This window comes from Actinoplanes sp. NPDC049802 (assembly GCF_040656595.1).
In the GTDB taxonomy this organism is placed as follows: domain Bacteria; phylum Actinomycetota; class Actinomycetes; order Mycobacteriales; family Micromonosporaceae; genus Actinoplanes.
The window spans coordinates 1-57671 of record NZ_JBFAMR010000054.1 but is presented as its reverse complement, the minus strand read 5'-3'; the positions used below and the strand labels follow the sequence as shown (position 1 = coordinate 57671).

General features: G+C 72.3%; 44 protein-coding genes and 1 pseudogene (1 of these 45 running past the window's edge). 26 read left to right on the top strand and 19 right to left on the bottom strand.

Annotation, left to right across the window (positions count from 1 at the left end):
* Positions 1-359 carry the 5' portion of a cob(I)yrinic acid a,c-diamide adenosyltransferase gene (locus AB0I88_RS29660; RefSeq protein ID WP_361031776.1) on the bottom strand. The gene continues 220 nt to the left of window position 1, outside the view, so the window shows 359 of its 579 coding nt (coding positions 1-359); its start codon is at positions 357-359; the stop codon falls past the left edge of the window.
* A gap of 41 nt (positions 360-400) precedes the next feature.
* Between AB0I88_RS29660 and murA the strand changes: the two genes are divergently transcribed.
* Positions 401-1690 carry a UDP-N-acetylglucosamine 1-carboxyvinyltransferase gene (gene murA, locus AB0I88_RS29655; RefSeq protein ID WP_361031785.1) on the top strand — a complete coding sequence of 430 codons (1290 nt, stop codon included), beginning with the start codon at positions 401-403 and terminating at the stop codon, positions 1688-1690.
* A gap of 4 nt (positions 1691-1694) precedes the next feature.
* Here the strand turns inward: murA and AB0I88_RS29650 are convergent, their stop codons facing one another.
* Positions 1695-2045, bottom strand: a complete 351-nt coding sequence (locus tag AB0I88_RS29650; protein WP_361031773.1) for a hypothetical protein — start codon at positions 2043-2045, stop codon at positions 1695-1697.
* Between the two features lie 107 nt (positions 2046-2152).
* Here AB0I88_RS29650 and AB0I88_RS29645 point away from each other — a divergent pair, with 107 nt between their 5' ends.
* Positions 2153-3001 carry a 3-hydroxyacyl-CoA dehydrogenase family protein gene (locus AB0I88_RS29645; RefSeq protein ID WP_361031770.1) on the top strand — a complete coding sequence of 283 codons (849 nt, stop codon included), beginning with the start codon at positions 2153-2155 and terminating at the stop codon, positions 2999-3001.
* Positions 3002-3136: 135 nt separating this feature from the next.
* Here the strand turns inward: AB0I88_RS29645 and AB0I88_RS29640 are convergent, their stop codons facing one another.
* From AB0I88_RS29640 to AB0I88_RS29625, 4 genes are read right to left on the bottom strand one after another with little or no spacing between them, the layout of a single operon-like run.
* Positions 3137-3892, bottom strand: coding sequence for a hypothetical protein (locus AB0I88_RS29640; protein ID WP_361031768.1), 756 nt, complete (start codon positions 3890-3892; stop codon positions 3137-3139).
* The gene (locus AB0I88_RS29635) at positions 3879-6422 is read right to left on the bottom strand and encodes an FtsK/SpoIIIE domain-containing protein (protein WP_361031765.1); all 2544 of its coding nucleotides are present in this window, start codon (positions 6420-6422) and stop codon (positions 3879-3881) included. Before AB0I88_RS29635 ends, AB0I88_RS29640 begins: the two co-directional genes overlap by 14 nt.
* Before the next feature lie 49 nt (positions 6423-6471).
* Positions 6472-7812 carry a hypothetical protein gene (locus tag AB0I88_RS29630; RefSeq protein ID WP_361031762.1) on the bottom strand — a complete coding sequence of 447 codons (1341 nt, stop codon included), beginning with the start codon at positions 7810-7812 and terminating at the stop codon, positions 6472-6474.
* 8 nt (positions 7813-7820) lie between these two features.
* Positions 7821-8441 carry a DUF4126 domain-containing protein gene (locus AB0I88_RS29625; protein WP_361031759.1) on the bottom strand — a complete coding sequence of 207 codons (621 nt, stop codon included), beginning with the start codon at positions 8439-8441 and terminating at the stop codon, positions 7821-7823.
* A 71-nt stretch (positions 8442-8512) separates the two neighbouring features.
* Between AB0I88_RS29625 and nucS the strand changes: the two genes are divergently transcribed.
* Complete coding sequence (gene nucS, locus AB0I88_RS29620; protein ID WP_361031756.1) at positions 8513-9172, top strand: endonuclease NucS; 660 nt, start codon at positions 8513-8515, stop codon at positions 9170-9172.
* A gap of 26 nt (positions 9173-9198) precedes the next feature.
* Here nucS and AB0I88_RS29615 read toward each other — a convergent pair whose 3' ends face one another.
* Genes AB0I88_RS29615 through AB0I88_RS29605 form a run of 3 tightly spaced genes read right to left on the bottom strand, consistent with a single transcriptional unit; the run spans position 9199 to position 12816 of the window.
* On the bottom strand, positions 9199-10683 hold the full coding sequence (locus AB0I88_RS29615; protein ID WP_361031753.1) for a DUF6297 family protein: 1485 nt from the start codon (positions 10681-10683) through the stop codon (positions 9199-9201).
* The gene (locus AB0I88_RS29610; RefSeq protein WP_361031751.1) at positions 10680-11339 is read right to left on the bottom strand and encodes an ATP-binding cassette domain-containing protein; all 660 of its coding nucleotides are present in this window, start codon (positions 11337-11339) and stop codon (positions 10680-10682) included. The genes AB0I88_RS29615 and AB0I88_RS29610 overlap by 4 nt, the downstream gene beginning before the upstream one ends.
* A complete protein-coding gene (locus tag AB0I88_RS29605) occupies positions 11323-12816 on the bottom strand; it encodes an aldehyde dehydrogenase family protein (RefSeq protein ID WP_361031748.1) in 1494 nt (497 codons plus the stop codon). Before AB0I88_RS29605 ends, AB0I88_RS29610 begins: the two co-directional genes overlap by 17 nt.
* Positions 12817-12870: 54 nt before the next feature.
* On the opposite strand from AB0I88_RS29605, the gene AB0I88_RS29600 reads away from it, so the two are divergent.
* Positions 12871-13200, top strand: coding sequence for a hypothetical protein (locus AB0I88_RS29600; RefSeq protein WP_361031745.1), 330 nt, complete (start codon positions 12871-12873; stop codon positions 13198-13200).
* A 7-nt stretch (positions 13201-13207) separates the two neighbouring features.
* Entirely contained in the window at positions 13208-13990 is a 783-nt protein-coding gene (locus AB0I88_RS29595) for an alpha/beta hydrolase (RefSeq protein ID WP_361031743.1), read from the top strand.
* On the opposite strand, the gene AB0I88_RS29590 is transcribed toward AB0I88_RS29595, so the two are convergent.
* From AB0I88_RS29590 to mce, 4 genes are all read right to left on the bottom strand, one after another.
* On the bottom strand, positions 13971-15080 hold the full coding sequence (locus AB0I88_RS29590; RefSeq protein WP_361031740.1) for an AI-2E family transporter: 1110 nt from the start codon (positions 15078-15080) through the stop codon (positions 13971-13973). The genes AB0I88_RS29595 and AB0I88_RS29590 overlap by 20 nt on opposite strands.
* A gap of 43 nt (positions 15081-15123) precedes the next feature.
* Positions 15124-16512, bottom strand: coding sequence for a Laminin subunit beta-1 (locus tag AB0I88_RS29585; protein ID WP_361031782.1), 1389 nt, complete (start codon positions 16510-16512; stop codon positions 15124-15126).
* 229 nt (positions 16513-16741) lie between these two features.
* Positions 16742-18079: a cell division protein DivIVA gene (locus tag AB0I88_RS29580; RefSeq protein WP_361031737.1), complete on the bottom strand. Its 1338-nt coding sequence runs from the start codon at positions 18077-18079 to the stop codon at positions 16742-16744.
* A 259-nt stretch (positions 18080-18338) separates the two neighbouring features.
* Positions 18339-18821, bottom strand: coding sequence for a methylmalonyl-CoA epimerase (mce, locus tag AB0I88_RS29575; RefSeq protein ID WP_361031734.1), 483 nt, complete (start codon positions 18819-18821; stop codon positions 18339-18341).
* A 79-nt stretch (positions 18822-18900) separates the two neighbouring features.
* Here mce and AB0I88_RS29570 point away from each other — a divergent pair, with 79 nt between their 5' ends.
* From AB0I88_RS29570 to AB0I88_RS29555, 4 genes and pseudogenes are all read left to right on the top strand, one after another.
* Positions 18901-20085, top strand: coding sequence for an acetyl-CoA C-acetyltransferase (locus AB0I88_RS29570; RefSeq protein ID WP_361031731.1), 1185 nt, complete (start codon positions 18901-18903; stop codon positions 20083-20085).
* Positions 20082-21047, top strand: a complete 966-nt coding sequence (gene meaB, locus AB0I88_RS29565) for a methylmalonyl Co-A mutase-associated GTPase MeaB (protein ID WP_361031728.1) — start codon at positions 20082-20084, stop codon at positions 21045-21047. Before AB0I88_RS29570 ends, meaB begins: the two co-directional genes overlap by 4 nt.
* Before the next feature lie 299 nt (positions 21048-21346).
* Positions 21347-22276 carry a tetratricopeptide repeat protein gene (locus AB0I88_RS29560; protein WP_361031725.1) on the top strand — a complete coding sequence of 310 codons (930 nt, stop codon included), beginning with the start codon at positions 21347-21349 and terminating at the stop codon, positions 22274-22276.
* A gap of 29 nt (positions 22277-22305) precedes the next feature.
* Positions 22306-23208, top strand: a pseudogene (locus AB0I88_RS29555) (arginase family protein); the annotation flags it as partial.
* A 1326-nt stretch (positions 23209-24534) separates the two neighbouring features.
* Here AB0I88_RS29555 and AB0I88_RS29550 read toward each other — a convergent pair.
* Positions 24535-26439 (bottom strand): penicillin-binding transpeptidase domain-containing protein, encoded by a 1905-nt coding sequence (locus tag AB0I88_RS29550; protein ID WP_361031722.1) that lies wholly within the window; start codon positions 26437-26439, stop codon positions 24535-24537.
* A 207-nt stretch (positions 26440-26646) separates the two neighbouring features.
* Here AB0I88_RS29550 and AB0I88_RS29545 point away from each other — a divergent pair, with 207 nt between their 5' ends.
* Positions 26647-31554, top strand: a complete 4908-nt coding sequence (locus tag AB0I88_RS29545) for an NAD-glutamate dehydrogenase (RefSeq protein WP_361031719.1) — start codon at positions 26647-26649, stop codon at positions 31552-31554.
* 258 nt (positions 31555-31812) lie between these two features.
* On the opposite strand, the gene AB0I88_RS29540 is transcribed toward AB0I88_RS29545, so the two are convergent.
* Positions 31813-33270, bottom strand: coding sequence for a glycoside hydrolase family 3 N-terminal domain-containing protein (locus AB0I88_RS29540; protein WP_361031716.1), 1458 nt, complete (start codon positions 33268-33270; stop codon positions 31813-31815).
* Positions 33271-33444: 174 nt separating this feature from the next.
* Between AB0I88_RS29540 and AB0I88_RS29535 the strand changes: the two genes are divergently transcribed.
* From AB0I88_RS29535 to AB0I88_RS29525, 3 genes are all read left to right on the top strand, one after another.
* Positions 33445-34623: an ROK family transcriptional regulator gene (locus AB0I88_RS29535; protein WP_361031713.1), complete on the top strand. Its 1179-nt coding sequence runs from the start codon at positions 33445-33447 to the stop codon at positions 34621-34623.
* Positions 34624-34733: 110 nt separating this feature from the next.
* Complete coding sequence (locus tag AB0I88_RS29530) at positions 34734-35549, top strand: ABC transporter ATP-binding protein (protein WP_361031710.1); 816 nt, start codon at positions 34734-34736, stop codon at positions 35547-35549.
* Entirely contained in the window at positions 35550-36452 is a 903-nt protein-coding gene (locus AB0I88_RS29525; RefSeq protein WP_361031707.1) for a ribokinase, read from the top strand.
* Positions 36453-36902: 450 nt separating this feature from the next.
* Here AB0I88_RS29525 and AB0I88_RS29520 read toward each other — a convergent pair whose 3' ends face one another.
* Positions 36903-37364, bottom strand: a complete 462-nt coding sequence (locus AB0I88_RS29520; protein WP_361031704.1) for a DUF6232 family protein — start codon at positions 37362-37364, stop codon at positions 36903-36905.
* An 85-nt stretch (positions 37365-37449) separates the two neighbouring features.
* Between AB0I88_RS29520 and AB0I88_RS29515 the strand changes: the two genes are divergently transcribed.
* From AB0I88_RS29515 to AB0I88_RS29505, 3 genes are all read left to right on the top strand, one after another.
* Positions 37450-38223: an enoyl-CoA hydratase-related protein gene (locus AB0I88_RS29515; RefSeq protein WP_361031701.1), complete on the top strand. Its 774-nt coding sequence runs from the start codon at positions 37450-37452 to the stop codon at positions 38221-38223.
* Positions 38224-38345: 122 nt separating this feature from the next.
* Positions 38346-40421 (top strand): Hsp70 family protein, encoded by a 2076-nt coding sequence (locus AB0I88_RS29510; RefSeq protein WP_361031698.1) that lies wholly within the window; start codon positions 38346-38348, stop codon positions 40419-40421.
* Between the two features lie 129 nt (positions 40422-40550).
* Positions 40551-42173: an acetolactate synthase gene (locus tag AB0I88_RS29505; protein ID WP_361031695.1), complete on the top strand. Its 1623-nt coding sequence runs from the start codon at positions 40551-40553 to the stop codon at positions 42171-42173.
* A gap of 5 nt (positions 42174-42178) precedes the next feature.
* On the opposite strand, the gene AB0I88_RS29500 is transcribed toward AB0I88_RS29505, so the two are convergent.
* From AB0I88_RS29500 to AB0I88_RS29490, 3 genes are read right to left on the bottom strand one after another with little or no spacing between them, the layout of a single operon-like run.
* Positions 42179-42511, bottom strand: coding sequence for a PLD nuclease N-terminal domain-containing protein (locus tag AB0I88_RS29500; RefSeq protein ID WP_361031692.1), 333 nt, complete (start codon positions 42509-42511; stop codon positions 42179-42181).
* A 38-nt stretch (positions 42512-42549) separates the two neighbouring features.
* The gene (locus AB0I88_RS29495) at positions 42550-42903 is read right to left on the bottom strand and encodes a DUF202 domain-containing protein (protein WP_361031689.1); all 354 of its coding nucleotides are present in this window, start codon (positions 42901-42903) and stop codon (positions 42550-42552) included.
* The gene (locus tag AB0I88_RS29490) at positions 42900-43292 is read right to left on the bottom strand and encodes a DUF202 domain-containing protein (protein ID WP_361031779.1); all 393 of its coding nucleotides are present in this window, start codon (positions 43290-43292) and stop codon (positions 42900-42902) included. Before AB0I88_RS29490 ends, AB0I88_RS29495 begins: the two co-directional genes overlap by 4 nt.
* A 399-nt stretch (positions 43293-43691) precedes the next feature.
* On the opposite strand from AB0I88_RS29490, the gene AB0I88_RS29485 reads away from it, so the two are divergent.
* The 10 genes from AB0I88_RS29485 (at position 43692) to gatB (ending at position 57164) form a co-directional block, all read left to right on the top strand.
* A complete protein-coding gene (locus AB0I88_RS29485) occupies positions 43692-44468 on the top strand; it encodes an electron transfer flavoprotein subunit beta/FixA family protein (RefSeq protein ID WP_361031686.1) in 777 nt (258 codons plus the stop codon).
* Positions 44469-44488: 20 nt separating this feature from the next.
* Positions 44489-45421: an electron transfer flavoprotein subunit alpha/FixB family protein gene (locus tag AB0I88_RS29480; protein WP_361031683.1), complete on the top strand. Its 933-nt coding sequence runs from the start codon at positions 44489-44491 to the stop codon at positions 45419-45421.
* A gap of 692 nt (positions 45422-46113) precedes the next feature.
* On the top strand, positions 46114-47289 hold the full coding sequence (locus AB0I88_RS29475; protein WP_361031680.1) for a cysteine desulfurase family protein: 1176 nt from the start codon (positions 46114-46116) through the stop codon (positions 47287-47289).
* 9 nt (positions 47290-47298) lie between these two features.
* A complete protein-coding gene (mnmA, locus tag AB0I88_RS29470) occupies positions 47299-48387 on the top strand; it encodes a tRNA 2-thiouridine(34) synthase MnmA (protein WP_361031677.1) in 1089 nt (362 codons plus the stop codon).
* Complete coding sequence (locus AB0I88_RS29465) at positions 48380-49375, top strand: methionine synthase (RefSeq protein ID WP_361031674.1); 996 nt, start codon at positions 48380-48382, stop codon at positions 49373-49375. Before mnmA ends, AB0I88_RS29465 begins: the two co-directional genes overlap by 8 nt.
* A gap of 68 nt (positions 49376-49443) precedes the next feature.
* A complete protein-coding gene (gene ligA, locus AB0I88_RS29460; protein ID WP_361031672.1) occupies positions 49444-51744 on the top strand; it encodes an NAD-dependent DNA ligase LigA in 2301 nt (766 codons plus the stop codon).
* Positions 51745-51869: 125 nt separating this feature from the next.
* Positions 51870-53930, top strand: a complete 2061-nt coding sequence (locus AB0I88_RS29455; RefSeq protein WP_361031669.1) for a bifunctional diguanylate cyclase/phosphodiesterase — start codon at positions 51870-51872, stop codon at positions 53928-53930.
* Positions 53903-54202 carry an Asp-tRNA(Asn)/Glu-tRNA(Gln) amidotransferase subunit GatC gene (gatC, locus tag AB0I88_RS29450; protein WP_361031666.1) on the top strand — a complete coding sequence of 100 codons (300 nt, stop codon included), beginning with the start codon at positions 53903-53905 and terminating at the stop codon, positions 54200-54202. Before AB0I88_RS29455 ends, gatC begins: the two co-directional genes overlap by 28 nt.
* 3 nt (positions 54203-54205) lie before the next feature.
* Positions 54206-55669: an Asp-tRNA(Asn)/Glu-tRNA(Gln) amidotransferase subunit GatA gene (gene gatA / locus AB0I88_RS29445; protein ID WP_361031663.1), complete on the top strand. Its 1464-nt coding sequence runs from the start codon at positions 54206-54208 to the stop codon at positions 55667-55669.
* A gap of 13 nt (positions 55670-55682) precedes the next feature.
* Complete coding sequence (gene gatB, locus AB0I88_RS29440) at positions 55683-57164, top strand: Asp-tRNA(Asn)/Glu-tRNA(Gln) amidotransferase subunit GatB (protein ID WP_361031660.1); 1482 nt, start codon at positions 55683-55685, stop codon at positions 57162-57164.
* Positions 57165-57671: the final 507 nt, after the last annotated feature.

Sequence of the window (57671 nt, the reverse complement as noted above, 5' to 3'; positions counted from 1 at the left end):
GGAAGGATGAAGCTGTCCAGTGGGGCCAGGCGCTCGTTGAACTCGTCGCACCACGTCTCCAGGCGGGTCACATAGGCCTCGGTGATCCGCAACGGTGGGTACGGCGGGTTGTCGGTCACCGGGTTGCCCAGGTCGGCGCCCAGGTCGAACAGGTCGTTCTGGATCGCGGACAGCACCGTTCGTACGTCATCGGGCAGGTCACCGAGCGCGAGCGCCACGCCGACCGCGGCGTTGCACTCGTCGGTGTCCGCGTAGGCGGCGATCCTCGGTGCCGTCTTCGGCACCAGTTCGTTGTTGACCAGGCGGGTCTGCCCGGCATCGCCGGCCCTGGTGTAAATGCGGGTGAGATGCACAGCCATGGCCCCACCCTACGAGGCGCGGCTGGGCCGTGGCTCCTACGATTGCCCGCGTGGATGTGATCAGGGTGAAGGGCGGGGCCCGCCTCGCCGGAGACGTCATGGTGGGCGGCGCGAAGAACTCGGCGCTCAAGCTGATGGCGGTCGCGCTGCTGGCCGAGGGGCGCAGTGTGGTGGCGAACGTTCCCCGGATCACCGACATAGCCATCATGGCCGAGGTGCTCCGCCGGCTCGGCTGCGACGTCACGCTGGACGGCACCGAGGCGATCATCGACGTGCCCGCCGAGCCGGGCAGCGAGGCCGACTACGACCTGGTCCGGCGGCTGCGCGCGTCGATCTGCGTGCTCGGTCCGCTGCTGGCCCGCCGGGGCTATGTGCGGGTCGCCCTGCCCGGCGGTGACATGATCGGCTCCCGCGGGCTCGACATGCACATGTCCGGGCTGGCCCGGATGGGCGCGGAGATCTCCAGCGAGCACGGCTTCGTGATCGCGTCGGCGCCCGGCGGCCTGCGCGGCGCCAAGATCTGGCTGGACTTCCCGAGTGTCGGCGCCACCGAGAACATCCTGATGGCCGCGGTCCTGGCCAAGGGCGTCACCGAGATCGACAACGCGGCCCGGGAGCCGGAGATCGTCGACATCTGCGAGATGCTCAACGCGATGGGGGCCACGGTCACCGGCGCCGGCACCTCCACCCTGGTGATCGAGGGGGTGCAGGGTCCGCTGAGGCCGGTCCGGCACACCACGGTCGGCGACCGGATCGTCGGCGGCACGTGGGCGTACGCGGCGGTGATGACCCGCGGCGACGTGACCGTGCACGGCGTGCGGCCCGAGTTCCTGGACATCGCGCTGGACAAGCTGGTGACCGCGGGCGCCACCGTCGAGCCGGGGGACGGCCGTTTCCGGGTGCGGACCAGCGAGCGGCCGCGCGGCGTCGACATCGTGACCCTGCCCTATCCGGGGTTCGCCACCGATCTGCTGCCGATGGCGCTCGGTCTGGCCGCGGTGGCCGAGGGCTCGTCGCTGATCACCGAGAACATCTTCGACGGCCGGTTCATGTTCGTGAACGAGATGGTGCGGTTGGGGGCGGACATCCGTACCGACGGGCACCACGCTGTCGTCAACGGGCGGGACCGGCTGTCCGGGGCGCCGGTGCGGGCCACCGACATCCGGGCCGGCGCGGGTCTCGTCATCGCCGGGCTGTGCGCCGACGGGGTGACCGAGGTGGGCGAGGTGCACCACATCGACCGCGGCTACCCGGATTTCGTGGCCGACCTGGCCCGGCTCGGCGTCGAGGTGGAGCGCATCGACGTGCCGGAGCCGACCTTCGACTTCTGAGGTGTCAGAAGGAGGCGACCAGGCGGCGCGCCTCCTCCACCTCCTCGCAGAAGACGAGGACGCTCACCCGGCCGTCGCGCCGGATCGCCGTGGTGGCACGGATGCCCGCATCGGTGAGGAGCCGCCGGATCTCGTCGGCCACCTCGGGGGCTTCGGTGACGGCGGCGGGGAAGAGCAGGCCGTAGTCGTCCCACTCACCGAAGATCGCCAGGCCGTCCGCGTACCGGTCCCGGGCCGGCCCGCCGGGGGAGCCGGTGGGTTGCAGGCCCATGCGCCAGAACACCGCGCCGAGAAAGCCGACCAGACCGACGGCGATCAGCGGTCCGATGAGGTACCAGCCGTCGCTCGTGGCCATACGCACAGTCTGACACCGCGAATCTCCGTTATCCGGCGATTCACCCTGATCGGAGGCTGTACTGAACCTGCGTTAAGCTGACGGCGCCTTTAGCGAAGGAGTGCAGCATGGCGGGTCGTCTCGCGGTCATCGGTTCCGGATTGATGGGATCCGGCATCGCCCAGGTCTCGGCGCAGGCCGGATGGCAGGTCACCATGCGGGATGTCGACGACGCCTCGCTCCACCGCGGCATGACCGCGATCAGGGACTCGCTGAGCCGGTTCGCGGCCAAGGGCAAGATCAGCGAGGCGGACGTGGAGGCCGCTCTCGCCCGGATCACCCCCACCACCGACCTCGACTCGGCCGCCGACGCCGACGTGGTGGTCGAGGCGATCTACGAGAAGGTCGAGGCCAAGCACGAGGTCTTCAAGGCCCTCGACAAGATCTGCAAGCCCGGCGTGATCCTCGGCACCAACACCTCGGCCATCCCGATCACCCAGATCGCGACGGTCACCAGCCGACCCGAATCGGTCGTCGGCATCCACTTCTTCTCGCCGGTCCCGATGATGAGGCTGGTCGAGCTGGTCCGCGGCTACCAGACCTCCGACGAGACCCTCGCCGCCGCGCGCTCCTACGCCGAAGAGGTCGGCAAGACGTGCGTCGAGGTCCGGCGCGACGTCGCCGGTTTCGTCTCCAACCGGCTCTTCTCGGCCATCCTCGTCGAAGCGATCAAGCTGGTCGAGTCCGGCGTCGTCTCCGCCGCCGACCTGGACACGGTCATGAAACTCGGGTTCGGCCACGCCATGGGCCCGCTCGCCACCGTCGACCTCACCGGCCTCGACGTGATGCTCAACGCGGCGAGCAACATCTACCGTGACACCGCCGACGAGAAGTTCTTCCCGCCGGAGCTCCTCCAGCGCATGGTCCAGGCCGGCGATCTCGGTCGCAAAACCGGCAAGGGCTTCTACCAGTACTGATCTTCTCCGGTCGGCCGGGTGCCGGGTCGCGCTCAGCGGGCCCGGCACGCTCGCGGCCGCCCGATCAGGTTCCGCCGGCGGGACGGCCCTCGTTACCGGGGACGAGGAACGCCGTACCGGAAAAGGGTGCGGCCGTCAGCGGGTCGCGGCGAAGGACAGGGACAGGGCTGTGGCGGCGACCATGCCGCCCAGCAGGGTGAGGCCGATGCCGCCGATGTCGAGGCGGGCGTGCAGGCGCGCGTGGGCCGCGTAGGCGGCCAGGGGGACGCCCGCGGACGGGGCGACCAGGAAGGTGAGCCAGCCGAGACCGCGGATGGCGGCGCCACCCCAGGCGGTGGTGTCGCCGAAGGTGACCAGGCCGACCGCGACCAGGCCGGTGAGCGCAGCGGCCAGCGCGCCTGCCAGCGGGAGCGCGGGCAAGGCCCAGCGGGGCAGGGAGCCGTTGCCGGCCGGGCGGACCGTGACATCGATGCGGTCGGCGGCGCGGGAGAGCAGCACGCGGGGGGACTGGCGGCCGGGCGGCACCACGTCCTCACCGGGTTCGGGCCGGCGTTGCAGGGCCACCCGGGGCATGGCTTCCACGGGGGCGGGTTCGGGGAGTTCGCCGAGCGCGCGGATCCGCGGGCCGCGGGCGCGGCGGAGCTGCTCCCAGAGGCGGGCGGCTTCCCGGTCGACGTCGAGGACCTGGGCGGCGGCGGCGCCGGCCCAGCGGTCGGCGGCCAGGGCGTCGCTCTCGGCTCGGGCGAGTTCGCCGGCGGCGCGGGTGGCGCTGTCCTGGTAGGCCTGTTCGGCGTCGCTCAGTTCGGCGTCGCGGCGGCGGGTCACGTCCGCGAGCGCGCTCACCATGAGCTGGTAGTCGCGGCCGAGCGGCTGGCGGTCACGTATGGTCACTGTTCACCTCGTACGGGATGATCACCTCGGGCGTGCGGTGCACCGAGCGGTCGAAGAACAGGGCGCGGCGCGGGCGCGGATGCCAGAGCGGCCCGCCCGGCTGCGGGTAGAGCGGCGCCAGGTCGGAGCCGTGCACGTCGAGGGCGACCCACGCGCCGATCGGGTCGAAGCGGCCGGCCAGGTCGTCGCGGAGCCGGCCGGCGCCACGCCACCAGCCGAGCACGTGGATCCGCTTCTCCGGGCCGTCGGTGAGCAGCGCCCGCAGGGCCGGGCGGTGCGGTGGCCCGGCCGCGTCCAGCCCGTACCCGATCACGTAGCGGGGCACGTCGGAGGCGGGCGGGTCGAAGTGGACGTCGGAGGAGTCGTACCAGTCGGCGGTGGGGAGTTCGGCGACGAGCCGGGCGGCGGCGCGTTCGGCGGCCGGCTCCAGGCAGACGATGCTGAAGTGGGCGGGGCCCTGGGCGGCCAGCGACAGCGCGGCAGCGGCCAGCACGTCACAGGCCTCGTCGGCGCGGGCGCCGAGGACCGCCAGGTTGCGGCCGGGCATCCGGCCGAGCCGGAGACGGGCGGGCCGGGCGGACACGTCGATGCGCTCGCCGAGCACCGCGCCCGGTGACGAGCCGACCGGGGCGCCGGCTGACGGCACCCGCCCGGACGGCCGGTACGCCGACGGCAGCCGGGGCACCGCCTTGCCGTCGAAGAGCCGCGGCTCCTCGCATCCGGAGGGCCGGGACCGCCACAGCCGCCGTTGGACGGCCCGCCACGCGGTCCGGTCGCCGGCGTCCGGGAGCCGGACCACCCGGTTCGCCCCGGCCAGGCCGGACTCGGTGTTCACGACGGCGTGGTGGCGGGGGATGACGGAAGCGGCCAGGTTGTCGTCGGTCAGCACCCGGCGTGCCTTGGGCAGGGCGATCCGCAGGGTGAACTGGGCGATCAACCCGGGACGGCCCCACAGCGCCTGGATGCCGGTCACCTCCTGGCAGGCCAGGATCAGGTGCACGCCGTGCGTTCGCCCGCGCCGGGCCAAGTCCTCGAGCAGTTCCGCGGCCTCGTCGGCGATGGCGTCCCGGCCGTCGAGCAGCACCGGGAACTCGTCGATCACCGCGACGATCCGGGGCCACTGCCCACCGGGGTCGGCGCCGCGCAGCCCGGACAGGCCGTCGGTGTCGTGGCGTTTGCCGGCCTGGGCCCGGGTGCGCAGTTCCTCGCCCAGATGCCGCAGCATGGCCAGGGCGAACTCACGGTCGCCGGACACGTTCACCCCGGCCAGCCGGACCTGCGGCAGCCAGCTCGGGTCGCGGGGGCTGGGCACGTACCGGGCGAAGGACTCGTCGCCGGTGAAGTCGAGCAGGTAGAGGGCCAGTTCCTCGGGGCCGTAGCGGGTGGCGAGCGACCCGAGCCAGGTGTGGATCAGGTTGGTCTTGCCGGATCCGGCCGGGCCGCCGATCAGCGCGTGCGGCGGGTCGTCGCCGAGCCGCACCTCGACCAGGGAGCCGTCGGTGCTGTCGCCGAGGGGCGCGATCAGGCCGTGCCGGGAGGATTCGGCCCAGGTCCGGGCCGGTTCCAGGTCGGCGAGCCGGGCCGGGGGCGGTCCTTCGCGCAGCCGGACGGCGACGTCCCTGCAGAACGCGGCGACCCGTTCGGACGGCGGTGGCGGGTCCAGCCGGATCTCCAGGCGTCCCAGCGAGCCGCAGGTGGCGATCCGGTCCCGGACCACGATCCGTTCGACCGTCGCATGATCTGCCAGCTCCAGCCCGCGGGCCACCAGATGCACCCCGCGGCCCACCCCGGTACGCACGATCCGGTCCAGTCGGGCCCGCTGTGCCCGGGTCATCTCCTCGGTGGTGGCCCGGTCGGCGAGCAGCACCACGAGCCGCCACGTCTCCCGTCCGGCGACTGAGCAGAGGTGTTCGGCCAGTTCGTCGAGGAGTGCGGTGAGCCCGCCCGGCCCGACGATCCGCGGTTCGAGCGGCGCGAACGCCCCGAGTGTGCCGCCCAGCCGCTCCGGGTCGTAGACGGTCAGTTCGACCTCGCCGGGCCGGGTGCTGCCGAGGGCCCGCAGCAGCAGTCCGGTGATCACCTCGTCGAGCGCCGCGGGCGGGCCGCTCAGGTGCAGGTGCGCCACGTCGAGCAGGGGGACGAGGCCGGGCAGTGCGGTCGTCCCCTCGAAGTCGATGGTGCCGATCCGCAGCAGGCCGGGGGATTTGCCGGGGACGGGTTCGCTGGGCGCCCACAGTCCCCACGGCGCCCCGGCCGCGCCGGTGGCGCTGACCGTGGCGAGTCCGCGCAGGTGGCCGGCGAGCCGGGTGGCTTCGCCGCGATAGCGGTTCTCGATGTCGGCGCGGGTCGCCTCCCGGGCCGCGGCGAGACGGCTCAGGCAGGTGGCGTACGCCTCCCGGACGAGCTGTCGCCGCTGCTGTGCCTCGCCCCGGGCCGATTCGGCGGCGGCCAGGACGGCACGGGCGGTGCCCCGCGCCTCGGCGAGCTCCTGCCGGATAGCGGCGACCAGCGCGTTGCGGTGGCTAACCACGCGTTACCCCGGCGTCCATGCTGGGGGATTTTAATCACCTATGCGCAGTTTATCCGTTTACTGGCTGCGTGTCGTGCGCGCCGTCCGGCCCGGCCGGGAGTTCCTGCCGCCGGGTGGCCACCTCCGACCACAGCCGCTCGGCCACGATCATCGCGCCCTCCCGGATCCACTGCTTGGTGACCGCCTCCGGCACGTACCGCCGGAACCAGTCGGCCGCCAGCCGTGCCTCCCGGCTCATCCCGTCGGTCTTCGGGCGCCGAGCGTACGGGTTGATCCCCAGCACGCAGCAGAACTGGAGAACGTTGTAGTACCGCCAGTCGTCGGTGGTCCCGAACGGCCCGGGCGGGCGCAACGCCGAGACGCTCTCCCGCAGCACGGCCCGCAGCTCCCGCGCCCGCGCCCGCGGCTGATCCTCCCGCCCGGCCAGCCGCCGCTCCACCGACGGCAGATCGGTCAGCGGGCTGCGGGCCAGCCGGTTCAGATCGGCGAAGTCGTGCAGCGCCCGCCGGGTCATCCGCAGGAACTCGGTCTCGCCGACGGTGTTCAGCCGCCGGTGCTGACGGCGGCGCAGCAGCGCGTCAGCGTTCAGGAACAGAGCCGCCCGGTCCGAGCGCAGCGGGCCGTCGTCGGCCAGCGCCAGCCGGTCCAGCAGCCGGCGCACCTGACCGCCCAGGCCGGCCGGCGTGGCCCCGGCCGCCAGCACCACGAACTGCAACGCGGCCACCCCGTCGTGCGCCGGAACCAGGAACATCGTGGCCGCCGCCGGGATCCCGGCCAGCACCACCACGGCGAGCCCGGCGGCCAGGGCGCGCCGCAGGTCGGGCCGCAGCCGCTCGCCGGTCTCCGCGGCGTGCGCCACCGCGACCAGATAACCGGCCACCAGCAGGTCCAGGCCCAGAGCGGCGATCGCGGCGCGGGCGCCCCCGGAGGTGAACAACAGCAGCCCGAGCGCCGCCGTGCACAGCACCGTCATCACGGTCAGCGCGGCCGGCAGCATCCGCGGCGTCACCTGGGCGCGCAGCCGCCACAACAGGGTCAGGCCGCCGACCAGCGGGGCCAGCACCACGAGGCGGCCCGCCTGCGGCAAAAAGACGATCATCAGAAGGAACGCCGCGCCGAGGGCCAGGGCGCCCCGGTCCACCGAACGGCGCTCGGTCGGTGTCAGCGGCAGCAGCGCCACCACCGCACCGGCCCAGCACAGCGCCGGGACGCAGAGCAGGATCTCGGCGGTGTCGGAGCCCGGGGCCATCGTCCAGGCGGCCACTCCGAGGGCGTACGACACGAGGGCCGCCGCCTGCCAGCGCAGCGTGGCACGCTTCGGATCCCGGCTGATCAGGTAACAGGCGAGCCACCAGGCGAGGGCGAAGGCGGGTACTGCGATCGCGGGCACCCGAGAAGTCAACCAAACAGGTGACGGGTCTCGACACTCCCGATCCGCTCCCGCTTCCGGCGGCGGCGCCGGCGCACCACCCAGATCGCCGCACACACGAACACGCCCAGTCCGATCAGCACCAGCACCGGAAGCACGATGGCCAGCACCGACATGACCACGCTGCCGATGTCCTCGGCCGTGCTGGCGACCGGCGCGCCGAGCCCTCCGGTCGTCGCATTGACCACGGGCCGGGAAGCCGATTTCACACCGTGGACGCAGAGGGCGATCACCACACCCGCCGCGATGGGCACCCACTGGTTCGAGGAGAAGAACGCTCCCGGATCGGCGACGGTCACCGTCTCGGAGGACGAACCCGCGCCGAACGCCAGGCCACCCGCGGTCGGCCGGACGAACGTCTGCACCACGTCGTTCACGTGGTCGACCACCGGGACCTTGTCCGCCACCACCTCGATCGCCAGCAGGACCGCCAGGATCGTGAGGGTCCAGCCGTTGGACACCCAGGCCCAGCCGGCCGGCAACTCGATGGCGTCGGTGTAGCGGGCCAGCAAGCCCATGGTGAGCAGGGGTATGTAGGCGTTCAGGCCGGCCGACGCGGCCAGACCGGTACCGGTCAATGCTTCGAGCACGATCTCAGCATGGCACCGCCGCGCTCGTGGTGCCCGCCGGGCGATGGCGTGACGTCAGGTACCGTCGCTGCGTGCGCCTGGTCATCGCGAAATGCTCTGTGGACTATGTCGGCCGCCTCTCCGCCCACCTGCCTCCGGCGGTGCGGCTGCTGATGGTCAAAGCCGACGGTTCGGTGTCGATCCATGCCGACGACCGTGCCTACAAGCCGCTCAACTGGATGAGCCCGCCCTGCAAGCTGCAGGAGGCCCCGGGCGTCTGGAAGGTGGTCAACAAGGCCGGCGAGGAGCTGCGGATCACCCTGGAGGAGGTCTTCCAGGACTATTCGTACGAGCTGGGCGCCGACCCCGGACTCCAGAAAGACGGCGTCGAGGCGCACCTCCAGGAGTTGCTGGCCAAACACCCGGAGACCTTCGGGGCGGGCTTCACCCTGGTCCGCCGCGAGTTCATGACCGCCATCGGGCCGGTCGACCTGCTCTGCAAGGACGCCGACGGCGGCTCGGTCGCGGTCGAGGTCAAACGGCGCGGCGAGATCGACGGCGTGGAGCAGCTCACCCGGTACCTGGAGCTGATGAACCGTGATCCGCTGCTCGCCCCGGTGAAGGGCGTCTTCGCGGCACAGGAGATCAAGCCGCAGGCCCGGGTGCTCGCCACCGACCGCGGTATCCGCTGCGTCGTCGTCGACTACGACGCCCTGCGTGGCATGAAGCGCGACGAACTGACCCTCTTTTAAAGGCATTCATCCGGTACGCCCGGATTTCAGCGTGCGGCCAGCTCCACCCGCTCCGGTGAGGTGGAGACGGTCATGTAGGCGAGCGTGCCCACGACGGCGACACCCAGCTGAAAGAGCAACAGGGACCAGGTGGCCGGCGCGGCCGTCACCAGGGCGACCACCGTGGGCAGCGCCAGGATCAGCAGGTCCAGGCCGGCGAAGGCGTGCAGGAGCGGGCCGGTAGGGACCGAACCCATCGGCGTCTCGAACGGCAGCAGATCGTTGCGGACCAGACCGGTCCGGGCCGCCCGCAACCCCGCGATCGCGCCGACCGGGCCCAGCGCCAGGCCCAGCGGCCACCACTGGCCCGGCGGGAGCGCGCCGGTCAGCTGGAGCTGGCCCAGCGCCAGGGTGGCCCAGACCGTGCCCACCGCGGCCGGCACCCACAGCCGCTGCCACAGGGCCTGCCGTGAGGTCAGGCCCAGCAGGCGCAGCAGCACCGGGTTGGTGGCATCGGTCCGTACCGGGGCCGTCGTGGTGCGGGCCACGACCATCGTGCCGATCAACAGCGTGCCGGCGAGCAGCCAGGCCGGGGCGCCGGACAGCAGCAGCGGCAGCGTGGTGGCGGCCGCCGCCCACAGCAGGCGCGGCAGACGCCGCCGGGCCAGCAGCAGATCCTGCCCGGTCAGTGGTGGCAGGCGGCGCGGCAATGGGGTGGACCGCAGGCGGCGGTGCGCCCAGTAGCGGCGCTCCAGCATGTCGGCCAGAAACGACGGCTCCACGCCGTACACCGAGTCGGCCAGGGTGCCGGCCGTCTTCGCCGACTCCAGGATGCGGTCGTTCGGAGTGCGGGCGAGGTCGCGTACGGCGAGAAGGAGACCGGCGGCGGCGACCACCGTGAGCAGCCCGGTGAGCGGAACCACGACGGCGGCCGGCGGCCACCCGCCCGGGGTGGGCGGCGTCCACCCGGCCTCCTCGGCGACCAGCGTGGCCAGCCCCGCGGCGATCGCCAACCGGGCGACCGTGTCGGCGATCCGGCCCGTCCGGGGCCTGGCCTGCGCGAGCGCGGCGGCCAGGGTGAGCAGCACACCCAGCACGGCACCGGTCCCGGTCAGGGCGATCGTGCCGGTGGAGGCGGCGTGACCGAGGATGCCGAGAGCCGTGGCGGCCCCGGCCAGTGCCGCGCCGACCGCCGCGACGGCCAGCGTGGGCGACAGCAGCCGGCGGCGGCTCACCGGTGCGGTGAGCAGGAAGTACGCGGCCGGGCGGCTGACCGTGACCGGGCCCAGCCGGCGCAGCGTGGCGAAGATCAGCCCGGCGCAGACGGCGGCCCACGCCAGCGCGCCGGAGCCGGTGAGGCTCGGGACCAGCGGGCTGAAGACCGCCGCCAGCGTCTCCTGCGCCATGGCGGCCAGCACCAGGACCGAGAAGACGAACACGTACGCCGTGGCGGCGGTCTCCCCACGATCGCGGTGGGCGGCCTGGGTCCGGCGGATCCAGCGGCGCACCGGCCGCAACTCGACGACGGTCACAGCACGTCCATCGAGATGATGTCGGCGCCCGAGGCGACCGCGAACTTGTCGTCGTGGCTGGCCAGCAGCAGCGAGCCGCCACCGGCCAGGTAGTCGGCGAGCATCCCGGCGACCATGGCCCGGCCGTCCGGGTCCAGCCGCTGCTCCGGCTCGTCCAGGATGAGCAGCCCGCTCGGGCGCAGCAGCACCAGCGCCAGGGTGAGCCGCTGCTTCTGGCCCGAGGAGAGCGACGGCGGGATGGCGTCGGCGTGCCCGCCCAGCCCGAACCGCTCCAGCGCCTCGTCGATGCCCGCCTCGGCCGGGTCCTGCCCGTGCGCCCGGCAGACCAGCTCGGCGTGCTCGCGGGCGGTCAGGCCCGGGTACCAGGTCGGCGGCTCCACCGTGGTGGCCACCGCCCGCCAGAAATCCGGGCGGTCGCCGGGCTCGCCGCCGAACACCCGGATCACGCCCGAGTCGGGACGCTGCAGGCTGCTCACACAGCGCAGCAGCGTGGACTTGCCGATGCCGTTCTCGCCGGTGACACAGACGCCGGCGCCGGCCGGGACGGTGAGTCCCACATCCACCAGCACCGGCGTCGAACCGTAGCTCACATTCAGATCATTGACTTCGACTGCGGGATGATCGGCCACTCCGTCGAGACTAAGGCTTGCGTCCATACAGCAGGCGCAGCGCTTTCACGATCTGCTTCACCTGGGCCGGGGTCCGTTCGAAGGTCATCGCCGGGAGCAGGGACGGGCCACGCCGTACGGTGATCGCCTTGGCACGGGCGAACTCGCGCAGCCCGTCGTCGCCGTGGATGCGCCCGAAGCCGGACTCGCCGACCCCGCCGAACGGCAGGTTGCCCATGCCGACGAAGGTGAGCGTCCCGTTCACCGCGACCATGCCGGAGCGCAGGCGGCGGGCGATCCGGATCGCGTTCTTCTTTCCGAAGACGGAGCCGCCCAGGCCGTACGGGGTGTCGTTGGCCTTGGTGACGGCCTCGTCGGCGTCCCGGACCCGGGTGATGGTGAGGGTCGGTCCGAAGGTCTCCTCACGGATCTCCGACGAGTCCTCGGGCACGTCCACCAGCACGGTGGGGGAGACGTACGGCGCCTGCACGGCCTCCGCGCCGCCGAGCACCGCCCGGCCGCCCTTGGCCAGCGCGTCCTCGATGTGGTCGCGGATGATGTCGAGCTGCTTCGGCATGGTGATCGGGCCGATCTCCTCGCCGGTGCGCAGCTTTCCGGCCTTCGCCACGACGGCGTCCACGAACCGGTCGTAGACCGGCTCCACGGCGTAGACCCGTTCGATGCCGATGCACGTCTGCCCGGCGTTGGTCATGGCGCCCCAGACGGCGGCCTCGGCGGCCGCCTCCACGTCCGCGTCGGCGTCGACGATCAGCGCGTCCTTGCCGCCGGCCTCGATCACCACCGGGACCAGGTTCTCCGCGCAGGCGGCCATCACCTTCTTGGCGGTGGCGGTCGAGCCGGTGAAAGCGATCTTGCCCACTCCGGAGCGGCACAGCGCGCCACCGACGTCACCGAGCCCGTGCACCACCTGCAGCACCGGGTGCTCCGGCACCACCTCGGCGAACGAGTCGGCCAGCCACTGACCGACCACCGGCGTGTACTCGCTCGGTTTGAGGACGATCGCGTTGCCGGCCGCCAGGGCGCCGCTGATCGGGCCGATCGGGGTGACGATCGGATAGTTCCACGGGCCGATCACGCCGACCACGCCGAACGGCTGGTACTCCAGGTGGCCGGAGTGCTCGGCGACCAGCAGCCGGGTCCGGACGCGGCGCGGCCCGAGCACCCGCTTGGCGTTGCGGGCCGCCCAGTCCAGGTGTTCGACGGCGGCGGTGGCCTCGATCAGGCCGTCGGTGACCGGCTTGCCGGACTCGCGGTGGGTCAGTTCGGCGAGCTCCTCGATCCGCTGCACGATCAGCGAACGCCAGCGCAGCAGCCGGGTCTTACGGCCGTCGAAGCCGAGGCTCCGCCACCAGACGGCCGCCGCGCGGGCGCGATCGACGGCCGCGAGGACCGCCTTCTCGTCGGCGACCGGTACGCGCCCGGCCTCCTCGCCGGTGGCCGGGTTCGTCGAGATCAGCTGGCCGTCCTCGATCACGGGCAGGCCGGGAACGTGAGTCGCCGTCATGTCCGCGAGTCTAGGGTGATTGTTACCAATGAGTCACTACGTACGCTTGAGGTTGTGAGCCCCCGCCGTAATCGCCCCCGGTCCGCCAAGAAGGAAGAGGAACGGCCCGACCGTCCCGGCATCACCGAGGACCGCGTCCAGCAATGGCAGGACGGTGAGTACATGGTGCGGAACGTGTTCGGCGGGGCGGCGGTGAAGACGTACCGCTGCCCGGGTTGCGTCCAGGACATCCGGCCGGGCGTGGCGCACGTGGTGGCCTGGCCGGTGGACGACCGTGGCGGCCTCACCGACCGGCGGCACTGGCACACCGGCTGCTGGCGGGCCCGCGACCGTCGCGGTCCGGGAGTGGAGCGATCGCGCAGCGCCCCACGCTATGGTCGATGATCCCGGTATGACCAAACACATCCGTGCCAACTCGATCCTCCCCGCGCACCGGGAGGACATCGAGCTACACACCGCCGACGGCGTCACCCTCGTCGGTGAGCTGGCCCGCCCGCTCGACCGCGAACCGGTGGCCACCCTCGTCTGCCTGCACCCGCTGCCCACCCACGGCGGCATGATGGACAGCCACGTCTACCGCAAGGCGGCGTGGCGGCTGCCCGCCCTGGCCGGGATCGCCGTGCTGCGGTTCAACACGCGCGGCACCAGCAGCGTCCGGGGCACCAGCGGCGGGACGTTCTCGCAGGCGGTGGACGAGCGCTACGACGTGGCCGCCGCGATCGAGTTCGCGGAGTTCGCCGACCTGCCGCACATCTGGCTGGTCGGCTGGTCCTTCGGCACCGACCTCACCCTCATGTACGGGCTGGACCCGGCGGTCACCGGCGCGATCCTGCTCTCCCCGCCGCTGCGTTTCGCCCAGCCGGAGCATCTGGCCGCGTGGGCCGGGTCGGGCAAGCCGCTGACCGCGCTGATCCCCGAGTTCGACGACTATCTGCGCCCGGCCGAGGCGGCCGAACGGTTCGCGGCGATCCCGCAGGCGGAGGTGGTGCCGATGGCCGGCGCCAAGCACCTGTGGGTCGGCGACGCCGAGACGGTCCTGGACGAGATCGTTCGCCGGACGGCCCCCGGGGTGCCGACCCCGCTGCCGTCGACGTGGGACGGCCCGATGGAGACCGGCGACGCCAGCGCCTACGCCGACCGGACGGTCGCCGCCTTCAACGCTCCTCAAGACTAGGGAAGGTCACCTCGCGCAGGATCAGCTGGACGGCGGCCACCATCGGGATCGCGACCAGGGCGCCGACGACCCCGAACAGCCCGACCCCGACCAGGGCCGCCACCAGCGCCGCGACGTCACTGACCCGCACCGACCGGCGCATCACCCGCGGGTAGATCAGATAGTTCTCCACCTGCTGGTAGATGACGAAGAACACGATGCAGACGATCCCGTCGGTGACCGAGGACGCCAACCCGACCAGGCTCACCACGACGGCGCCGATGGTCGCGCCGATCTGCGGGATCAGGTCGCACACGGCGACCACCACGGCCAGCGCGAACGGGTAGGCCAGGCCCAGCACGAGCGCCAGCACGAAGGTGCTCGTCCCGGCCAGGATCGCGATCGCCAGCGCCCCGACCATGTAGGCGCCCACCTTGGTGAGGATCTCGTCGGTGAGCAGCTCCACCCGCTCCCGGCGGGAGGCCGGCGCCAGGCGGTACCCGGTCGCCTTGATCCGGTCGAAGGCGGCCATGAAGTAGATCGTCAGCACCAGCACGGTCAGGATGTTGAAGATCGTGCCGAACAGCAGCCGGGCGCCGCCGACCACTCCGCCCAGGGCGTTGCCGATCGTCCCGGCGTTCACCGCGCCCTGCACCCTGTTCGCGATGTCGTACCGCTGCACCAGTTCGTTGACCGTCTCGCTGCGGCGCAGGCCCTCGACCACCCCGGGAGCGTTGTTGATCAGCTCGGTGGTCTGCGTGACCAGCGGCGGGATCAGCGCCACCAGGCCGCCGACCAGCAGCAGGACCACGCTCAGCGCCACGACCGCCACGGCTGCGGCGCGCGGCAGGCCCCAGCGGCGCAGCCGGCTCACGGCCGGGTTGAGGCCGATCGCCAGGAACAGCGCGATGAAGATCAAAACCAAGATGGAAGCGGCATTTCGTACGCCGAGGAAGAGCGTGTACGCCATGATCGCGCCCAGGCCGAAGAGGAAGCCGAGCAGGACCGGATTACGCCGGCTCAGCGGGGGGCCGGGCGTGCCGAAGGGTTTGTCCTCAATGGGCGGAGGGGGCGGCGGAGGCGGTTCGGTGGTGGGCGGCTCGGCGGACATCGATAGAGGCTATCGCCGCCGGGCCACCCTCTGCCACCGGTGACTAGTCGGCCTCGGCCGGCACCCGGCTCGCCTGCGGCACCGTCACCTTCGCCGAGGCGGTGACCTTGGCGGGTGGCTCCTTGTCGGCCGCCTGCCCCGCCGCCGGGGCAGGCGGGTCCGCGGGGTGCCCGTCGTCCTCCGGCTCGGCGGCGGCCGCCAGCACCGCGGCGGCGGCCAGCTCGGCCACGCGTTTCGCCTCTTTCTGCACCTGACGGCGAACCTCGGCGGCGTGCCGCTCGGCCGCCTCACCGGAGCGCTTGGCCTCGGCGACCCGCTTCAGCTCGGCCTCCAGCTGCTGTTGCGTCTCGGCGAGCCGCTGCCGGATCCGCTCGGTCTCCTGCCCGGCCGCCTTCGCCTCCTCCTGCGAGGCGCTCCGCCGCTTCTCGGCGTCGGACACCTCGGCGAGCGCGGCCTCCAGCTCGCGGCCCGCCTGGGCGATCTTCTCCTGCTGGGCGGCGATCTCCTTGCGAACCGCGGTGGCCTGGTCGTCGGAGCGGCGCAGCACCTCCTCGGCGTACTTGTCGGCCTCACTGCGCAGGTCGGCGCACTGCTTCTCGACGCCGGCCCGCATCTGACCCAGCTCCTCGATCACCGAGTGCCGGCGCAGCGCCAGCTCGTGCTCGACCGCGGCCTTGAGATCGGCCTGCTCGCGCTCCGCCTCGGCGCGCTGCGCGGCGATCTCGGCTTGCGTCCTCTCCCGCAGCGCCTTGAGCTCCTGCTCCGCCTGCATCCGGGTGGACTGCACGTAGCCGTCCACTTCGGCGCGGGCGCGCTGAGCGTCCTGAGTGGCCTTCTCGACGATGTGCTTGCCCTCGTTGCGGGCCCGCCCCAGAACCGCCTCGGCCTCGGCGCGCATCTGCTCGGCGGACTGCCGGGCGGCCGCCATCGCCTTGTCGGTGGCCGCCCGCTTCGCGGCGTCCACCTTCTCCTCCTCGGCGCGGCGCGCGGCCAGGGCGATCTCGAAGTCCCGGATGCCGTCGTGGGCGTGCGCCTCGGCCTCCGCCCGGATCCGTTCCGCCTCGGCGAGCCGGCTCGCGATGTCGTCGGTGGCGGACGCCTTGATCGCCTCGGCCTGCTCCTCGGCGAGGATCAGGATCTGCTCCACCCGCTTGCCGAGGTGCCGGAACGACACCTCGCCGCTGATCCCGGAGTCGCGCCGGGCCTGGGTGAGCTCCGCCTGCAGGCCCTTGATCTGCGCGCTCAGCGCCTGGATCTGCGAATACGCCTGCTCGCGGTCGTTGAGGAGGGCGGCTATCTCGTTCTCCGCCCGGGTCACGTATCGCTCGACCTGCTTCTTCTCATAGCCCCGGAGGGCCGTCTCGAAGCTGGGCTCGGTGGCCGCCTCTCCGCCGAGACCGAAGATTTCACCGCCGTGCGACATGCTGTCCATCCTCACATACGCATCGTCCCGTGGCGTGTCGATACACACCGGGTTGGAAGAGACCATGCGGGTAGTTGCGATTTGTCTGACCTCGGTTTGCAAACCCAGGCAAGCGCCCAAACGAGTCAGGCCGTACCGGAGAAACTCCGGTACGGCCTGATTTCGTCATGTCCCGCCCGGCGGGTTCACCGTCGCGCATACGCGTCGGTACCGCAACCGGAGGGCGGTCAGCGTCTGGTCAGGATTGGTTCTGAGCCGGCACCGGCTCCTCGGCGGCCTCCGCCTCGCCGGCCTTATCGGCCTGCGGAGTCTCCTGCTCAGGGGCCCGCTGGGCGGGCGCCTCGGCCGGTTTCGCGGCGGCGGCGGCAGCCGCGGCGGCGGCCGGAGCGGCAGCCCCGCCGACCCCCGGGACGAGCCCGGAGAGGCCGGACAGCATCTGCCCGAGCTGGTTGGTGACCGCGTCCTTCTGACGAGTGAGGTCCTCGACCTCCCGGCGTGCCGCCTGGGTGGTCAGCTCGGCCTCGGTCCGGGCCTCGCTGAGCAGCCGGTTGCCCTCGGCGCGGGCCTCGGTGACGGTCTTCTCCGCCAGGGCGCGCGCCTTCTCCACGGTTTCCGAGGAGTAACGCTCGGACTCGACCCGGCGGCTCTCGGCGCGCTGCTCGATCTCCTTGGCGCGGTCCTCGGCGGCGCGGGCCCGCTCCTCGGCCTCGGAAACCATCTTCTGGGTGGCGGCGACCTGGGCGGCGTGCCGTTCCGACTCCTCGCGCTCGGCCTTCTCCCGGCGCTCGGCGATCTCCAGGGCCAGGGCCTGGAGATCCTTGTCGCGCTTGTCGCGGGCGTCGGTGAGCAGCTTGGTGGCCTCGGCGCGCTTCTCCTCGGCCTCCCGGGCGGCCTTCGCCCGGGCCTGGGTGATCTCCCGCTCGGCGGTGGCGCGCATCGAGGCGACCTCGCGCTCCACGGTCGACTTGAGCTCGGCGACCTCGTGCGCCGTGACCGTCCGGAGCTGCTTGGTCTCCCGGTCGGCGTCCGATCGCAGCGTGTCGGCCTCGCGGCGGGCCTGGACACGCGTCTCGGCGGCCTCCCGCTCGGCGTGCGTGCGCACCTGGCCGGCCTCGCGCTCGGCGGTCGCCTTCATGGCGGCGGCCTCGGCGCGGGCCTTGTCGGTGATCTCACGGGCCTCGAGACGGGCCGCGGAGAGAATGCCCTCAGACTCCCGCTTCGCCTCGTTGCGGTGATCGTTCGCCTGTTCCTCGGCGAGACGCAGGATCTGCTCGACCCGGGTGCCCAGCCCGGAGAGCGTCGGCCGGTTGTTCTCCTCCAGCAGCTTGTTGCTGTCGGCCAGCTTCTGCTCGAGCGCGTTGAGCCGCTGCTCGGCCTGGCGCAGCCGGCGCTGAGCGTCGTTCATCCGCTGCTCGGCCTCGCCGCGGGCCTGCTCGGACTGGTTCAGCGCGGCGAGCAGCCGTCCGATGTGTCCATCGACCTGGTGACGGTCGTAGCCGCGGAGCACGACCGTGAAGTCGTGCTGCGAATTCGCGGTCTCGAAGAAGGCCAGGTTCTGATCCTGCTGCTGGGGCATTGCGCCATCCTGGCGAGAAGAGAACGGACATGCAAGAGCCGGGGGGCATCCCGACCGCATCGTAGATCAGCTTTGACCTGGACCGTCGCGCGGCCCCGGACCGTTCGGGCGAAGGCCCCGGCCTACCGGCCGGTCCGGTGTCCTCCCGCCGCCACCTGGACAGTCGGGGCTTCGGGCGATCCCGGCCCCACCGTCGACGTCGTCGGCCCTGCTCAATGGGCACGATCCTGCCAGGTGACCGGGGCCACGTCAGGTCGAATCACCCGACCGGTGTACCCCCTTCCGCGGGCTCGACCAGCTCCACCAGCACACCTCCGGCGTCCTTCGGGTGGACGAAGTTGATCCGGGAACCGGCGGTGCCACGTTTGGGGGCGTCGTACAGAAGGCGCAAACCGCGGGCCCGCAGCGCGTCGGCGGCCGCCTCGACGTCGGCCACCGTGTAGGCCAGCTGCTGCAGGCCGGGGCCGCTGCGATCGAGGAACTTCGCGATCGCCGAGTCGGGGCGGGCCGGCGCCAGCAGTTGCAGCCGGGGCCCGGCGCCGTCGCCGACCGCGAGCATCGCCTCCTGTACGCCCTGCTCCTCGTTCGTCTCCCGGTGCACGCAACAGAGGCCGAAGGTCGCCGTGTAGAAGGCGATGGCCTCGTCCAGGTCGGGCACCGCTACGCCGACGTGGTCGATGCGGAGCAGTCCGGGCAATGTGACATTCTCGTTCGGTCCGGAGCTCGGGGTGTCGTCTGTCATGCGGCTAGTCTCGGACCTGACCCATCGTTAAGGCCACCCGGGTTTCCCGAACCCGGTCGTCGCAGATCGGATCGTGACCATGACCAGCTCCGTCATCGTCAGTGGCGCCCGGACCCCGATGGGGCGCCTGCTGGGCAACCTGAGGCACCTGCCCGCCACCGCCCTGGGCGGCCACGCGATCGCGGCGGCGCTGAGCCGCGCCGGCGTCGGCCCCGAGCGCGTGGAGTACGTGATCATGGGCCAGGTGCTCCAGGCCGGCTGCGGCCAGATCCCGGCCCGGCAGGCCGCCGTGGCGGCCGGCATCCCGATGACCACGCCCGCCCTCACCGTCAACAAGGTGTGCCTGTCCGGCATCGACGCCGTGGCCCTCGCCGACCAGTTGATCCGGGCCGGTGAGTTCGACGTGGTGGTGGCCGGTGGCATGGAGTCCATGACCAACGCGCCGCACCTGCTCACCGACCAGCGCCAGGGCCGCAAGTTCGGTGACGTGCTGGTGCGTGACCACACCGCGTTCGACGGCCTGATGGACCCCTGGGCCGGCATCTCGATGGGCGAGTCCACCGAGGCGAGCGGGGCACACCTGGGCATCACCCGGGAGCAGCAGGACGCGTTCGCCGCCCGCAGCCACCAGCGGGCCGCCGCGGCCCAGCGGGACGGCCGGTTCGCCGAGGAGATCGCCGCGGTCCCGGCCGGCGGCCGGGAGCCCGGCCAGGTGATCGACACCGACGAGGGGGTCCGCCCCGGCACCACCGCCGAGTCGCTGGCCGCCCTCCGCCCGGCCTTCACCCCGGACGGCACGATCACCGCGGCCAGCGCGTCACCGATCTCCGACGGCGCGGCCGCGCTGATCGTGATGAGCAAGGAGAAGGCCGAGGAGCTGGGCCTGGACTGGATCGCCGAGATCGTGTCGCACGGCAACGTGGCCGGGCCGGACAGCTCGCTGCAGTCCCAGCCGTCCAACGCCATCAAGCACGCGCTCGGCAAGGCCGGGCTGGCGGCGGACGACCTCGACCTGGTCGAGATCAACGAGGCGTTCGCCCAGGTGGTCATCCAGTCGGCCCGCGAGCTGAAACTCGACGAGGAGATCGTCAACGTGAACGGTGGCGCCATCGCGCTCGGTCACCCGATCGGCATGTCCGGAGCCCGGCTGGTGCTCACCCTGGCGCTGGAGCTCAAGCGCCGCGGCGGCGGGCTCGGCGCGGCCGCGCTCTGCGGTGGCGGCGGCCAGGGCGACGCGCTGATCATCAAGGTGCCGGCGGCGTGACCCCGAGGCGGACCCGTGATGTGCCCGCTCTCGTCGCCGCGGCCCGGGAGGGCGACGCCCGGTCCGTGGCCAGGCTGATCAGCCTGGTGGAGAACGGGGATCCGGCGCTGCCCGAGGTGGCCGCCGCGATGGCGCCGTTCGCGGGCCGCGCCCAGGTGGTCGGGCTCACCGGCGCCCCCGGTGTGGGCAAGTCCACCACGACCAACGAGTTGGTCCGTGCTCTGCGGCAGGCCGGCGACCGGGTCGGGGTGCTGGCCGTGGACCCGTCCAGCCCGTTCTCCGGCGGGGCGATCCTCGGCGACCGGATCCGCATGCAGGACCACACCGCCGACCCGGGCGTCTACATCCGCTCGATGTCCAGCCGGGGCCTGCTGGGCGGGCTCTCCGCGGCCACCCCGCAGGCGGTCCGGGTGCTGGAGGGCGCCGGCTGCGACGTGGTGCTGGTCGAGACGGTCGGTGTGGGCCAGGCCGAGGTGGAGATCGCCTCCCTGGCCGACACCACACTGGTGCTGCTCGCCCCGGGCATGGGCGACGCCATCCAGGCGGTCAAGGCCGGGGTTCTGGAGATCGCCGACGTCTTCGTGATCAACAAGGCGGACCGCCCCGGCGCCGACGCCACCTACCGCGACATCCAGGGGATGCTGGCGCTCGGCGAACGGGCGGCCGGCGACTGGCGGCCGCAGGTGGTGCGGACCGTCGCGGCCAAGGGCGAGGGCATCGACGACGTGGTGGCCGCGATCGGCAAGCACCGGGACTGGCTGGAGAGCGGCGACCGGCTCCGGGAGCGCCGGGAGCGGCGGGCCGCCGCCGAGATCTCCGCGCTCGCGCTGGGCACGCTCCGCGCCCGGATGGGCGACCTGCGCGAGGGCACGGCGCTGCCGGATCTCGCGGCCCGCGTCGCCGGGGGCGAGCTCGATCCGTACGCCGCGGCCTCTGAGCTCCTGATCGCCCTCGGTCATTGACCGAACCGGGCCAGGGTTCGAGGGTGATCCGCGGGCCTGGATCCTCCGGTACCGGCTTGCGGTGCCATGGCCCGTGGCTCGCCAAGGGATGGTCCGGGCGGGCGGCACACCGGTGTTGTGTGTGGCCTTTCCCCGGCTGACGCCGGCCACCACCTGGACCTCGCCCCGCTCCGGCGCCGTCGGCGAACACGGGCCGGCCACAAGCCGCGCCACGCCGTGCTCCGGCGCCTGTGACGTCCGATATCCAGCGGCCTGGTGGCGACGCGAACAGGCGTGACAGCGTGCGAGACTAGGTAACCATGAGCGACCCACGGACCACTCCGTCGATCTTCACCCGCGGCGCGGTCGATCTCAGCGCGCTGCGTCCCGCGGCACCGGCCAAACCAGCCGCTCCGAGCCGTCCCGCCACCCCCGCCGCCGACCCGGCCGCCGGGGCGCCGGGCCCGGTGCCCGGCGTGACACCGGAGACGATCATCGACGTCACCGAGGCCGATTTCCAGGCCGTTCTGGAGCGATCGCTGACCACTCCGGTGCTTCTGGACTTCTGGGCCGACTGGTGCGACCCGTGCAAGAAGCTGTCGCCGGTGCTGGAACGCCTGGCCGCCGAGTACGGCGGGGCGTGGATCCTCGGCAAGGTCAATGTGGATCTCAACCCGCGCCTGGCCCAGGTCTTCCGGGTGCAGGGCATTCCGCAGGTGACCGCCGTGATCGGCGGGCAGCCGGTGGAAGGCTTCAGCGGAGTCCTGCCCGAGGCCCAGATCCGGCAGTACATCGACGCCGTCCTGAAAGCCGCCGGCGTCGACGTGGCCACCCCCGAGGACCCGCGCCTCGACGCCGCCGACGACGCGCTGATGACCGGCGACCTGGACGCGGCCGAGGCGGCGTACCGGAAGATCCTGGCCGAGTCGCCCGCCGACGCGGCCGCCGAGTCCGGCCTCGCCCAGGTCGAGCTGTACCGGCGGATCAGCGGCGTCGACCCGGCGTCCGCGCTGGCCAAGGCCGCCGCCGACCCCGACGACGTGGCGGCCCAGCGGCTCGCCGCCGACATCGAGGTGCTCAGCGGCCAGGCCCCGGAGGCGTACGCGCGGTTGGTCGCCCTCGTGAAGCGCACCAGCGGTGAGGAACGGGAAGCCGTCCGCAAGCACCTGCTGTCGCTGTTCATCGTGGCCGGGCCGGACGACCCCGCGGTCGCCGGCGCACGGCGTGCGCTGGCCAGCGCGCTCTTCTAGGCTGCGGTTCTCGAACGAAGGAGGGCGTCGTGCGCCGCATCGCCGTTCTGGACGCGCCGTCCAATCTCGGCCTGCGCCCGCCGACCGCGACGTCGGTGCCGGGCTGCGCCAAAGCGCCCGGCGCCCTCCGCGATCAGGGCCTGCTCACCCGTCTCGCCGCCCGCGACGCCGGCTGCCTCACCCCGCCGCGGTACGACGCGGGCGACTGGCGTCCCGGCGACGGTGTCGCCCACGCCGCCGAGATCGCCGCCTACTCGCGGGCGCTCGCCGACCGGATCGGCGCCATCATCGACGGCGGCGAGTTCCCGGTCGTGCTCGGTGGTGACTGCTCCATCCTGATCGGAGCCGGCATCGCCATGCACCGGCTCGGCGACGCGGTCGGCGGCCGCATCGGCCTGGTGTTCGTGGACGGTCACTCCGACTTCCGGCACCCCGGCAACGCGTCGTACGTGGGCGCCGCCGCCGGTGAGGACCTCGCCCTCGTCACCGGCCGGGGCCAGGCCGACCTCGCCGCCATCGAATCCCGCCGCCCCTACTTCCGCGACATCGACGTGGTCGTCCTCGGCATCCGCGCGCAGGACGAGTACCGCCTCGACCTCCAGGCCGCTGGCATAGTGACCCGCCCGGTCCCCGCGCTCCGTGCCGAAGGCGCCGCCCGCAGCGCCCAGTGGGCCAGGGACCAGCTCGTCGACTGCGCCGGCTACTGGGTGCACATGGACGTCGACGTCCTCGACCCGGCCGTCATGCCCGCCGTCGACGCCCCCGACCCGGGCGGCATCGCCTTCCCGGAGCTGGAGCTGCTGCTGGCCGGCCTGGTCGAATCGCCCCACTGCCTGGGCGTCGAGATCACCGTGTTCGACCCGGACTACGACCCGGACGGCCGCTACGCGGCGGAGATAACGTCGGCGGTGGTCAGCGGCCTCTCCCCGGTCCGCGCCACCAGCCCGCGCCCGGATCTGGTCGCGGCTCGCCGTGACCTGGCCGGCCCGGCGGCGGCCAAGGCCGGTCCCGCCGGCGCGTCCGGTTCGGCCGCGTCGACAGTCGCCGGTGCCGGGTCGCCCGGTGCGGGCCAGGCGGACCCCACCGAGGCCGCTCAGGGCGGTGACGCGCACATCGATCCGGTGCGGGAGGCGCCTCGGACGGACGCGGAGACCGTCCTGGCCGTCGCTCTCGGCACGGCGCGTAACGACGGCCGTGACCCGGCCGGGACTGACGACGGCGCCTCCGATGACCGGGATGGAAACGAGTCCGAGCGGGAATCGAGCGAATCCCCGGGCGAGGCCGCCATCAGCGAGGAGACGTCCGCCGATCACGGCGAGCCGGGTGACGGTGCCGCCGACCACGAGCCGGATGACGGTGCCGCCGTTCGTGAGCGGGGTGACGGTGCCGCCGACCACGAGCCGGTGGGCTCGGATTCGGGTGAATCCGATGTGGACGCGGCCGATCGGAGCGCCGTCGAGGTGGATGGGTACGAGCCGGCGGCCGCGGCCGATGAGGATCCCGGATGGCGCGGGAAACGGGACACCAACGAGGTCCGCCTGCTCACCCGGCCGCTGGGTTCGGCGCCGCTGCTCGACTCGGAGCCACTGCCCGCGACCCGCCCCGGCATGCTGCGCCCACGCCCGCCGGCCGATCCGCCGGTGGTGGGCGGCTTCGGCCCGCCTGCGGCCGGGCCGGGCCCGATCGGCGGCTTCCCGCAGGGCGCCGCCTGACCGTGGTAACCCTGCCGGTTGTTCGGCGTGCGATCGTGGGCCCTTCTCAGAGAACGAACGCGACCAGGACCCGCCGCTGAGCAGGCCGCCCTACCGGTGAAGACCGCGTCACAGCGCAGGTGGACGGGGACTCGGAGGATGACGGGCCGGATGGTGCCGTGTCGCCCGGTGGGCGGGGGACCGGCAGCCAGGGCTATGTGTGCTTTGCGAACGCGACACCCGTGGTGGGTGTGATGACACCCGCTGCGGGTGTCATGGTTCCGGGACGCACATGGCCGTGATCCGTGTCCGGTCTTCTCGGATGGGGTCCGCGGTGTCCGCCGGTCGATTCGGGCCGGCCCGGCCGCGGGCGGGGCGAGGTGGAGGGTGACCGGAGTCGTCAGCCCGGCGGGCGCGCCGCGGCCTCGACCCGGCGGTTGATCGCGGGGCGCCACGGGACGGTCCGGGTTCGAAGGTGACGGTTTGTCCCGTACCGGAAAAGGGCTTCGGCGTGAGTGGCCACCCGCATTGCTCGAGGGTGGCCACTCACGCGGGGAGTGGTGGGGGTCAGTTCAGGGCGGTGAGGAAGCGCTTGACGACCGGGACGGCGGCTTCGGTGCCGGCGCCGCCCTTCTGGACCATGACGGCGAAGGCGATGTCGCCCTGGTAGCCGATGAACCAGGAGTGGGTGTCTTCGGAGCCGGTCTGGAATTCGGCGGTTCCGGTCTTGCCGTGGACGGGCTTGCCGGGGACGGTGCGCAGCGCTGTCCCGGTGCCGGAGGTGACGACTTCGCGCATCATCGAGCGCAGGGCGGTGACCGCTTCCTGGTCGAGTGGCGGGGTGGCGGGGGCGGCGCCGGCGGGGGCCGGGTCGAGGACCAGTTTGGGGGCCTGGAACCGGCCCCCGGCGACGGCCGCGGTGGCGGCGGCCATGGCGAGCGGGCTCACCACCGTGCTGCCCTGACCGAAAACGGCCGCTGCCAGTTCGGTTGCGGTGCCACCGTCGGAGACCTGGCCGGTGTGGGCGTCGGCGCCGATGTCCCATTTCGCGCCGAGGCCGAGGGCTCCGGCGGCCTCCTGGAGCCCGGCCGAGCCGAGTTTCGGGGCCAGGGTGGCGAAGGCGGTGTTGCAGGACTTGGCGAAGTCGACGTGGAACGGCACCTTGCCGAGGGCGGCGTCGTGCGAGTTCTTGAACTCACGGCCGTCCACAGTGATCGTTTTCGGGCAGTCGACGACGGTGTTCGCGGTGATCGCGTCGCGCGCCAGCAGCCCGTACGCGGAAACCATCTTGAAGGTCGAGCCGGGCGGCACCTGGCCGGTGAACGCGGTGTTGACTCCGCCCGGGTCGGGCCCGTTGGCGGCGGCCAGCACGGCGCCGTCACTGACCCGGACGGCCACCAGCGAGCTGGGCTGTTTCTCGGCGGCGACGGCCTGGTCGGCGGCGTTCTGCACCCGGGTGTCCACAGTGATCTTCACGGGTTTGCCGGGGACCGGCTCGGAGGTGAAGAGTTCGGTGTCCTCGGTCTGTCCGTCGGCGGCTTCGCGGGCGATGACCACGGAGAGGCCGGAGACGCCGCGCAGGGTGCTGTCGTATCTCTGCTGGAGTCCGCCGTGGCCGGCGTCGTCGCCGACCGCGAGCGCCCCGTTGGAGTCGGCGATGTCCTCCTCGGTGGCCTTGTCGACGGTGCCGAGCAGGGAGCGTGCGAATTCGCGGGTGGGCGCCAGGGACCGGGTCTCCTCGCGGAAGACGGTGCCGGGCAGCGGCCGTACGTCCGACCGGATCTTGTCGTAGACGGCCCGGCGCAGGGTGACCAGCTCGATGAAGGCGCCCGGGTCGGCCTGGTCGACCCTGGTCTTCAGGTTTTTCAGCTCGACGTCGACGTCCACTTCGCGGAACGCGGCGGCCAGGCCCTTCCGGAGTTCGGTGAGATTCGTGATCTTCTCCGGGCTGACCCCGATGACGACGACCTTCTGCGGGCCGAAGAGCGCTTTGCCGTCGGCGTCGACGATGGCGGCGCGTTCCGCGGCGACCCGCCGGAGCCGGAGTTTGTCGCCGGCGGCGAGCTCCGGCTGCACCATGGACGGCTCCCAGACGACCTGCCAGCCGTCGCTGTTCGCCTTGGTGAGCCGGACGGTGCTGGGGTAGGTCCATTCGACGCCGCCGGGCAGGCCCCACTTGACGGTGACGGGTGCGGTCGCGTTGTCGCCCTGGGTCTTGACGTCACCCGCCCCGGAGACCGTGATCTTCTGGTCGAGCAGGTCGCCGTAGAGGTCGCGCATCTGGGTCAGCACGTCCGGCGCGGGGATCTCGGCGCCGGCCGCGGTGACGAATCCGACCTTGGCGAGGTCGCCGCCGGACCAGCCGTTCAGGAACGCGGTGACGGTGTCGCCGGGGCCTTCCGCTGAGCAGCCGGTCAACCCGCCCGCGGTCAGCAGTAGCAGTGCGGCCAGGCCCGCCGGGGTGCGGCGCATGTGGTCCTCCCGTGAACAACCGTGACAATCTTGATTGGCTAGGTCGCACGGTAATGGGTACATGCCCGTCTCGGGTGGCCCGCACCGGGTGATACCGCGCAAACGCCGCCGGCACACCCGGGGTGTGAGGCGGGTCAGGAGGGTAGTTCTAGGCTGTGCTCGACACGTTCGAGCCCACAGTGCCGTGGGTGAGGGGAGCGCCGGACCATGGCTGTCGCCGATGAGGCCACGACCGATTCTGATCAGACCGTCCTCTTGCAGAGCGAGCGACTCACCGAAGAGGGAGTGCTCGACGACGAGGTGCCCAATGCCGAACGGCTGGTGGCCCAGGCGGTCGAGTTGGCGGGCGAGGACCATACGACCGCATCGCTGGTGAGCCGCTTCTGGCGGTTCGCACCGGACGAGGAACTGGTCGGATACACACCCCAGGAGATGTTCGCGGCCGCGGTGGAACACCGCGAGCTGGCCCGCGACAGGCTGCCCGGTGAGCTGAAACTGGCGATCACCGAGCCGTCCGGGTCACAGTCGCACAGCGTCCTGCGGATCGTCACCGACGACATGCCGTTCCTCGTCGACTCGACGATCGCCCTGCTCAACGCCCACAACCTACAGGTGTATCTGACGGTGCACCCGCTGATCGTGGTCCGCCGTGAGCCGCTCGGGGCGCTGGCCCACCTCGAGGCCGAGGTGGAGCCGGACGACGCCATCGAGGGCGATCTGGTGGAGAGCTGGATCCGGATCGAGATCGACCCGGTCCGCCGCCCGGAAGCGCGCGAGCAACTGCTCAACGAGGTGCGGCGGGTGCTCACCGATGTGCGGGACGCGGTGGAGGACTGGCCGCGGATGCGCCAGCGGGCGATGGTCATCTCCGACGAGCTGGCCACCGCGCGCGGTGCCGCGGGCTCGCTGCCGGTGCCGGACAAGGACGTCACCGACTCGATCGAGCTGCTCAAGTGGCTGGCCGACGATCACTTCACCTTCCTGGGCTACCGGGAGTACCGGCTGGACGACGGGGTCCTGTCCGCGGTTCCGGGCACCGGGCTGGGCATCCTGCGCGGGGCGAGCAAGCCGCGCCGGCTGGCCGAGGAGATGGCCCCGGAGATCTACGAGCGTGCCATGGAGAAGCGGCTCCTGGTGATCACCAAGGCCAACTCGCGGGCCACCGTGCACCGCTCCGCGTACCTCGACTACGTCGGTGTGAAGCTGTTCGACGACGCGGGCGACGTGGTGGGCGAGCGGCGTTTCCTGGGACTGTTCTCCAGTTCGGCGTACCGGACCAGCGTCCGTGAGCTGCCGGTGGTCAAGCGCAAGGTGCAGGAGGTGATGGACCGCTCCGGCCTGTCGCCGCGCGGCCACTCCGGCAAGGACCTGCTGCAGATCCTGGAGACCTACCCCCGCGACGAGCTCTTCCAGATCAAGACCGACGACCTGTACGAGGCGGTCATCGGCGTGCTGCGGATGGCCGGCCGCCGGCAGCTGCGCCTCTTCCTGCGCCGCGACGGGTACGGCCGGTTCATCTCCTGCCTCATCTACCTGCCCCGGGACCGGTTCACCACCGGCAACCGGCTGCGCATGCAGGAGATCCTGCTGCGTGAGCTGAACGGTGTCGGGGTGGACTACACCACCCGGGTGACCGAGCGGATGCTGGCGCGGGTGCACTTCATCGTGCGTACCGACCCGGCCGCCCCGCCCGGTCATCCGGATCCGAACGAGCTGGCCGAGCTGCTGGCCGACGCGACCCGCATGTGGGACGACGACTTCTCCCTGGTGCTGGAGCGCAAACTCGGCGACGAGCAGGCGCGGCGGCTGTTCCAGCGGTATTCGCCGGCCTATCCGGAGAGCTACAAGAACACGCACACGCCGTACGAGGGAATGCAGGATCTGGCCAAACTGGAGCTGCTGGAGGAGCCCGGCCAGCTGGCCATGCACCTGTTCCGCCGGCGGCGGCTGGGCGCGGACGGCACCCCGGAGCCGGACGAGCGCGACATCCGGTTCAAGGTCTACCGGTACGGCGAGCCGATGATGCTCTCCGCCGTCCTGCCGGTGCTGCACTCGCTGGGCGTCCGGGTGACCGACGAGCGGCCGTACGAGATCCGCCGCCCCGACGGGGTCATCTACCTGTACGACTTCGGCCTGCTGCCCCCCGCCGCCCACCGTGAGCTGGCCGAGGTCCGCCCGCAGGTGGAGAACGCCTTCGCGGCCGCCTGGCGCGGTGAGACCGAGGTGGACGGTTTCAACGAGCTGGTGCTGCGGGCCGGTCTGACCTGGCGGCAGGTGGTCGTGCTGCGGGCCTACGCCAAGTATCTGCGCCAGGCCGGGCACGTCTTCACCCAGCAGTACGTGGAGTCGACCTTCATCGCGTACCCGGAGATCGCGGGTCTGCTGGTGCGGCTCTTCGAGACCCGGTTCTCCCCGGCGCTGCCGATCGGGGAGGCCGAGCGGAACCGCCGGGCGGGCGTGCTGCGGGACCGGCTCACCGAGCTGCTCGACCGGGTGGAGAGCCTGGACCAGGACCGGATCCTGCGCTCCTACCTGACGCTCATCGAGGCGACCCTGCGGACCAGCTTCTTCCAGCGGGGGGCGGAGGGCCGGCCCAAGTCCTACGTGGCCTTCAAGCTTGATCCACAGGCGATTCCGGATCTGCCGCAGCCCCGGCCGAAGTTCGAGATCTTCGTCTACTCGCCCCGGTTCGAGGGGGTGCACCTGCGGTTCGGCGCCGTGGCCCGGGGCGGTCTGCGCTGGTCGGACCGGCGGGAGGACTTCCGGACCGAGGTGCTCGGCCTGGTCAAGGCGCAGATGGTGAAGAATTCGGTGATCGTGCCGGTGGGTGCCAAGGGCGGCTTCGTGCTCAAGCGGAAGCCGGGCGACCGGGACGAGGCGGTGGAGTGCTACAAGCGCTTCATCACGGCCCTGCTCGACGTCACCGACAACATCCTGAGCGGCAAGATCGTGCCGCCGGAGGACGTGGTCCGGCACGACGGCGACGACCCGTACCTGGTGGTGGCCGCGGACAAGGGCACCGCCACGTTCAGCGACATCGCCAACGAGATCTCGGTCGCCAAGGACTTCTGGATGGGCGACGCGTTCGCCAGCGGCGGCTCGGCCGGCTACGACCACAAGAAGATGGGCATCACCGCCCGCGGCGCGTGGGAGTCGGTCAAGAAGCACTTCCGTGATCTGGGCCTGGACACCCAGTCCGAGGACTTCACGGTGGTCGGCGTCGGTGACATGTCCGGTGACGTCTTCGGCAACGGCATGCTGCTGTCGCAGCACATCCGGTTGGTGGCGGCCTTCGACCACCGCCACATCTTCCTGGACCCCGACCCCGACCCCCGGAACTCGTACGCCGAACGCAAGCGCCTGTTCGACCTTCCCCGGTCGTCCTGGGCCGACTACGACGCGTCGCTGATCAGCGAGGGCGGCGGGGTGTACCCGCGGTCGGCCAAGTCGATCCCGCTCAGCCCGCAGATCCGGGCCGTGCTGGACCTCGGCGCCGCGCCCGCGATCAGTCCCACGGACCTGATGCGGGCCATTCTCAAGGCACCGGTCGATCTGCTCTTCAACGGCGGCATCGGCACCTATGTGAAGGGCGCCGCCGAGTCGCACGCCGATGTCGGCGACAAGGGCAACGACGCGATCCGGATCAACGGCTCGGAGCTGCGGGTCAGGGTGGTGGGCGAGGGCGGCAACCTGGGTCTCACCCAGCGTGGGCGGATCGAGTTCGCCCGCTCGGGTGGCCGGGTGTTCACCGACTTCATCGACAACTCGGCCGGTGTGGACTGCTCGGACCACGAGGTCAACATCAAGATCCTGCTGGGTGGGGCGGTCGTCGACGGTGAGATGTCGATCCCGGAGCGGGACGAGATGCTGGCGGCGATGACCGACGAGGTCGGCGAGATGGTGCTGCGGGACAACTACGAGCAGGCCATGGCGCTGGGCAACGCCCGGGCGCAGGCGCACTCGCTGCTTCCGGTGCACCGGCGGATGCTCAAGTCGCTGGAGGAGCGCGGCGAGCTGAACCGGGAGCTGGAGGCGCTGCCGTCGGACCGGGAGCTGGCCGCCCGGTACGAGAACGCCGAAGGGCTCACCGCTCCGGAGTTCGCGGTGCTCCTCGCGTACGTCAAGATCAGTTTGGAGCGTGAGGTCCTCGCGGACGAGCTGGTCGACGAGGCCTGGACCGCCGACGTGCTGTCGAGGTATTTCCCGACGCCGCTGCGTGAGCGGTTCGCCGGCCGGATGGGCGGCCACCGGCTGCGCCGGGAGATCATCTCCACGGCGCTGGTGAACGAGGTCGTCAACCGGGGCGGCACCTCCTTCGTCTACCGGGCGATGGAGGAGAGCGGCGCGTCCGCGGCCGACGTGATCCGGGCCTACGTGGTGATCCGCGACGTCTACGGCCTGGAGGAGATCTGGGCGGCCGGCGAGGCCCTGGACAACCGGGTGCCGACGGCCGCGCAGACGCTGGTCTTCCTGGAGACCCGGCGGCTGCTCGACCGGGCGGTCCGCTGGCTGGTCAGCACCCGGCGTTCGCCGGTCGACGTGACCGGGGAGATCGCCAAGCTGCGGCCCGGCGTCTCGGCGCTGCTGCCGCGGCTGCCCAAGGTGATCGTCGGCGCCGAGCGGCGGGCCCTGTCCGACCGGATCGCCGAGCTGGTCTCGAAGGGTGTTCCGGAGGATCTGGCGGCCGCGGTGAGCCGGGTGTTCTACGGTTTCGGTCTGCTGGACATCCTGGAGACGGCCGCCGCCATCAACCGGGACGCCGGGGAGGTGGCCGACGTCTACTTCGTGCTCTCCGAGCGGTTCGGGGTGGACGCGCTGCTGTCACGCATCTCCCGGCTGCCGCGTGGCGACCGCTGGCAGACCCTGGCCCGGATGGCGCTGCGTTACGACCTGTACGCGGCCCTGGCCGCCCTCACCGCCGAAGTGCTCCATTCGACCCCGTCGTCGGCGCCGCCGGAGGACCGGGTCTCCGAGTGGGAGCAGGTGAACGCCGCGTCGATCGCCCGGGCGTCCAACGCGATGGGTGACGTCGACGACTCGCCGGCCGACCTGGCGGCGCTGTCGGTGCTGCTGCGCCAGATCCGCACCCTGGTGAAGACCTCGTCGGCGGCCTGAGCGGCCGGAAAGGTGATGAGCCGGGCCGGGCGTGCTGCTCCCGAAGTCACGCCCGGCCCGGCTCATCGTCTGCGCCGCGGAACCCGGACCGGTCCCGAGCCGGTTCCGCGACGTCCCCAGACCCACCTGGCAATCACGCTAGGTGATGTCTGCCGGTGAGGGGAAGCGGTCCGTGCGCGGATTGCCCGTTCGGTTGGCCCGATTAGTGCCACGGATTCGCCCATTTACGGCATGAGCGAAAATATCGGTCGGTGCTGATTACTCAGCGTGATGCAGGTGTAGTGCCTCGGCCGCCGCGCGGCCGTTGGCGAGGCTCGCCCCGTGGGTCACCACGAAGACCCGGACGCCCTCCGGTCGCCACGACGACGGCCAGCCCATCTCGACCACGCCGACCGGGCGCTCGGCGGCCAGCTTCCCGATCAGGGTCCGCGCCGCCGGCGAGCTGTGCAGCCGGCGGCCGACCAGCACGACCGGCCGGTCCCCGGCGGCCGCGGCCAGCGCCTCGGGTGTGGTCTCGGCGGCCACCACCTCGATCTGTTCGGTTCCGCTCAGATGCGGCGCCAGGCCCCACGGCACCCGGCCCTCGGCGATCGAGTGCCCGGACGTGAACTGCACCACCAGCGGGGACCGCAACTCGGCAGGGTCGCCCTCGACGATCATTCCGCGCCGGGCCGCGGCGACGCCCAGGTCGCTGCCCGCCGTGCCGGCCGGGCGCGGCGTCGCGCTCCAGGCAGCCAGTGCGGCGGTACGGGCGACCGCGTCCTCCAGTCGCGCCGGCTCCAGCCGCCCGTCCCCGGCGGCCGCGGCGATCTCCGCGGCGATCGCCTCGATCAGCGCCCGGTCCACCACCGCTCCGACGCAGAGCAGGTCGGCGCCGGCCGCCAGCGCCGCCACGGCCGCCCGTGGGATGCCGCCCGCCGAGGCCGCCGCGCCGCGCATCTCCAGCGCGTCGGTGACGATCGCGCCGCGGAAGCCCAGCTCGTCGCGGAGCAGTCCGGTCAGCGCGGCCCGGCTGAACGTGGCCGGACCGTTCCCGGTCAGCTCCGGCACCCGGATGTGCGCGCTCATCACGGCCCGCGCGCCGGCCTCCACGGCGGCCGCGAACGGTGGCAGGTCCCGCTCCCGCAGCACGGCCAGCGGCACGTCGACGGTGGGCAGCTCCAGGTGCGAGTCGGAGATCGTGGCGCCGTGCCCGGGGAAGTGCTTGGCGCACGCCGCGACCCCGTTGGCCTGCAGCCCGGCCACGGCCGCCGCGGTGTGCCGGGCGACCAGCGCCGGGTCGGCCCCGAAGGAGCGGGTGCCGATGATCGGGTTCTCGGCGACGGTGTTCACGTCGACGGTCGGCGCCAGGTCGAGGTTGATCCCCACGCTCGCCAGGTCGGCGCCGATCGCGGTGTAGACCGCCCTGGTCAGCTCCGGGTCACCGGCCGCGCCGAGCGCCGCGTTGCCGGGGTACGGGCTCCCGGTCCGGTGCCCCAGCCGGGTGACGTCGCCGCCCTCCTCGTCGATGGCGAGCAGCGCGTCCGGCCGGGCCGAGCGCAGCTGAGCGGTGAGCCGTGCGAGCTGGTCCGCGTCGCCGACGTTCGCGCCGAACAGGGTGTGCCCGGCCAGTCCCTCGGCGAGCAGCTCGCCCGCCCAGCCGGGGGCGGTGTGGCCGGGGAACGCGGCGAGCAGGGTGTGCAGGGCTAGGCGGCGGAGGCCGGGGTCGATGGCCATGGTGTCCTTCCGGTGACGCAGCTCTGGCCGTTTCACGCCGGGAGCTGCCATGATCGCTCGCAGTCGATGAGCCACCTTCCGGTGGGGCGGCGTTGCCTACCGTTACGCTGCGGCTGCGTGTCGTGCGTCGACACTGTAACAGGAAAGAATCTTTATTATTAGGGGACGAACGTTATGGCCGCCACCCGCCTCCCGGGCACGCCCCGGTTGCTGCGCGCCCTCAACGACCGCGCGGCGCTGGACCTGCTGCTCACGCGAGGCCCGCTGACCCGGGCGCAACTCGGCGAGATGACCGGGCTCAGCAAGGTCACCGCCTCCCAGCTGGTCGAGCGGCTCGAGGAGCGCGGTCTGGTCCGGCGGGTGGGCGAGCAGGCCGGCGGCCGCGGGCCCAACGCCCAGCTCTACGCGGTGACCCCCAGCAGCGCCCACGTCATCGGCGTCGAGGTCGGCCCGGACTGCGTGGTCGCCGCCTGCGCCGACATCACCGGCACGGTGATCAGCCGGGTCGAACAGAGCACCAAGGACACCGACGACCCGGTCGGCGTGGTGCACAACGCGGTGGTCCAGGCCGCCGGTGAGGCGGGCGCCGAGATGTCCTCGGTGCGCCGGGTCGTGCTCGGCACCCCGGGCCTCGTCGACCCGCAGTCCGGGGAGATCTCCTTCGCCCACGACCTGCCCCGCTGGCACCGCGGCCTGCTCGCCGACCTGCGCCGCGACCTGAACGTCCCGGTCTTCTTCGGCAACGACGTCAACCTGGCCGCGGTCGCCGAGTCCGGCACCGGCGCGGCCACCGGCGTCGCCGACTTCGCGCTCGTCTGGATCGGCCGGGGCGTCGGCCTCGCCACCGTCCTCGGCGGCCGTCTGCACCAGGGCGCGACCGGCGCCGCCGGCGAGATCGGCTACCTGCCGGTGGCCGGCGCCGAGGTGCCGCACAACGCGTCCCGCCGCGGGGTGAAAGGCGCGTTCCAGGCGATGGCCGGCGCCGACGCGGTCAAGGAGATCGGCAAGCAGTACGGCTTCCGCGGCGCCGAGGCGGCCGACGTGGTCCGCGCCGCCGTCGCCGCCGGCCCGGCCGGCGAGCCGGTGCTCGACGAGCTGGCCCGCCGCCTGGCGCTCGGCGTGGCGGCCACCTGCGTGGTGCTCGACCCGCCGCTCGTGGTGCTGGCCGGCGAGGTGAGCCGGGCCGGCGGCGCGGCCCTGGCCGACCGGGTGGAGCGCGAGGTCGCGGCGATCACCCTGGTGTCGCCGAAGGTGGTCGTCACCGCAGTGGCGTCCGAGCCGGTTCTGCACGGTGCGCTGCGGATGGCCCTGGACGCCGTCCGCGACGAGGTGTTCGGCTCGACCACCAACTGACCGTCTTCCCGCGTGTGGGTTTCGGGTGCGTGTGGCACCCGAAGTCCACACGCTCGTGAGTGACCGGCACGCCGTCCGGCTTCCGCGCCCGAACATGGTTGGATGGACGCGTGCTGGAGGCTGCCGTATCCATTCCGCCCGACGAGGACACCGTCATCGCCTTCGACCGCGTCAACGTGGTGCGTGGCGGAAACTTCCTGATCCGCGACCTGTCCTGGCAGGTCGAGCTGGACGAGCGGTGGGTGGTGCTGGGCCCGAACGGTGCGGGCAAGACCACCCTGCTCAACCTGGCGTCCGCCCGGATGCACCCGACCCGCGGCACGGCCTATGTGCTCGGTGAGAAGCTCGGGCGTACCGACGTGACCGAGTTGCGGACCCGGGTGGGCATCACCACCGGCCGGTTCGCCGATCAGGTGCCGCCGTCCGAGCGTGTGCTCGACGTGGTGGTCACCGCCGCGTGGTCGGTGGTCGGCCGCTGGCGGGAGAGCTACGACCCGCAGGACGAGGCCCGTGCCCGGGAGCTGCTCGAGCAGCTCGGCATCGCGGCGTTCGCCGAGCGTGAGTTCGGCACCCTGTCCGAGGGCGAGCGCAAGCGCACCCAGATCGCCCGTGCGCTGATGACCGACCCCGAGTTGATGCTGCTCGACGAGCCGACCGCCGGGCTCGACCTGGGCGGCCGGGAGACGCTGATCGGCCACCTCACCGAGCTCGCCCTGGACCCGGACGCCCCGGCCATGGTGCTGGTCACCCACCACGTCGAGGAGATCCCGCCGGGCTTCACCCACGGCCTGCTGCTGCGCGAGGGCACCGTGGTCGCGGCCGGCCTGCTCGGCGAGGTGATGACCGCGGAGAACCTGACGAAGACGTTCGGCCTGCCGCTGATCGTCGACCGGTTCGGCGACCGCTACACGGCGCGGGCGGGCTAGATGACGACCCGGGTCGTCGTCGCCGGAAGCGCGAACATGGACCTGGTCGGGCTGGCGCCGAGCCTGCCCCGGCCGGGCGAGACCGTGCTCGGCGACGACTTCGTGATGACCGCCGGCGGCAAAGGCTCCAACCAGGCCATCGCCGCCGCGCTGGCGGGCGCCGAGACGACGTTCCTGGGCGCCATCGGATCGGACGCGTTCGGCGTCACCCTCCAGGCCCGCCTCGGCGCCGCCGGAGTGGACGTGAGCCTGCTGCGGACCAGTTACGGCTCCTCCGGCGTCGCCGTGATCATGGTGGACCGGGCCGGCGAGAACTCGATCCTGGTCAGCCCCGGAGCGAACCGCACCTTCGCCGACCTCACCGAGGACGAGACGGCCGCCATCGCCGCCGCCGACGTGCTGCTCTGCCAGCAGGAGATCCCGATGCCCACGGTGCAGGCCGCGCTGCGGGCCGGCCGTGCCAACGGCACCCGGACCATCCTGAACGCGGCGCCCGCCCGGGCGCTGCCGTCCGGCCTGCTCGACGAGGTGGACCTGCTGGTGGTCAACGAGACCGAGGCACGGGCCATCACCGGCGGCGGCGACCCGGACATGTCGGCCCTGCTCGCGCTGGTCCCGCGGGTGGTGCTCACCCTCAGTGGCAACGGCTCACGGTACGCCGATCGAGACGGCGCCGACGTGCATGTGCCCGCGTACCGGGTGGAGGTCGCCGACACCACCGCGGCCGGCGACGCCTTCACCGGGGCTCTGGCCGTCGCCTGGGGTGAGGGCCGCGACCTGATCGACGCGATCCGCTGGGCGAACGCCGCCGGGGCCGCTTGCGTGCGCCGGGTCGGGGCCAGCAACGCCCTGCCGGTCCGGGCCGACATCGAGGAGCTGTTCAGGACGCGCGAATCGTCGTGACGAACCGGGACACCTCGGCCCGCAGCACCTCGGCGAGATGAGAGCCCGTCGTCAGCCCAGGCCGGTGGCAGCAACCTGCCGGGTGCGGGCCGCCGCGGCGAACTGGATCGCGGTATCTCGCATCACATGATTGGAACGCGTGATCTGTGTCGCGGCGTCCCGGTACGCCCCGTGCAGACCCCTGCGTGAGGAACCGGCGATGAAGACGGCCTTCCGCCGTGGCCGCGGACGAGGCGCCCGAGCTGCCCCGTCACCGCGTCCCCGGAAAGGCAGGAGACGCGCAGGAAGACATCATTGGCGTACGTGAGGACGCCGCGCGGATCGGTCTTCGAGACGATGATCTCGTTCGTGCCGAAGGTGCCCTCGATGCCGCTGGGCCGTACCTCGGTAGCTCGCATGGTTTCCTGATCGTCGCCAATCAGAAGCGTCGTACGCTGAGGAATCAGCGAATCAGCGGCGCACCGCCGGCTCGAGAGCACGCTGGAGGGCCCGGTAGATCTGGCCGAAACGCTGCGCGTTGTCCGTCCTCAGCAGCAGCACGTCGCCCTCCCGCACCCGGCCCCAGATCTCCAGGCTGCGGCTGCCCCGGTCATACGACCGGTCGACGCGCTCCAGCAGCAGGTCGGCGACCGGCACCACGGCCAGGCCCAGCAGGACGCCGCCGACCACCCAGGTCAGCGTGGTGGTGACCGAGGCGTCCATGGTCACGGCCACCAGCACGGCGAACGCGCCCACGAACAGCGGCAGCATGATGGTCAGGCCCAGCGCTCCCCGCCAGGCGATGACACCCCAGGAGCGGGCGCCCTTCGTGTACCACACCTGGATCAGCTCGGGCAGCCGGAACTCGCGGCCGTTCATCCGCACACTGGATGACGTGATGAGCACTTCCGGATCCCGGTAGTACATGGTCATCTCTGTCCTCCCCAGGGGACCCAATGTAGTCGTTACCCGTCGTACGCTGACGGCCAAACGGCTGAGTGAAAGTGAGGGCGCCCCGGTGGGTCAGTTCGTACGGCTGGAAGTCGTGGACGGCATCGGCACCATCCGCCTGGAGCGGCCACCGGTGAACGCGATCAACACCCAGGTCCAGGAGGAACTGCGTACCGCGGCGCTGGCGGCGGCCGGTGACGACACGGTCCGCGCGGTGGTCGTGCACGGGTCCGGCAGGCATTTCGCGGCGGGCGCCGACATCACCGAGTTCACCAGGACGACGTACCAGGAGATGGTGTTCCGGGCCGGCGCCCTGTCCAGCGCCCTCGACGCGGTCGCGCGGATCACCAAGCCGGTCGTCGCCGCCGTCACCGGGTACGCGCTGGGCGGCGGCTGCGAGCTCGCCCTCGCCTGCGACTGGCGGGTCATCGCCGAGGACGCCAAGCTCGGCCAGCCGGAGATCAAGCTCGGCCTCATCCCGGGCGCCGGCGGCACCCAGCGGCTGTCCCGCCTGATCGGCCCGGCCCGCGCCAAGGATCTGATCTTCTCCGGCCGGATGGTGGACAGCGAGGAGGCCCTGCGGATCGGCCTGGCCGACCGGGTGGTCCCGGCCGATCAGGTGTACGCCACCGCGGTCGAACTCGTCCGGCAGTACACGACCGGCCCGGCCCTGGCCCTGCGCGCCGCCAAGCAGGCCATCGACAGCGGTCTCGGTATGGACCTGGCGGCCGGGCTGGAGCTGGAGGCGCACCTGTTCGCCGGCCTCTTCGCAACCGACGACCGGCTCGAAGGGACCACCGCGTTCGTCGAGAAACGTGACCCGAGGTTCACCGGCAGGTAGACAAGGCACGTCCGCCGCCATCTCGGCGGGTGACGGGCGGCGGGTGACGCGTAGATCACCACCGTCGCGAATCTGCCTGACTGAGGGACCGTAAGCGGGCCGCCATTGCCTAGACTGCGGGCATGCCCATCGACCAGGGTGGTCCGAAGCGGTACGCCCTCGGCGTCGACTTCGGCACCTCCAACACCGTCGCCGTGGCGCGATGGCCGGACGGCCGTGCCCGCCCGATCCTGGTCGACGGTTCACCACTGCTGCCGTCCGCCGTCTTCGCCGACTCGGACGGCAGTCTGCTCGTCGGCCGGGACGCGGTGCACAGCGCCCGGATCGACCCGGCCCGCTTCGAACCCAACCCGAAACGGCGCGTCGACGACGGGCTGGTGCTGCTCGGTGAGCGCGAGTTCGAGGTCGTCGAGCTGATCGCGGCGGTCCTGCTCCGCATCGCCGAGGAGTGGCATCGCGCGGTCGGGCCGTACCGGCCGGAGGTCACCCTCACCTGCCCGGCCACCTGGGGAGCGGCCCGCCGCACCCTGCTCGCCGAGGCCGCCGCCCGCGCCGGTCTGGAAGGCGCCCGCCTGGTCGCCGAGCCGGTCGCCGCGGCCACCTACTTCGCCGAGGTCCTCGGACGGGACGTGCCGATCGGCTCGGTCGTGGTGGTGCACGACTTCGGCGCCGGCACGTTCGACGCCAGCGTGGTGGCGCGCACCTCCTCCGGTTTCGAGGTGCTCGCCGTCGACGGCCGCGACGACCTGGGCGGCCTCGACGTGGACGCGGCCGTCGTCGAGCACCTGCGCACCGACGACTGGTCCCGGCTCATGGAACCGGCCACCGTCGAGGAGCGCCGGGCCCGCAGACAGCTGTGGGACGACGTACGGATCGCCAAGGAACGCCTGTCCCGGGCGCAGGCCGCCGACTTCGTGGTTCCGCTGCTCGACGTCGAGGCGCACCTCACCCGGGAGGAGCTGGAGACGGTGGCCCGGCCGGTGCTGGAGCAGACCGTCGACATCACCCGAAACCTGCTGCGCTGGGCCGACCTGCCGGACGGGCGGCTGGCCGGGGTGTTCCTGGTCGGCGGCGCCAGCCGGATCCCGCTCGTGGCCACCCTGCTGCACCGGGCGCTCGGTGACCCGCCGGTGGCTATCGAGCAACCGGAGCTGGTCGTCGCCGAGGGCAGCATCCTGGCCGGTGCGGCCCTGCTGACCACCGAACCGGCCGCGCCCGGGCCCACCGAGGAACTACGACTGCCGTCCAGGTCCCTGCCGGTTCGCGCCGAGCACGCGACGGCAGACCGGCCGGTGGAGCCCGGCGCCGCGAAGGCTGAGCCGGTCCCTACCGAGCTGGTGGCAGCCGCGCCGGTGGCCGGTAAGCCGGTGGAGCGGGATCAGCCGACGGTCTTGGCGGGTAAGCCGGTGGAGCGGGATCAGCCGACGGTTCTGGCCGGTAAGCCGGTCGAGCGGGATCAGCCGACCGCCCTGGCCGGGAAGCCGGCGCCGGTGGAGGCGGACCGGCCGCCCGTCGTCGCGGGCAGACCGCTGCCCGCCACCACGCCCGTCCTGGCCGTCTCGTCCGCGTCGGAGGCGGCGGACGCCGACGTGCCGGTGCTGCCCGGCCGAACCGGGGCCGGGTCGCTGCCGAAACGACGGCCCGCCGACGGCCCGCCGACGGCCCCCGACCGGCTGCCGCGCCAGGACCGCCCGTCCCGGCCGCGGCCGCCCGCCGACACCCCGCCACACCTGCGCCCGCCGGTCGACCCGTGGCCGCACGCCGCCGACAGTTGGCGATCCGATCCGGACGCGACGGTCGCCACCAGACCTCCCGAGTACGAGAGCCGGACGCCCGTACCCCCGAGGCAACCCGGACCGCCGGGGGCGCCGCGGCCGCAGCGGCCGGTGGTGGCACACGCCCGGCCGATCTCCCCGGTGCCGCCGCCGGTGTCGCCCGCCGTGGGCTCGGCCCGGCCGATCTCGCCGCCGGCCCGCGCGGTCGTCTCCGCGCCGCCGCAGCAGACCCCGCCACCGGCCCGGGTCCGGCGCCGCCGTGGCCGGTTCGCCCGTGCCATGCAGATGCTGCTCAGCATGATCGTGATGGTGACCGTGCCGATCGTGGCGCTGATCCTCGCCTACGGGTACGGCAACGGCGAACCGTTCGACCAGGACGCCGTCGAGGTGTTCGTCGACATCAAGGAACTGATCGGACTCTGACGGAGGCGGCATGACCGACTGCACCGGACGACGGCCTGGCGGGCGGGGGCCGGGAGGGCATGCCCCGGAAGGCGCCGACCGCACCGAGCGGCGCCCGGCCGGCGAGTTCATGCCCCGGTGGGAGCGGCCATGACCGGGACGATCGAGGGACACGGCGGGGAGCTGGCGCTCGCGGCGCTGCGGGCGTTCGGCGTCACCGAGATGTTCACCCTCTCCGGTGGGCACGTCTTTCCGCTGTACGCGGCCGCGCACGAGTCCGGCTTCGGCCTGTACGACGTACGCCACGAGCAGTCCGCCGTCTTCGCCGCCGAGGCCGTCGCCAAGCTGCGCCGCCGGCCGGGCGTGGCCGTGCTGACCGCCGGTCCCGGTGTGACGAACGGCATCTCCGGCCTGACCAGCGCACACTTCAACGGCTCACCGGTCCTGGTGCTGGGTGGCCGTGCTCCGGCCTTCCGCTGGGGCGCCGGCAGCCTCCAGGAGCTGGATCACGTGCCGCTGGTCGCCCCGGTCACCCGGTACGCCGCCACGGTCGCGGCCACCGAGTCGATCCCCGGGGAGATCGCGGCCGCCCTCACCGCCGCCCTCACCCCGCATCGCGGCCCGGTCTTCCTGGACCTGCCGCTCGATGTGGTCTTCGGCACCGCCGAGGCGGCGGCTCCGGGAGAGCCGGCCGTCGCCGTGCTCGACGCCGATCCGGACGAGGTGGCCCGCGCGGCCGGGTTGCTGGCCGGAGCGGACCGGCCGGTGATCGTGGCGGGTTCGGACGTGTGGGCCGGCGGCGCGGTCGACGAACTGCGGGCGGCCGCCGAGGACCTGCGCGTCCCGGTCTTCGCCAACGGCATGGGCCGGGGTGTGCTGCCGCCGGGCCATCCGCTGTCCTTCTCCCGGGCCCGCCGGGCGGCGCTCGGCGGCGCCGACGTGGTCGCGGTGATCGGCACCCCGCTCGACTTCCGGCTCGGCTTCGGCGACTTCGGCGACGCCACCGTGATCCACGTGGTGGACGCGCCGTCCCAGCGGGCGGCTCACGTCACCCCGGCCGTCTCACCGGCCGGTGATCTGCGGCGGATCCTGACCGCGGTGGCCGGGTGGACCGGGCCGCGGTCGTCCCATGAGGACTGGATCGCCGCACTGCGCACCGCCGAGGACGAGGCGAAGGCCCGGGACGCCGCGGTGATGGCGGCCGAGACCGATCCGATCAAACCCGCCCGGGTGTACGGGGAACTGCGCCGCGTGCTGGACCCGGACGCGGTGACGATCGGCGACGGTGGCGACTTCGTCTCGTACGCCGGCCGTTTCCTGGAGCCGGCCCGGCCCGGCACGTGGCTCGACCCCGGCCCGTACGGCTGTCTCGGCACCGGTCTCGGCTACGCGATGGGCGCCCGGGTCACGCATCCCGGCCGTCAGGTGTGCGTGCTGATGGGCGACGGCGCGGCCGGTTTCTCACTGATGGACGCCGAGTCCCTGGCCCGGCAGAACCTGCCCGTGGTGATCGTGGTCGGCAACAACGGCATCTGGGGCCTGGAGAAGCACCCGATGCGCGCCCTGTACGGCTACGACGTCGCCGCCGACCTCCAGCCCGGCCTGCGTTACGACGAGGTGGTCCGTGCGCTGGGCGGGGCCGGCGAGACGGTGGAGAAGGCGGCCGACCTGGGCCCGGCGTTGCGGCGTGCCTTCGGCGCGGGCGTGCCCTACCTGGTCAACGTGCTGACCGATCCGGCCGATGCCTACCCCCGCAGCTCGAACCTGGCTTAGCCCGCTCAGGGCCGGTCCGGCTCGTCGTCCTGATGCAGATCACGCTCCCATTGGGCGAGCAGTTCACGGTCGCGGCGGGACTGCTCGCTGTCCACCGAGCGCAGGAAGTCGGCGTCGTCGTCCGGCGCGGACGGGCGGCGGGACGGACGGCGGGTCCGGCGGACCGGGCGGCCCCACAGGAAGTAGGCGGTCGGGCCGGCGACAGGGATGAGAAGGATCACCAGGATCCAGACGGCACGGGGCGCGTTGCGGACCCGCTCCGCCGACAAGCCGCTGATCAGCGCCAGGATGAGCAGGACGAGCGCCACCGCGGCCAAGAAGATGAACAACCGGACCATGCCGCAATGATGCTCCTCAGGAGCCGGGTCGGCGACGATCAGAGCATGACAACCCATCCGCCGAGTACGGCCAGGGCGGTGATGAGGATCGCGTAGCCCCGGATCGAGGCGGGCGCCGCCCCGGGGAAACGGGTCCGCAGATCCCGCGCGCGGTGCAGGGCGATGGCGACGATCGCCGCCCAGGCCACCATCGACGCCGCCGCCACCAGCCACTCGGCGGGGCCGGCGCCGGGCGCGAAGGCGGGCCGGACGGTGAGCAGGGCCACGGCGGTCGCGGAGAGACCGGTCCGCCGCCAGGCGAACCTGGTCCGCAGCGCGGAGGCCCCCGGATCCCGGGTGACCTGCGCGCACGCGCCCGGATCGCCGGCGTGCTGCCGGCACGGCCCGCTCATACTCCTGCGTTCGGACCGAAGACCTGGACCAGCACGGCCGCGATGATGGCCACCGCGCCGAGGGCGACCGCGATGGCGAGCACCGCCGGGAAGCGGGAGCGCGGCAGATCGATGCCGAGCCGCATGGCCCGCTCGGTGCGCATCCAGTGGTCGACCGCGCGCAGCGCCACCAGCGCGCCGAGCACCAGCAGCAGGATCGAGATGATCTCGCGCAGGTGGCGGACCGGCAGCGGTGGCAGGAACTGCGCGCACGCCAGGCCGCCGGCGATCAGGGCGAGGCCGGTGCGGATCCACGCGAGGAAGGTGCGCTCGTTGGCGAGCGAGAACCGGTAGTCGGGAGTGGTGCCTGCCTGTGACGGATTGAACCACTGCCGCAACACACCGTTGATTATCGACTCAACGGGTTCAGAAGGTGGTGCCACAGGTTGCGGACTTCGTCACTCACGCACGCCTCCCGTGGACGCCCGCAGCGGCACCACGGAGAGTCGGGACCCGATCGTCCATGAGACTGTGACTCCAACTTTCCGGTACGTGAGGGACTATGGGGCGTGGATGGGCTCATGCCCTCCACTAGCGAGACGTTTTGACCGGACATGTCTGACACCTCCTCATCGCCACTGTAGCGATCAAGGCAGGCGCATGGGTGAGGTGTGTCACTCTGGGTGCCCGGCAACAGCGAAGCTACTGACGGGTAACGTGGCTGGCATGTCCGCAGCCCGGCATCGTTTCGGCCGTGGACATGGTCGACCGCAACGGTGCGTTCAATACAGGAGGGTCGTAGGAGCGCGATGAACATCGTCGTACTGGTGAAGCAGGTGCCTGACTCCGGTGCCGAGCGCACCCTTAGCGCTGACTACTCGGTCGACCGGGCGTCGGCGAGCAACGTCATCAACGAGATGGACGAATACGCCATCGAGGAAGCGCTGAAGATCAAAGAGGCGCACGGCGGCGAGGTGACCGTCCTGACCGTAGGCCCGGCGGGCGCGACCGAATCCATCCGCAAGGCCCTCTCCATGGGCCCGGACAAGGCTGTTCACGTGCAGGACGACGCCCTGCACGGCTCCTGCGCGGTCGCCACCTCCAAGGTGCTCGCCGCCGCGCTGCGCACCCTCGGCCCCGACCTGATCCTCAGTGGCGCCGAGTCCACCGACGGCCGGGTCCAGGTCGTGCCGCACATGCTCGCCGAACTGCTCGGCGTGGCCGCTCTGACCGGCGCCCGCAAGCTCACCGTGGACGGTTCGCAGCTGACCGTCGAGCGGCAGACCGACGAGGGCTACGAGGTCGTCACCGCGGCCACCCCGGCCATCGTCAGCGTCTGGGACACCATCAACGAGCCGCGGTACCCGTCCTTCAAGGGCATCATGGCCGCCAAGAAGAAGCCGGTGCAGAGCCTGTCCCTGGGCGACCTGGGCGTCTCCGGTGACGAGGTCGGCTTCGCCGGCGCGACCAGCCAGGTCCTCGAGTACGCCAAGCGCCCGGCCCGTACCGGCGGTGCCAAGGTCGTCGACGAGGGCAACGGCGGCGAGCAGCTCGTCGCGTACCTGGCCACCGAGAAGTTCGTCTGAGTCCGAGGGGATGGAGAACAATGGCTGAAGTACTGGTCGTCGTCGAGAACGGCGTCAAGAAGGTCACCCTCGAGATGCTCACGATCGCCCGTGGACTCGGGTCGGTCTCGGCGGTGGTGTTCGGCGACGCCGACACCGCGAAGCTCGGCGAGTTCGGTGCCGAGAAGATCTACACGGCGTCCGGTGAGGACGTCGACGGCTACCTGGTCGCTCCCAAGGCCACCGTGGTCGCCGAGCTGGTGAAGCGGGTGCAGCCGGCCGCCGTGCTGCTCGCCTCCACCCAGGAGGGCAAGGAGATCGCCGCCCGCCTGGCGATCAAGCTGGACAACGGCCTGCTCACCGACGCGGTCGGGCTCGACGCCGACGGCACCGCAACGCAGGCGATCTTCGCCGGTTCGGCGATCGTCAAGTCCAAGGTCACCAAGGGCCTGCCGATCGTCACCATCCGCCCCAACTCGGTCACCCCCGAGCCCGCCGCCGCCTCGCCGGCCGTCGAGCAGCTGACCGTCGCGGTGACGGACGGCGACAAGCTGACCAAGGTCGTCGAGCGGGTCGCCGAGCAGAAGGGCTCCCGCCCCGAGCTCACCGAGGCCGGCATCGTCGTCTCCGGTGGCCGCGGCGTCGGCAACGCCGACAACTTCAAGCTGGTCGAGGAGCTCGCCGACCTGCTCGGAGCCGCCGTCGGCGCGTCCCGCGCGGCCGTCGACTCGGGCTACTACCCGCACCAGTTCCAGGTCGGCCAGACCGGCAAGACCGTGTCGCCGCAGCTCTACGTGGCTCTCGGCATCTCCGGCGCGATCCAGCACCGGGCCGGCATGCAGACCTCGAAGACGATCGTCGCGGTCAACAAGGACGCCGAGGCGCCCATCTTCGAGCTCGCCGACTTCGGCGTGGTCGGCGACCTGTTCAAGGTCGTACCGCAGGCCGCCGACGAGATCCGCAAGCGCAAGTGATCCGGCCCGGCCGTCCTTAGTGGCCGGCCGGTCCTCGAAACCCGCACGATGGTCCGGCCCGGCGTTCATGCGCCGGGCCGTTCCCTTCTGTTCCGGTACGCCGTTCCCCGCCCTCAACCGCACCTTCCCCGTCCCGCCGAACCCCGCGACCTCCCCGCGTCGTCCAGGCCGCAGCGCGCCCGCCGGGCTGATCCGTGCCCTCCCTGTCGCGGCGTTCGCCCACCACACCGCGTCTCCCACTTGGCGACCGGCCCGGCCAAAGATCCCGGCTGGCGATCAGGGCGGTCTCGCCGATGCTGAGGCTGCTCCTACGTCCGGCCCGGCCAAAGATCCCGGCTGGCGATCAGGGCGGTCTTGCCGATGCTGAGGCTGTTCCTACGTCTAGCTGGGGGTGGGTTCCGGCTGGCGATCAGGGCGGTCTCGCCGATGCTGAGGCTGTTCCTAGGTCCCGCTGGGGGTGGGTTCCGGCTGGCGATCAGGGCGGTCCCGCCGACGCTGAGGCCGCTCCGGCGGCCAGCCGGCGGGTCGGTCAGCCCGGCGCGGGCGGCAGGAGGCGGGAGGGCCCGGGAGGCCGCCGGAACGGGCGGGACGGGGCTGGTGCGGTTGGGGGCGGGGGACGCGTACCGGAACATGGGTTGATCTTGGGAGGACGGGCGCGGAGTTGAACGGGAAGACGGCCTAAGCTGGTGGTGATGGCCTACCTGGATCACGCGGCGACCACGCCGATGCTGCCCGCCGCGCTCGACGCCTATGTCGCCGCGGCTCGTGAGCTTGGCAACCCGTCCTCGCTGCATGCGGCGGGGCGCGGGGCCCGGCGGCTGGTGGAGGAGTCGCGGGAGCGGATCGCGGCGGCGCTGGGAGCCCGGCCGTCGGAGGTGATCTTCACCGGTGGCGGGACCGAGGCGGACAATCTCGCGGTCAAGGGGATCTTCTGGGCCCGGCGGGACGCTGATCGGCGGCTGCGGCGGGTGGTGGCCTCAGCGGTCGAGCATCACGCGGTGCTGGACGCGGTCGACTGGCTGGGCCGGCACGAGGGCGCCGAGGTGACGCTGCAGCCGGTGGACGGGGCCGGGCGGGTGACGCCGGAGGCGTTCGCCGAGATGGTCGGCGCGCACGGCGACGAGATCGCGATGATCAGCGTGCAGTGGGCGAACAACGAGGTCGGCACGATTCAACCGGTGGCCGGCCTGGCCGCGATCGCGGCGGGAGCGGGGATCCCGTTCCACACCGACGCGGTGCAGGCGGTCGGGCAGACGCCGGTCGATTTCGCGGCGAGCGGCGCCGCCGCGCTGACCCTGACCGGTCACAAGGTGGGCGGCCCGGTCGGGGTGGGCGCGCTGCTGCTGGGCCGGGACGTGGCGTGCACGCCGCTGCTGCACGGCGGCGGTCAGGAGCGGGACGTGCGCTCCGGGACGCTGGACACGCCGGGCGTGGTCGCTTTCGCCACCGCGGTGGAGGCCGCCGTGCGGGACCGGGAGGAGGCCGCGGTTCGGGTGGCCGCCCTCCGCGACGATCTGGTGGAGCGGGTCCGCGCGGTGATCCCGGACGCGATTCACAACGGTGACCCCGGCGACCGCCTGCCGGGAAACGCGCATTTCTCCTTCCCGGGCTGCGAGGGGGACGCGCTGCTGCTGCTCCTGGACGCGCAGGGGGTCTACTGCTCGACCGGCTCGGCCTGCTCGGCCGGGGTGGCCCAGCCCAGCCACGTGCTGCTGGCGATGGGCGCCGACGACGCCCGGGCGCGGTCGTCACTGCGGTTCTCGCTGGGTCACGACAGCACGAAGGCGGACGTGGACGCGCTGCTCGCGGCGCTGCCGGGCGCCGTGGAGCGGGCCCGCCGGGCGGGAGCCTGGAAGTCGTCCAGATAGGCTGGGAACATGCGTGTTCTCGCAGCTATGTCGGGCGGTGTCGATTCGGCCGTCGCCGCCGCGCGCGCCCGTGACGCCGGCCACGATGTCACCGGTGTGCACCTCGCGCTCGCCCGTAACCCTCAGACGTTCCGGACCGGGGCGCGCGGCTGCTGCACCCTGGAGGACTCGCGGGACGCGCGCCGGGCCGCCGACGTGATCGGCATCCCGTTCTACGTGTGGGACATGGCCGAGGAGTTCCACGACAGCGTCGTCGACGACTTCGTGAACGAGTACGCGGCGGGCCGCACCCCGAATCCCTGCCTGCGCTGCAACGAGAAGATCAAGTTCGCGGCGGTGCTGGACCGGGCGGTGGCCCTGGGCTTCGACGCGGTCGTCACCGGTCACCACGCCCGGCTGGGCGCCGACGGCCTGCTGCGCCGCAGCGTCGACCCGGCCAAGGATCAGTCGTATGTGCTGGCCGTGCTGACCCGCGCCCAGCTGGACCGGGCGATCTTCCCGCTCGGCGACTCGACGAAGGAGCGGGTCCGGGCCGAGGCCGCCGAGCGCGGACTGGCCGTGGCGGACAAGCCGGATTCGCACGACATCTGCTTCATCTCCGACGGCGACACCCGCGGGTTCCTGGAGAGCCGGCTCGGTGCGGCGCCGGGTGACATCGTCGACGGGCGGACCGGCGAGCGGCTGGGCGCCCACAACGGGGCGTACGGATTCACCGTCGGCCAGCGCAAGGGCCTCGACCTGCGGGTTCCCGCCGCCGACGGCCGCCCGAGGTATGTGCTGTCGATCACCCCGGTGACCAACACGGTGACCGTGGGCCCACGTGAGGACCTGGAGGTCGACGTGGTCACCGCCGACCGCCCGATCTGGCACTCGCCGTCGACGTCGCTGGACTGCGAGGTGCAGCTGCGGGCGCACGGCGAGGTGGTGCCGGCCTCGGTGTCGGTCTCCTCCGGCGTCCTGGTCGCCACCCTGGAGTCACCGGCGCGGGGCGTCGCCGCCGGCCAGGCGATCGTCGCCTACCAGCCGGACCCGGAGGGCGACATCGTCCTCGGTTCGGCGACCATCACGGCCGGCTCCCGGGTGGCCTCGCATGCCTGACTTCCCGTGGGCCGCCGGGGTCGCCACCGGCATCGGCTCGCTCTCCGGGACGGACATCGCCGAGGCCCAGCGGATCGTGCTGGGTGAGCTGCCCGGCCTGCCGCACCTGCCGGAGCTGCCCGAGCGCGGGCCGGGCGCCGACATGATCGGGCGGACCGCCGGGTTCCTGGTGGAGCTGCCCGTGCAGGTGTATGCGGCTCGTTGGCAGATCGCCTCACGACCCGGCAAGGACCTTCGGCGGACCGCGGACCTGCTGGAACGGGATCTGGACGAGCTCACCGAGCAGGCCGACGGCTTCACCGGGACGCTGAAGATCCAGGCCGCCGGGCCGTGGACCCTGGCCGCGAACCTGGACCTGCCGATCGGTGGCCGGATGCTGCGGGACCCGGGTGCGGTGCGGGACCTGACCGATTCGCTGGCCGAAGGGCTACGCCGGCACGTGGCCGAGGTGCGCAAGCGGGTGCCCGGGGCCACCGTGCTGCTGCAACTCGACGAGCCTTCGCTGCCGTCGGTGCTGGCCGGGCAGGTGCCGACCGAGAGCGGGCTCAGCGCGTACCGGGTGGTCGACGGCCCGGACGCCGCCACCCGGCTGCGGACCGTGGTCGAGGCGGTGGGGACGCCGGTCCTCGTGCACTGCTGCGCGCCGGACCTGCCGTGGCAGGTGATCCGGGACTCCCGTGCCGCCGCCGTCGCCTTCGACCTGTCGCTGCTCAAGGACCTGGACCCGCTCGGCGAGGCGATCGAGGCCGGTCTGGGGATCTTCGCGGGCGCCGCGCCGACCCGGCCGGTGGCCGGCCGCCGCCCGGAGTCCAAGCAGCTCGCCGACCGGGTTCGCACCCTCTGGCAGCGGCTCGGCTTCCCGGCCGCGCGGCTGCCCGAGCAGGTCGTGATCACCCCCGCGTGCGGGCTGGCCGGCGCGCCGATGGGGTATGTCCGCGCGTTGCTCAAGGCGTGCACGGAGGCCGGTCGCCGGATCGCCGAGGTCTGACCCCGGAAATGTCAGGGGTGGGGACTACCGTGCCCGGTAGATGTTCCTGACACGGAGGTTCGGTTTCAGTGGCTACACCAGAGGCCTCTTCCCGGCATGCCGAGCTGGCCGACGAGATCCGGGAGCACCAGCACCGCTATTACGTGCTCGACGCCCCGGTCGTGTCGGACGCGGAGTTCGACCTGCTGCTGCGCGAGCTGGAGGCGCTGGAGGCCGAGTTCCCGGAGCTGCGGACTCCCGAGTCGCCGACCCAGACGGTGGGCGGCACGGCGTCCGGCGACTTCCCCAAGGTCGAGCACGCCGAGCGGATGATGTCGCTGGACAACGTGTTCAACCTCGACGAGCTGACGGCGTGGGCCGAGCGGGTGGTGCGGGACGCGGGCGGGCCGGTGCGGTTCCTCTGCGAGCTCAAGATCGACGGCCTGGCGATCAACCTGACGTATGAGAAGGGGGTTCTGGTCCGTGCCGCCACCCGTGGCACCGGGCGGGTCGGCGACGACGTGACACCCAACGTGCGGACCATCGGCGACATCCCGGAGCGGCTGACCGGTGACGACGTGCCCGGCCTGGTCGAGGTGCGCGGCGAGATCTACTTCCCGGCCGAGGCGTTCGCGGCACTCAACGCGATGCTGGTGGAGCAGGGTAAACCGACGTACATGAATCCCCGCAACGCCGCTTCCGGCAGCCTGCGGCAGAAGGACCCGCGGGTCACCGGGGCCCGCGGGCTCGGCATGGTGGTGCACGGCCTCGGCGCGCGCGAGGGGTTCAACCCGGCGTCGCAGTCGGCGGCCTACACGGCGATGAAGGCGTGGGGCCTGCCGGTCAGCGAGCGGTGGAGACTGGTCGACGATCTGGCCGGGGTGCGCGAGTTCATCGAGTTCTACGGCAAGAACAGGCATGCCGTCGAGCACGACATCGACGGCGTGGTGGTGAAGGTCGACGACGTCTCGATCCAGGGTCGTCTGGGTTCGACGAGCCGGGCGCCGCGCTGGGCGATCGCGTTCAAGTACCCACCCGAGGAGGTCACCACCAAACTGCTCGACATCGCGGTCAACGTGGGTCGCACCGGCCGGGTCACCCCCTATGCCGTGGTGGAGCCGGTCGTGGTGGCCGGGTCCGAGGTCGAGTTCGCCACCCTGCACAACGCGCAGGAGGTGGCCCGCAAGGGTGTGCTGATCGGCGACACCGTGGTGCTCCGCAAGGCCGGCGACGTGATCCCGGAGATCCTCGGGCCGGTCCTGGAGTTGCGGCCGGCGGACGCGCGGGCGTTCGTGATGCCCACCGAGTGCCCCGACTGCGGCACGCCGCTGGCCCCCGCGAAGGAGGGCGACATCGACATCCGCTGCCCGAATTCGCGGTACTGCCTGGGGCAGCGCCGTGAGCGCCTGACCTATGTCGGTCATCGCAACGTTCTCGACATCGACGTGCTCGGGGAGAAATCGGCCCGGGCGCTGATCGACTCGGGGGTGCTGTTCGACGAGGGCGACCTGTTCGGTCTCACCGAGGAGGACCTGCTGCGGGCCCCGTTCTTCGTGAAGAAGGACGGCACGCTCGGCGCCAACGCGCTCAAGATGCTGGCGAGCCTGGCGGAGGCGAGGACGCGGCCGCTCGCCCGGATCCTGCGGGCGTTGTCGATTCGGCACGTCGGACCGGACGCGGCGGGGGCGCTGGCGCAGGAGTTCGGCTCGATGGCGGCGCTCGAGGAGATCATCGCCCGCCCTCTGGCATCGGCCGGGCCGGTGCTCGCGCCCACGGCCGAGGCCGAGCCGGTGCTCGCGCCCACGGCCGAGGCTGGGCCGGTGCTCGCGCCCACGGCCGAGGCTGGGCCGGTGCTCGCGCCCACGGCCGAGGCTGGGCCGGTGCTCGCGCCCTCGATTGAGCCCGCGCCCTCGATTGAGCCCTCGGCCGAGGAAGGGCCTGCCCCCAAGCGGGCCGCCAAGATCGTGGACCCGCTGGCCGCGGTGGAGAAGGTCGGGCCGACCATCGCCGAGAGCCTGCGGGAGTGGTTCGCCGTGGACTGGCACCGGGAGATCATCGAGAAGTGGCGGGCCGCGGGCGTGCGGATGGCCGACGAGCGGGTGGAGACCGGCCCGCGCCCGCTGGAGGGCCTGACCGTCGTGGTCACCGGCACCCTGGCGGGTTACACCCGGGATCAGGCGGCCGCGGCGATCACCACCCGGGGCGGCAAGGTGAGCGGCTCGGTGTCGAAGAAGACCGGGTTCGTGGTGGTCGGCGACAATCCGGGCAGCAAGTACGACAAGGCGATGGCGCTGCGGGTGCCGGTGCTGGACGAGGCCGGTTTCGGGGTCCTGCTCGAGGATGGTCCGGAGGCGGCCCGCGCGGTGGCCGAGACCACCACGGAAGGGTGAATCCCGACAGATCGTACGTCTGAAAGTTACCGGATGAACAACAACGTTTAGGTGCTTTAGGACAAAAAGCGCCATACGGATCTATGGTGTATGCGATCGGTGATCGAGGCCATCGTGGAGGTCGCATGGATGCCGCTCGCCCACGGTTGGCCGGTCCGGAGCGCCGCCGCGCGGTGCTTCTTACCACCCTGCCGACCGTGGCCGCCGCCGTCCCGATGATCTGGGCGAGCGGCGGCCTGCCACCCGCCTTCTGGGCCCTGGCGGGGCTTGCCGTCGTGGTGGACACCCATCCGTACGGGGTGCCCGGACGCCGTGCCCGCTCCCTGATCCTGCCGTCGATCTGCTTCACCTTCGCGATCGCGCTGGCCTGGGGAGCGCTGCCGGCCGTCGCCGTCCAATCGGTGGCGGTGACCGTGGCCGGGGCCCGGATGCGGCATTCGCCCCGGCGTACCCTGCATCTGGCCGTGCAGCACGCCGCGGCGCTGATCGCGGCGGCGACCGTCGCCGGCCTCGCGTCCCCGCGCATCGACGACAACCCCGGCTGGCGGGAGGCGGCGCTGATCTGCGCCGCCGCCGTCGCCTGGATCGCCGCCCGGCACGCCGTGGCCGGCCTGGTCCGCGCTCTCACCTCGGAGACCCGCCCGCGCCGCCGCCGGCGCGGCCACGCCGACCTGTTCGCCACCTTCGCCCTGCTGCTGCTCGGTCCGGTGGTGCTGGTCGCCGCCCGGGTCAGCCCGGCCCTGGCACCGCTGGCCCTGCTGGCGCCGTACGCCGTGCACCGGATGGTCCGCTGGGCCGGCGAGTCCGAGCGGGCCACCCGCTTCGACCCGCTGACCGGCCTGCCCAACCGGCGCAGCCTCCAGACCGCGATGGCCGAACGCGCCCCGGACCGGCGCCGTGCCCTGCTCCTGCTCGACCTGGACCGGTTCCGCACGGTCAACGACGCCCTCGGCCACGGCGCCGGCGACCGCCTGCTGACCCGGGTCGCCGACCGGCTGACCGCCGCCGTGCCCGAACACGACCTGGTGGTCCGGCTCGGCGGCGACGAGTTCGCGGTGCTCGCCACCCGCGTCGACGACCCGGCCTCGGCCCGGCGCATCGCCCAGCACCTGACCGACGCGCTGAGCCGCCCGTTCCCGCTGGACGGCACCCCGGTCGAGCTGAGCGCCTCGATCGGGATAGCGCTGCAATCCGGCCGCCGCGACGGCAGCACCCTGCTGCGCGAGGCCGAGTCCGCCATGTACGAGGCGAAACAGCGCGGCGACCAGGTCGCCGTGCACGGGCCGGACGTCGCCGAGCACACCCCCGACCGGCTCACCCTGGTCGCCGACCTGCGGACCGCGCTGCGCCGCGACCCGCCCGACGACGGGATAGTCCTCTACTACCAGCCGCAGATCGCCATCGCGACCGGCGAGGTGGTCGGCGTCGAGGCGCTGCTGCGCTGGCGGCACCCGAGGCGCGGCACGGTCGGCCCCGAGGAACTGCTCCGCGCCGCCGAGCCCACCCCGGTGATGCGGCTGCTCACCGCCCGCGTGCTGGAGGAGGTGGTGGCGCAGCTCGCGGCCTGGCGACGGGACCGGGCTCCGCTGCGCGCCGCCGTCAACGTCAGCGCCCGCGACCTGCACGCCGGGGACATCGCGGACCGGGTGGGCGCGCTTCTCGGGAGGTACGGCGTACCCGCCGAGATGCTGCAACTGGAGATCACCGAGAGCGCTCTGATGGCCGACCCGCACCGGGTCCTGGAGACCACCACCCGGCTCAGCCGGATGGGCGTGGCCATCTCGCTGGACGACTTCGGCACCGGCTACTCGTCCCTGCAACACCTGCGGCGGCTGCCGCTCACCGAGGTGAAGATCGACCGCTCGTTCGTGCTGGGCATGGTCACCGACCGGGGCGACGCCGCGATCGTCCGCTCGGTGATCGGTCTCGCCGAGTCGCTGGGCCTGCGCGCCGTGGCCGAGGGCGTCGAGGACGAGGCGACCTGGCGGATGCTCGCGGCCGCCGGCTGCCACACCGCGCAGGGCTGGTTCCACGCCCGGCCCATGCCGGCCGCCGAACTCGCACAGTGGCGACGGCGGTACCGCCCGGTCAAGCCCGGGAATCGCGGCGAAATAGACTCAGGCTCGGCATGTAAACCGTCAAACGATGAGGGGGCAGGATGGCCGCCATCTCCCGCGAAGAGGTAGCGCACCTGGCGCGCCTGTCGCGGCTCGCCGTGACCGAAGAGGAGCTCGATCGATTCGCGGGTCAGCTCGACGTGATCCTGCAATCGGTCGCGCGGGTCGGTGAGGTGGCCGCGGAGGACATCCCGCCGACCTCCCACTCGGTCCCGCTGACCAACGTGTACCGCGAGGACGTCCCCACCGGCAGCCTCACACAGGACGAGGCGCTCTCCGGAGCGCCCGACGGGTACGAGGGCCGTTTCCGGGTGCCGCGCATCCTGGACGAGGAGGACTGATACGTGACCGACCTGACCAGGCTCTCCGCGGCCGCACTGGCGTCTCTCATCGCGAAGCGGGAGGTGTCGGCCGTCGAGGTCGCGACCGCCCACCTCGACCGGATCGCCGCCGTCGACGACCGGGTGCACGCCTTCCTGCACGTCAGCCGGGCCGAGGCGCTGGAGTCGGCTGCCGCCGTCGACCGCGGCGAGATCACCGGACCGCTGGCCGGCGTGCCGATCGCCGTCAAGGACGTGGTGACCACCAAGGGCATCCCGACCACCGCCGCCTCCAAGATCCTCGAAGGGTGGAAACCGCCGTACGACGCGACCATCGTCGAGCGGCTCAAGAAGGCCGGCATGCCGATCCTCGGCAAGACCAACATGGACGAGTTCGCGATGGGCTCCTCCACGGAGTACAGCGCGTACGGGCCCACCAACAACCCGTGGGACCTCGGGCGGATCCCGGGCGGATCGGGTGGTGGCTCGGCGGCGGCGCTCGCGGCGTACGAGGCGCCGCTCGCCATCGGCACCGACACCGGCGGCTCGATCCGGCAGCCCGGCGCGGTCACCGGCACCGTGGGCGCCAAGCCGACCTACGGCGGCACCTCCCGGTACGGGCTGATCGCCTTCTCCTCCTCGCTGGACACGCCCGGCCCCTGCGCCCGTACCGTCGAGGACACCGCCCTGCTGCACGCGGTGATCGCCGGTCACGACCCGCGTGACTCCACCTCCATCCCGCAGCCGGTTCCGGACGTGGTGGCCGCGGCCCGCCTCGGCGCCACCGGTGACCTGACCGGCGTCAAGCTGGGCCTGGTCAAGGAGTTCGCCGGCGACGGCTCCGAGCCCGGTGTCGCCGCGGCGTTCAAGGAGTCGCTGGAAGCCCTGGTGAAACTGGGCGCCGAGGTCGTCGAGGTGTCCTGCCCGCACTTCCAGTACGCGCTTCCCGCCTACTACCTGATCGCCCCCAGCGAGTGCTCCTCCAACCTGGCCCGCTTCGACGGCGTCCGGTACGGCCTGCGCGAGGGCGACGACGGCAACCACTCCCTCGAAGAGGTCATGTCGCTGACCCGGGAGGCCGGTTTCGGGCCCGAGGTCAAGCGCCGCATCATCATCGGCACCTACGCGCTGTCGTCCGGCTACTACGACGCCTACTACGGCCAGGCACAGAAGGTCCGCACCTTGATCACCCGCGACTTCCAGGCCGCGTTCGAGAAGGTGGACGTGCTGGTGTCGCCGACCACGCCGTTCGTGGCGTTCCCGTTCGGGTCGCGTACCTCCGACCCGTACCAGATGTACCTCGCCGACCTCTTCACCATCCCGACGAACCTGTACGGCGGCCCGGCCATCTCGGTGCCGTGCGGTCTCTCCGAGGGTCTGCCGGTCGGCTTCCAGATCATGGCCCCGACGCTCGCCGACGACCGGATGTACCGGGTCGCCGCCGCGCTCGAGTCCGCCGTCGGCACGTTCACCCCACCGGCCCTGTGAGGAGGAGGTAAAGATGAGCTACGAAGAGATCCTCACCCGGTACGAGCCGGTCATCGGCCTGGAGACGCACGTCGAGCTGGGCACCGCGACCAAGATGTTCTGCGGCTGCAAGACCGACTTCGGCGCCGAACCGAACACCCAGGTCTGCCCGGTCTGCCTGGCCCTGCCCGGTGCGCTTCCGGTGATGAACCGGGCCGCCATCGAGGCGACCATCCAGATCGGCCTGGCGCTGAACTGCACGATCGCCGAGTGGTGCCGGATGGCCCGGAAGAACTACTTCTACCCGGACATGCCGAAGAACTTCCAGACCTCGCAGTACGACGAGCCGCTCTGCGTGGACGGCTACGTCGACGTCGACGTCGACGGCGTCTCCCACCGCATCGGCATCGAGCGGGTCCACATCGAGGAGGACACCGGCAAGACGCTGCACGTCGGCGGCGCCACCGGCCGGATCCACGGCGCCACCGAGTCGCTCGTCGACTACAACCGCGCCGGGATCCCGCTCGTCGAGATCGTCACCAAACCGGTCCCCGGGCTGGGCGCGCTCGCACCCGAGGTCGCCAAGGCGTATGTCGCCGAGCTGCGCGACATCATCCGCTCGCTCGGCGTCTCCGACGTGCGCATGGAGCAGGGCTCGATGCGGTGCGACGTCAACACCTCGCTGAACCGCCCGGGCGAGGAGTGGGGCACCCGGACCGAGACGAAGAACGTCAACTCGCTCCGCTCCGTCGAACGCGCCGTCCGCTCCGAGATCATCCGCCAGTCCGGCATCCTCGACGACGGCGGCAAGATCCACCAGGAGACGCGGCACTTCCACGAGGACCGTGGCGACACCAGCCCCGGCCGCTCCAAGGAGACCGCCACCGACTACCGCTACTTCCCCGAGCCGGACCTGGTGCCGATCGCGCCCGACCCGGCGTGGGTCACCTCCCTCCGTGAGGCTCTCCCGGAGAAGCCCAGCGCCAAGCGGGCCCGTCTCCGCGAGGAATGGGGCATCTCCGAACTCGACATGCAGTCGGTGGCCAACGCCGGCGCCGTCGAGATCATCGAGGAGACCATCGCCGCCGGTGCGTCGCCGGCGGGTGCCCGCAAGTGGTGGATGGGCGAGCTGGCCCGCCGCGCCAACGAGCTCAACATCGAACTCGCCGCGGTCGGTGCGTCGCCCGCCCAGGTGGCGTCCCTGCAGAAGCTCGTCGACGAGGGCAAACTCAACGACAAGCTGGCCCGGGCCGTCCTCGAAGGCGTCGTCGCGGGCGAGGGCGACCCGGCCGAGGTGATGGCCGCCCGTGGTCTCGAGGTGGTCAACGACACCGGCGCCCTCACCGCCGCCGTCGACGAGGCCATCGCCGCCAACCCGGAGATCGCCGCCAAGATCCGTGACGGCAAGGTCGCCGCCGCGGGCGCCCTGGTCGGCGCGGTCATGAAGACCACGCGGGGCCAGGCGGATGCCAAGGCCGTCCGCGAGTTGCTCCTCGAGCGTCTCGGCGTCTCCTGACCCCATCCGGTACGCCCATCGCCCGGCCCTGTTTCACTCGGGGCCGGGCGGTGCCGTCCCCGGCCCTTTGCCGCCCGAGCCGGGCTGAGCTGCCCCTCGATCTCTCCGGCCCCGTTTCGCTCGGGGCCGGGTGGTGTCGCGTCACCGCTCTGGGACGGCCGCCTCGTCGTCCTCACCATCGCGCGTCGCCTCCTCTCTCCGCCCCTCACCGGTATGACGGGTCGGCGGGCTCACAACATTGCGCCTCTCGGGTCCGAGGTTCGGCGCTCCTCCCGCGCGGTGCGCGGTTTCGGGGCGGGGACGGCCCACTCCGGGCGGTCAGGCTTGATCCCTCCGTGGGCCGTCCCCACCCCGAAACCTTGCCGACTCGCTGTGGCTGCCGCGTGTCGCGGCCGTCCGTCGTCGTTGATCTCCCGGTGCCCGGTGCCCGGTGCCCGGTGCCCGGTGCCCGGTGCCCGGTGCCCGGTGCCCGGTGCCCGGTGCCCGGTGCCCGGTGCCCGGTGCCCG

What these genes read in the sequence shown, in the direction of transcription:
- AB0I88_RS29545 (WP_361031719.1), top strand. Translation starts at nt 26,647, where the DNA reads ATGGCTGTCGCCGATGAGGCCACGACCGATTCTGATCAGACCGTCCTC.
- AB0I88_RS29485 (WP_361031686.1), top strand. Translation starts at nt 43,692, where the DNA reads ATGAACATCGTCGTACTGGTGAAGCAGGTGCCTGACTCCGGTGCCGAG.
- AB0I88_RS29580 (WP_361031737.1), bottom strand. Translation starts at nt 18,079, where the DNA reads ATGCCCCAGCAGCAGGATCAGAACCTGGCCTTCTTCGAGACCGCGAAT.
- AB0I88_RS29550 (WP_361031722.1), bottom strand. Translation starts at nt 26,439, where the DNA reads ATGCGCCGCACCCCGGCGGGCCTGGCCGCACTGCTACTGCTGACCGCG.
- AB0I88_RS29645 (WP_361031770.1), top strand. Translation starts at nt 2,153, where the DNA reads ATGGCGGGTCGTCTCGCGGTCATCGGTTCCGGATTGATGGGATCCGGC.
- AB0I88_RS29495 (WP_361031689.1), bottom strand. Translation starts at nt 42,903, where the DNA reads ATGAGCGGGCCGTGCCGGCAGCACGCCGGCGATCCGGGCGCGTGCGCG.
- mnmA (WP_361031677.1), top strand. Translation starts at nt 47,299, where the DNA reads ATGCGTGTTCTCGCAGCTATGTCGGGCGGTGTCGATTCGGCCGTCGCC.
- AB0I88_RS29455 (WP_361031669.1), top strand. Translation starts at nt 51,870, where the DNA reads ATGGATGCCGCTCGCCCACGGTTGGCCGGTCCGGAGCGCCGCCGCGCG.
- AB0I88_RS29590 (WP_361031740.1), bottom strand. Translation starts at nt 15,080, where the DNA reads ATGTCCGCCGAGCCGCCCACCACCGAACCGCCTCCGCCGCCCCCTCCG.
- AB0I88_RS29475 (WP_361031680.1), top strand. Translation starts at nt 46,114, where the DNA reads ATGGCCTACCTGGATCACGCGGCGACCACGCCGATGCTGCCCGCCGCG.
- AB0I88_RS29525 (WP_361031707.1), top strand. Translation starts at nt 35,550, where the DNA reads ATGACGACCCGGGTCGTCGTCGCCGGAAGCGCGAACATGGACCTGGTC.
- AB0I88_RS29480 (WP_361031683.1), top strand. Translation starts at nt 44,489, where the DNA reads ATGGCTGAAGTACTGGTCGTCGTCGAGAACGGCGTCAAGAAGGTCACC.
- AB0I88_RS29585 (WP_361031782.1), bottom strand. Translation starts at nt 16,512, where the DNA reads ATGGACAGCATGTCGCACGGCGGTGAAATCTTCGGTCTCGGCGGAGAG.
- AB0I88_RS29595 (WP_361031743.1), top strand. Translation starts at nt 13,208, where the DNA reads ATGACCAAACACATCCGTGCCAACTCGATCCTCCCCGCGCACCGGGAG.
- AB0I88_RS29500 (WP_361031692.1), bottom strand. Translation starts at nt 42,511, where the DNA reads ATGGTCCGGTTGTTCATCTTCTTGGCCGCGGTGGCGCTCGTCCTGCTC.
- AB0I88_RS29510 (WP_361031698.1), top strand. Translation starts at nt 38,346, where the DNA reads ATGCCCATCGACCAGGGTGGTCCGAAGCGGTACGCCCTCGGCGTCGAC.
- AB0I88_RS29465 (WP_361031674.1), top strand. Translation starts at nt 48,380, where the DNA reads ATGCCTGACTTCCCGTGGGCCGCCGGGGTCGCCACCGGCATCGGCTCG.
- AB0I88_RS29570 (WP_361031731.1), top strand. Translation starts at nt 18,901, where the DNA reads ATGACCAGCTCCGTCATCGTCAGTGGCGCCCGGACCCCGATGGGGCGC.
- AB0I88_RS29505 (WP_361031695.1), top strand. Translation starts at nt 40,551, where the DNA reads ATGACCGGGACGATCGAGGGACACGGCGGGGAGCTGGCGCTCGCGGCG.
- gatC (WP_361031666.1), top strand. Translation starts at nt 53,903, where the DNA reads ATGGCCGCCATCTCCCGCGAAGAGGTAGCGCACCTGGCGCGCCTGTCG.
- AB0I88_RS29605 (WP_361031748.1), bottom strand. Translation starts at nt 12,816, where the DNA reads ATGACGGCGACTCACGTTCCCGGCCTGCCCGTGATCGAGGACGGCCAG.
- AB0I88_RS29535 (WP_361031713.1), top strand. Translation starts at nt 33,445, where the DNA reads ATGGCCGCCACCCGCCTCCCGGGCACGCCCCGGTTGCTGCGCGCCCTC.
- AB0I88_RS29560 (WP_361031725.1), top strand. Translation starts at nt 21,347, where the DNA reads ATGAGCGACCCACGGACCACTCCGTCGATCTTCACCCGCGGCGCGGTC.
- AB0I88_RS29610 (WP_361031751.1), bottom strand. Translation starts at nt 11,339, where the DNA reads ATGGACGCAAGCCTTAGTCTCGACGGAGTGGCCGATCATCCCGCAGTC.
- AB0I88_RS29650 (WP_361031773.1), bottom strand. Translation starts at nt 2,045, where the DNA reads ATGGCCACGAGCGACGGCTGGTACCTCATCGGACCGCTGATCGCCGTC.
- AB0I88_RS29520 (WP_361031704.1), bottom strand. Translation starts at nt 37,364, where the DNA reads ATGACCATGTACTACCGGGATCCGGAAGTGCTCATCACGTCATCCAGT.
- AB0I88_RS29540 (WP_361031716.1), bottom strand. Translation starts at nt 33,270, where the DNA reads ATGGCCATCGACCCCGGCCTCCGCCGCCTAGCCCTGCACACCCTGCTC.
- mce (WP_361031734.1), bottom strand. Translation starts at nt 18,821, where the DNA reads ATGACAGACGACACCCCGAGCTCCGGACCGAACGAGAATGTCACATTG.
- gatB (WP_361031660.1), top strand. Translation starts at nt 55,683, where the DNA reads ATGAGCTACGAAGAGATCCTCACCCGGTACGAGCCGGTCATCGGCCTG.